Origin of the sequence: Peribacillus sp. NPDC101480, from assembly GCF_050277335.1 — a bacterium.
Taxonomy (GTDB): Bacteria; Bacillota; Bacilli; order Bacillales; family DSM-1321; genus Peribacillus.
This window is the reverse complement of record NZ_JBNNSB010000004.1, coordinates 288,357-346,027: the sequence shown is the minus strand read 5'-3', so window position 1 is coordinate 346,027 and position 57,671 is coordinate 288,357. Positions and strand designations below refer to the sequence as shown.

Sequence of the window (57,671 nt, the reverse complement as noted above, 5' to 3'; positions counted from 1 at the left end):
CGCTGCACTCCCCTCCAACCTTTATGAATGGATTCAAATGGGGCACCGTGCAATGGCAGGCGCTATTTTCATTTGGGTATCATATGTGGCTTATATCGCCAAAAAACATTACAAAAATCAAAAAGTTTTATATGGCGGTTGGATTGCTGCATTCATTCTCGTATTTTTACAGGTCACCGCTGGAGCCTTTATCATTTTCTCAAGGCAAAACTTATATATCGCATTGACACACGCATTGTTCATTGCCTGCTTTTTTGGTGTAATGAGCTATTTGATGCTATTGACATCAAGAAGTAAAAAAAATGCCCTAGCTCAGCAAAAAGGGAACTCCACGCACGCAGTCAAAGGACAGGATGAACAGGATATAACACCAACGGTACCCGCCCGTTAATGTCTGATTGTTCAATCAATAATTCAAAAAGACAAAACAAAAACCACCATTCCCGGGAATGGTGGTTTTTGTTTTGTCTCAAGATGCCCGTACATTGCCTAAAAAGAGGGTACAGAGCAGCTTGAATTCTCAAGCATACCCCATAATACCCCAAATCATTACAAGGTCACAGTTAGCTAGATTACTTAGTTATTTCAATCAATAAGTCTCCAGTACTGATCGCTTCTCCATCTTTAACATAAATATCTTTAATGGTCCCGGAGAATGGTGCTTGCACGGTAGTTTCCATTTTCATCGCTTCCGTAATGATTAGGTGATCACCCTGCTTGACCTGATCGCCTTTCTCGACCACTACGCGAATAACCGTACCTGGCATTGTCGCACCGAGTTGTTCTTTATTTTTTGGGTCTGCTTTCATTTTTGATACAACGGAAGATTTAATGTTTTCATCCTTGATGATCACTTCACGTGATTGACCATTCAACTCAAAATAAACGACCCTTGTTCCATCAGCCAATGGCTGACCGATTGAAACCAATTTTACGATGAGCGTTTTACCCTTTTCAATTTCAACTTCGATTTCTTCCCCTAGCCTCAAGCCATATAAGAAAGTAGCGGTATCGAGGTTGGAAACATCTCCAAACAGCTCAATCGTTTTATTGTAATCCAGGAATACTTTTGGATATAGGGCATATGCAAGCACATCGAAATCAGTGACTGCCCGTCCCAGTTCCTTGAATAGTTCTTCTTTAAGTGCTGCAAAGTCCACTTCTTCCAATAATTCACCCGGTCTTACTGTTATAGGTTTCTTCCCTTTCAGGATAACTTCCTGAAGCTCTTTAGGGAATCCCCCAACTGGCTGACCTAGATAGCCTTCGAATAACTCTATGACTGAATCAGGGAAATCGATGGAATTTCCTTTTGTCAGAACATCTTCTTCAGACAGGTTATTTTGTACCATGAATAAAGCCATATCCCCAACAACTTTGGATGAAGGAGTTACTTTAACGATATCGCCGAACATTACATTGACGCGCTGGTACATCTCTTTCACTTCATGCCAGCGGTCTCCCAGCCCCACTGCTTTGGCTTGCTGCTGCAGATTACTATATTGACCGCCTGGCATCTCGTGCTTGTAAACCTCGATATGAGGTGCATTCATGCCGCTTTCGAAGTCATGATAGAATTTCCTGACCTCTCCCCAGTATTCTCCTAAACGCTCTAGAGAATCGACTTCCAATTTAGGCTGTCTGCTTGACCCCTCCAATGCATAAAGAAGTGTTTGTACACTTGGCTGCGAAGTCAGTCCAGCCAAAGAACCTATCGCCGTATCAACGATATCCACACCAGCTTCGATCGCTTTAGAATACATGTAAATGCCATTTCCGCTTGTATCATGAGTATGCAGATGGATCGGAAGGGATGTCGATTCTTTCAATTCCGATACAAGGCGGTAAGCAGCTTCAGGTTTCAAGAGGCCGGCCATATCCTTGATCGCTAAAATATGGGCACCGGCTTGTTCTAATTCCACCGCCATATTTTTATAGTATTGGATATTATACTTGCTCCGTGATGGGTCATTCAAATCCCCTGTATAACAAATGGCAGCTTCCGCAATTTTGCCTGATTGACGAACTGCATCAATAGCCAATTCCATTCCTTTAACCCAGTTTAAACTATCGAAGATACGGAAAACGTCAATGCCTGCATCCGCTGATTTCTCTACGAATTCACGAATGACATTATCAGGGTAATTTTTGTAACCAACCGCATTTGAAGCCCTTAATAGCATTTGCAAAAGGACATTCGGAGCTTTTTTCCTGAAACTTAACAGCCTGTCCCATGGATCTTCTTTCAAGAAGCGATATGCGACATCAAAAGTTGCCCCGCCCCACATTTCCATTGAAAATAAATCAGGAAGGAGTTTTGCTGTAGGCTCAGCGATATCAAGGATATCTTTCGACCTGATTCTCGTCGCCAGTAAAGATTGATGTGCATCACGGAAAGTCGTATCGGTGATCAATACCTCTTTCTGTTCTTTAATCCATTTGACCAGTCCCTCTGCACCTTGCTCTTCAAGTATATTTTTTGTACCAGAGATAAGCGGCAGACCACCAACATTCGGAATCGGAGCTGGATCAAAAACCGGCTTTTTCTTTTTCTCGACTCCCGGGAATCCATTCACGGTCACATTTCCGATATATGAAAGCATTTTTGTCCCACGGTCTTTCCTGATTGGGAAGCTAAATAATTCCGGTGTTGTATCAATGAATGATGTATCATATTCCCCATTTATGAATTTTTCATGTTTAACAACATTTTCAAGGAAGGGGATATTAGTTTTAATTCCACGAATCCTGAATTCCTTAAGGTTACGAACCATTTTGGAAGCTGCCTGCTCAAATGAAAGCGCATGAGTCGAAAGTTTAACGAGAAGGGAATCATAATATGGTGTGATGACCGCACCTTGGAACCCATTCCCTGCGTCCAGACGAACACCGAATCCCCCACCGGAACGGTAAACCATCATTTTCCCGGTATCGGGCATGAAATTATTCAATGGGTCCTCAGTCGTCACCCTTGATTGAATCGCATATCCATGAGTTTTAATTCCCGCTTGTTCGGGAATCCCGATCTTTTTGCCATGGAGCTCATGCCCTTCAGCTACCATGATTTGAGATTGAACGATGTCAATGCCCGTAATCATTTCAGTAATGGTATGCTCAACCTGTACCCGTGGATTGACTTCAATAAAGTAAAATTCGCCATTTGCGACAAGGAACTCGACCGTACCAGCGTTCACATAATCAATATTTTTCGCCAACTTGACGGCTGCCTCACAAATCCTTTCCCTTAAATCTTCGGAAAGGGAAACGGAAGGTGCCACTTCCACAACTTTTTGATGCCGTCTCTGAACGGAACAGTCACGTTCATATAAATGGACGATATTCCCATGAGTATCAGCCAAAATCTGAACTTCGATATGCTTCGGATTTTGTATGAATCTCTCTACATAGACTTCATCATTACCAAAAGCTGCTTTAGCTTCTGATTTTGCGCGATCATAAGCCTCTTCAACTTCTTCGATTTTTTCGACAATCCGCATTCCGCGTCCGCCGCCGCCTAAAGAGGCTTTTATAATAATTGGAAAACCATATTGTTCACCAAATTCCTTGACTTCTTCAACACTGGTCACCGGTCCATCGCTACCAGGGATAACCGGAATATCCGCCAGTTCAGCTTGTGTTCTGGCTTTCACTTTGTCACCAAACATATCTAGGTGTCTTGATTCTGGTCCGATGAAGATTATGCCCTCTTCCTCACAACGTTTCGCAAATTCAATATTTTCTGAAAGGAAACCATAACCTGGATGAATCGCATCGACTCCGCTCATTTTGGCAATCGCAATTATGCCTTCAATATCCAGATATGCATCAATCGGCTTTTTGCCTTCCCCGACCAAATATGCCTCATCCGCTTTATATCTGTGGTAAGAACCATAATCTTCCTTTGAATAGATTGCAACTGTGTGAATGTCTAATTCCGTACATGCACGAAAAATCCTTATCGCTATTTCCCCACGATTTGCCGCAAGTACTTTTTCTATACGTTTCGCCATTGCTACCACCCTAATCAATATGTATTTTTATTGAATATATAGAAAAAAAGCGTGAAAGATTTCCACCACTTTTTATTCATGAATTGATTTCCCAAATAAGGAGTCCAATCTGATTAAGCTCATTTTATCGCTGATGTAATTATTTCGATATATTTTATATTTTCAATTTTTACATTCGATAAAGTTTAAAAAGAGCCCTATACCATTAACAAATGAAAATTTAGCTATAATAATATATTATCAATTTAATTTAACATTCAATTAATATAACAATAATACTAAAATTAACTGAATACAATAAAAAAATAAAAAATTGCATATATTCGTATATAAAAACAAGGAATTAAATCTGATTTCCCACCAAGACTCCAATGCCGCCGCAAAGGAACAGGACCATAAATTGCCAATATCAAAATAAAAATTCAAAATAATTAAAAAACTCAAATTGAGATTCCGAGGACCAATTAGTATGTCACTATTGGATATAGTATAACACTATTGATTAATTATGTACATAAATAAAAAACTCAAACAATCATCGAGATTTGTTTGAGTTAGTATGTTTTATCTATTATTTTTTTAATGATGCTTCATGCAAAACTGACAATTCCTGTTCAAGGGTTTCCAAAAGGGATTTACCCTCGGTTTCCTCTACCAAACCTAAGCGTACGGCAAAATCAATTTCTCTTGATAGACCGAACATTTGTGTATCAAGGACCTCTTCATATAAAGGACATTGAGGCATAGTGAGATTTTCCATTTGAACTTTTATCAGTTTTAGAATCTTGTCAGCATCTGCTTTTAATAAAGCATAAGCTTTTTCTCGATGATTGACAAGCATATCAGATGCCATGTGAAATCCCCCCGCTCAGAGCGATTAAATCTTATCTTTAAATTCTACCTTTAGTTTTGTGAAAAAGCAAGGACATTGACAAACAATTTGCCATTGAGATAACACAATCACCTCTCAAATGAATATACCCAGCCATGAAAATTGTTCACCATCGTGAAGATGTGACAATTCAATTATAATTGATTATAATCATTAAAGAGCAACAGAAAGGAATGAGATATTTGGAACCCATCGTATTTATAAATGGAAAAGTGAAATATCCAATTACACTAGATCCCGGAGTATGGATTTTTGATGACCGTAAAGTTGAAATAAATACATATTTCCACGCAGAAAGAGTCCAAGTCAATGAATTAGAAGAATATACGATTGCTGCCTCCAAACATTGGCAAAAAGAAATACAGGAAGGCGCAATAATGCCACCCACATTAAAAACGGAACGAAAGTTCGAGAAGCAAAGATTGCTGGAAGGGACTTTCGGCATCCCTTTTGAACCTTTTTTAAAAAATGCCGAACCTGAAAATGGGGTAACTGAAGTCATCGTTACAACCGATGATGAGGAGCTTACATTCCCATTGGAAACGGCACTTGAATTTTTCCTGGGCTTTTCCAAGAAAGGAAAGCCGCTTAAAATATCCGAGGGCGGTCCTTTGGAAATTTATTTCGGAGACGCTTCCAACATCAATGATCCGATAAAAAATGTACGGTCTTTCACTGTTAAATAAGAATTAGTCCATTCTCGCCAAAAACTTTAGAGCAATCGGCAAGGGATATCCCTTGCCGATTGCATTATAAAAGCGTAGCTGCCAGCTGGGCCAATCCAGATCTTTCCCCTTTTATCAATTTAACATGGCCTGCAATACGCTCGGTCTTGAATTTTTCCACCACATATGTCAAACCATTATTATATTCATCTAAATACGGATGATCTATTTGTTCCGGATCTCCCATTAACACAATTTTGCTTCGCTCCCCGACCCTCGTCAAAATGGTCTTGACCTCATGTTTCGTTAAGTTCTGCGCTTCATCGATGATGATGAACTGATCCGGGATGCTCCTTCCCCTGATATAGGTGAGGGCTTCCACTTCGATCGAACTCATGCCTGCTAAAATGGCATCCAATTCCCCAGGTTTTTTCGTATTGAACAAAAATTCGAGATTATCAAAAATAGGCTGCATCCATGGTCTTAATTTTTCTTCTTTTTCCCCTGGCAGATAACCAATATCTTTACCAACCGGAACAATGGGCCTGGCAACCAAAAGTTTCTTATATTGTGACAAATCTTCAGTTTGCATCAATCCTGTTGCCAATGCCAATAAAGTCTTACCTGTCCCAGCCTTACCAATGAGCGTCACAAGCTTGATGTCCGAACGGAGCAACAAATCTAGGGCCATCGTCTGCTGGACATTTCTCGGTTTAATTCCCCAAATATGTTCCCCTTCATACATCAATTTCTTAACGAACCTGCAATTCTCATCCACAATCCCTATCGCAGAAGCTGAACTGCCCAGCGTGTCCTTCATCAACAGGAATTGATTTGGATAATATGAATCTTTTGTCAGTTCTTCCAGTGCCAGAAAACTTTTTTCATAAAACTTATTCAGATTATCAATCGGTACAAACACTTCTTTGTGCCCAGCGTAAATATGGTCCAGTTCTACGACACGGTCATTTAAAAAGTCTTCTGCCTCAAGACCGATCGCATCAGCCTTGACCCTGACGAGTGTATCTTTACTAACCAAAATGACCGTTTTTCCAGCTTCCTTCGTCTCTTCTTCCAATGATAAATTTTTCGCGACTGCCAATATCCTGTTATCATTCGTTTTCTCCACAAAAATTTCCTGAAGCTTATGAAATGAACGGTGGTTGAGTTCAATCCTTATGCTGCCTCCATTATGAAGCGGAATGCTCTGATGAAGCTTCCCTTTTTCCCGAAAGCCATCGATCAATTTCGATACTTGCCTGGCATTCCTTCCGATTTCATCCATGTACCTTTTTTTCGAATCCAATTCTTCTAATACGACTGCTGGAATGACAACTTCATTATCTTCGAATGAATAAATCGAATACGGATCCTGCAACAGGACATTCGTATCTAAAACATAGATTTTTTTCCCCAATATGACGCCTCCTGCCTGCTCTATAGGATATGCCTTACCATTTACTACACTCAGCATTTATGTAGCGGACGAGACTGTTGATAAAATATATGTTCCTTTGCATAAAGATAGAAGAACATTTACAGACTATAAAGAAAACTTCCAGCAAAGAATGCAATCCCCAACATTGATAACACCATGTTTCACTGCATTTTATACTTATATGCATCAGACTTGGTAGTGATGGACAGGCTGGAACAAAAAAAGAGCATTAAGGAGGCTTTACATTGCGAAAAATCATATTGCCGCTCGCTGCGGTTCTGTTGATGTCAGGTTGCACAATGGATAATAATAACGAAGTGTCTGAAAATAACTCGAAAAACAATATAACGAAAGTCAATAATACGACCATTAAGGAGGCAGACAGAAATACCGGCCAGCAAACAGCGGAAAGACTCACCGGTTTGGCTAAATCCATTCCGGAGGTGAACGATGCCACCGCAGTCGTACTTGGCAAATATGCTATCGTCGGAATAGATATTGACCAAGATATTGAGCGTTCACAGGTCGGAACGATAAAGTACTCTGTTGGAGAAACTTTAAAACATGATCCTGAAGGTGCAAATGCCCTCATCGTCGCTGACCCGGATATAAATGAGCGGATAAGGGAGGTGGCCAGAGACATTAAAGACGGTAAACCGGTAACCGGGATACTAAATGAACTGGCTGACATCACAAGTCGAGTTATTCCTGAGGTTCCTGGTGATATTTTAACCCCAACGCCGTCCAAGAACATTGAAAATGAAAAAAATAAACTTGATGATGAAACGGAAAGAAAAGAACTCGATAAAGAGCAAAATGATCAATCCAATCACTTTAAAGAATGAATTTTCCTGACCCGAAGTGAATCTTCGGGTTTTTTGTCTATACCCGCCATGCACCAAGTAACATTAACTTTCAAATGTCAGTTTCACTTTATCCTCGTTTTACCATAAAAATATTGGTATACTTAAAAGCATATTCGAATTGAAGTGAGGTTCAACTAATATGAAGGTTAAATGTGTAATATGCGATCAAATTGAATCTATACCTGACGATAGCCCAGAAGCAAAGAAACTTCGAAACCGTCCTATACATACCTATATGTGCAATACATGCAACCAACGCATAGAAGAGCGTACGAACGAACGGATTGCAACCGGAAATTTCCGTCTGTACCGGACGATCAAAAATGAAGATGAATGGTAGAATATTTTATAAAGTTTGCCTGATTGGTCTCATCAATGGAGTTCTGCTTGGATTGATAATGAAGTGGGTAGAAATGTTTTCCGGCAAGCAAGTGTATAAGCTTTTATTGAATGTGGATTTCCTTCCTCTAATTGGAGCTGTTTCCTGGAGTGAGACATCATTGTTCTTTTTCCATCTCCTTTTTTCACTTGCCATTACGTTTATTTACGCTTATATTCTTCATCCTTTGAAAATTTTCAGGAGATGGAACGAATACGCACTTGCTTTTATCACGATCATTCCCGCCATCATGCTTTACTTCCCACTATCGGCGCTGTCGAAAACAGAAGTTGTCCTTCCTTCTGATTTGACAGCTTTCTTTTTGTGGACAATCTTACATCTTTTTTACGGACTTTTCCTCCCTAAAGCCATATAAAAAAAAGAACCGTGCGTAAATCGCACGGTTCTTTTTATCATTACTCGATATTTTTATACTTTTCTGGCTCTAACTGAATTTGGTCTAACATGATATCAATCAATTCAATCGGATAACGTTGCTTTTTCATTTCGTCTCCCAAAAGGTACTCGACGAAATAAAAAGGTTCTGTCTTTATAACCGAATCGATTATCACCTGATGATCGTCTTTCAGCATCTGCATGAAAAACATTTCTGTATCGCGTGCAGCTGTATCATCAGGCCTTGCATCACAGACAACTTTGATCGTCAACCAATTGTATAAAGCATCCTGTAATGATTTCATCATCTTAAGCCTGTTCTTCTTTTCTCGAATTATGAAGACGGATCCTATAAATCCCCAGAACAAGCGAAGCGATGACTAATGCTTCCCCCATAGGAAGAAACACCGCAAAGAAAGAAAGAAGGGTACATCCAAGTGCCATTACCAAATAAATGACCACATTTTTTAGCAATGGTAACTTTTTGGCAAAACCTAACTGATAGACAAGGATGCATAATCCAAAGACCGTCAAATATAAATACCACATTCCTGCTTCAGGATTTTCATCCACTCTGTACAATGCTGCAAAAAATGATAATCGCTCTTGGATATCCAATCTTTTCTCCTCCGCTTGCTATTTATTTTTCTTCAACAGCAACTTTTTTTCTTTTAGCTGCTCTTTCACGCTCGTTTTTATCTAGAATTTTTTTACGAAGACGGATTGAATCCGGAGTTACTTCACAGTACTCGTCATCGTTCAAATATTCCAGAGCTTCTTCAAGGGACATGATTCTTGGTTTTTTCATGGAAGAAGTTTGGTCTTTATTTGCTGAACGCATATTTGTCATTTGTTTCGCTTTAACGATATTAACTGTCAAATCGCTATCACGGTTATGTTCCCCGACGATCATGCCTTCGTAAATATCCGTACCTGGCTCAACGAAAATAACACCGCGGTCTTCTACTTGCATAATACCATATTGTGTAGTTTTTCCTGATTCCATGGATACAAGTACACCTTGACGTCTTCCGCCGACTTGACCTTGGGCCATTGGTTGGTAGCTGTCAAATGAATGGTTCATGATACCATATCCGCGTGTAATCGTTAAGAACTCAGTTGAATAGCCAATAAGTCCGCGAGCTGGGATCGTGAACAGTAAACGAACTTGACCGCTTCCGCTGTTGATCATATCCAATAATTCACCTTTACGGGCTCCCATTGATTCCATGATCGAACCAGTGTGCTCCTCAGGTACGTCGATTTGTACACGTTCAACCGGCTCACAACGGACACCATCAATCAAACGAACGATAACTTCCGGTTTAGAAACTTGCAGTTCATAACCTTCACGTCTCATGTTTTCGATCAGGATGGAAAGGTGAAGCTCCCCACGACCTGAAACAATCCAGACATCCGGAGAATCAGTATTTTCGACTCTTAAGCTGACATCAGTCTGCAATTGGTTTCTCAAACGCTCTTCAATTTTACGAGCTGTAACGAATTTACCTTCACGGCCTGCGAATGGGCTGTTATTTACAAGGAAAGTCATTTGTAATGTTGGCTCGTCAATACGCAGGATAGGTAGAGCTTCAGGGTGTTCAGTCGGACAAACTGTTTCCCCTACGTTAATATCCTCCATACCAGAAACGGCAATCAAATCACCGGCAACGGCTTCTTGGATTTCAACTTTCTTCAAGCCGATATAACCAAAGATTTTCGTTACACGGAATTGTTTAACCTTCCCATCAAGTTTCATTAATGAAACTTGTTGACCTACATGCATTTTACCGCGGAATACACGGCCAACGCCAATACGTCCTACATAATCATTATAGTCAAGTAAAGCCACTTGGAATTGAAGCGGTTCATCTGAGTTATCGATTGGTGCAGGGATCGTTTCAACGATTGTTTCGAAAAGTGGGGTCATGTCTTCTTCTTGTTTAGCAGGATCTGAATCCAAGCTTGCAGTACCAGCAATACCTGAAGTGAAGACAACTGGGAAGTCTAATTGTTCTTCTTCAGCTCCTAGCTCGATGAATAAGTCAATTACTTCATCAACCACTTCATTTGGACGAGCAGAATCTTTATCGATTTTGTTCACGACAACGATTGGCGTGATCTTTTGTTCCAATGCTTTTTTCAACACGAAGCGAGTTTGCGGCATACAGCCTTCATATGCATCAACAACAAGAAGAACGCCATCAACCATTTTCATGATCCGTTCCACTTCACCACCAAAGTCGGCATGACCAGGTGTATCCAAAATATTGATCCTTGTATCTTGGTATTGAACTGCTGTATTTTTCGCAAGAATCGTAATTCCGCGTTCTTTTTCAATCGCATTAGAATCCATCGCACGTTCTTCCACATGTTCATTTTCACGGAAAGTACCAGATTGCTTAAGCAACTGATCCACTAACGTTGTTTTACCATGGTCAACGTGGGCAATGATGGCTATATTACGAATATTTTCTCTTAATTTCAAAAAATTCACTCCTAAAAAAGTTTGTGTATAACGTATCACTAGTATTAACTTACATATTATATCACAAACATACTAGAAACAAATACAGAAATTATGTACAATAGATATATTAGGGGTGATATTAATGAACATTAAATGGAATTTCTTAATATTAGCGGTATTGGCAACATCCAGCATTGGCTCCATTGGCATCTTCATTGCTGAAAAAAGCTTGATTGGAATATTGGCTGCAATCGTTATTCTTTGCGGAATAATGGGGTTCGGTTTCACTCAGAAGAAGAAATTACGCGAAGCCGGGAAATTATAATATAAAAAAAACTCGCTGACATACAGCGAGTTTTTTTGTTAATTATTTCAAAATGAGTATTTGATTCCATCCGTGCAAGATATTTATCCTGTATGCAATAAGGCCCTTGATGCTAACGGCTGGAGTTTCCTGACAAGTATTTATCGAATACTTCTTTGTGAAGCCCGGGTTTAGATACGAAAAGTGAGTCGCCTTCTAAATAATTCAATTTGTCACCTTTAATATTACTAACTTCCCCGCCCACTTCCTCAACCAGCAAAACTCCCCCGGCAAAGTCCCAAGGCATGAGTCTCATGGTAATGTATGCATCAATCCTTCCAGCTGCCACGAATGCCAGCTCCAATGCTGCCGAGCCATAAGAACGTGTCCCTCTTGCATCCCGAACCAGCGGTGCCAAAAGACTCGGGTCAATCCTCCGGTTTTCCGTTACCCAGCTAGCATTAATGGAAATGATCGCTTTGCTTACTGATGCCTCTTCAAGTGATGGGAGCCTTTGATCATTCAGAAATGCTCCCTGCCCCTTGACCGCATGATATAATTCATCACTGAAGACATCATAAACCATGCCAATCTTTCCAATGCCATCCACATAAACCCCTAGAGAAATTGCAAAATTCCGCTGTTGATGAATGAAATTCAAAGTTCCATCAATTGGATCGATGATCCACACCGTACCTTTTAGGTCTTTAATATCATGGCCCATTCCCTCTTCGCCAAAAATGCGGTGTTCAGGAAAGACTTCGCCGATTTTTTCGCAAAAAAACTTTTCTATCCCCTTATCCATATTAGTGACCAAATCATTCGGATTCGTTTTCATTTCAATATTCAACTTGGTTTTAAAGGACGCCCTAAGCCTAGTACCCGCTTCTTTCATCCATAACTTCGCATATGTATCCATTTCCTTGACCGATGCCATTATAATATCCCCGTCCTTTATGATCAGAAACTACATTAAAATGATCCACTTCTAAAGATTAAAGCAAATATAGCTTGCCTTCAAGTTTTTAACATCTTAAATTTTCCATTTTTTAAAAACATATGTGGAAAGAAGGTTCCTTGACCATTCATCCATTAATCGGTTTCGCAATCAAGAGTTAGCCCGCGGAAATACTTTTCAAACCACTTTACCTTAACGTCTCCCTTCCTTATTAAATGGGACCGAACCAAAATAATATACCCACCTTATATATTTTGGACATTTAATGAAAAACGGACACAATATTTTTTATAAAATAAAGTGTCCGTTCATCTATAATAAAATTCCTTGTTTTGAAATTGATTCATTTCCTTTATTCATTCTCCTTCAAGATCTCTGCAGCCAATCATTTACAAGGCTTTCAGTTTTAACAATTCCAAGCGGATGCGTTCAAGCCTTTGCTTGCATTGTGACCTCTTTTGGTCATTCTCTTCACCAATTGCTTCAAAAAGGGTTGCTAATTCATAGTCCATTTCCATTCTTAACACTGCAGCTCTATGTCTTTCAACTTCTTTAGCTTTTAATGCTTGGTTCATGACTTGTTTCATAATTAACATTCTCCCTTCATCAATTAACGTAATTTTCTGAATTTATATTATCATATGATTTCCTACAACAAATAGCAACTAATTTGTGCTTTAACCTATAAGTAATTTTACATCGCCAACCCAAATCGTATTTTTTAAATTTTACTTTTACTTATGCTACAATATGTGCAGATATTACGGTAGGAGAGATGAAAATGAATATAGCAAGTTTTACAGCAAGTGATTTTGATGTTTTTAAAATTGATGGATTGGAATCCCGCATGGATGCTTTAAAAGAACGGATCCAGCCCAAATTACAAGCCCTAGGAGAGCACTTTTCTCAAAAACTGTCAGTTATGACCGGCGATGAAATGTACCCTCACGTTGCAAAGCATGCTAGACGGACAGTGAATCCACCTAATGATACATGGGTTGCCTTCGCTGCCAACAGCAGAGGATATAAAATGATGCCGCATTTCCAAATCGGGTTATGGGAAACGCATATGTTCATCTGGTATGCCGTCATTTATGAAGCCCCTAATAAAACGGAAATCGGAAAGCATCTGGAGCAGCAGGCAGACCGATTGGTGAATAGCATTCCCTCCCATTATGTTTGGTCAATGGACCATACAAAACCTGATGTCATCCATCATGAAGGTCTTGGAGTAGATGATTTGAATTCAATGTTCACTCGTTTGCAAACGGTAAAGAAAGCCGAAATTCTATGCGGTATAAAAATTTCCCGTGATGACGCCATAAAGTTAAAAGATGATGATTTCATTAAAACCATTCAAGATGCGTTTGAACATCTTTTACCCTTATATAAATTAAATTAAACACATTTGATTTGTATTCGGATCCAACAAAAAACCGGTTAAGATAAAAGGAGAGCCTTAAGGCTCTCCTCAGACTGTAGGCAAACTCGATCATTATAGAGTTTGTCTACAGTTTTTTTTAGGTTTTTAAAATATGCCCGTTGCCTCCAGACACTCTCTTTCAGCAGCGGGCAGCCTGGGAGTCTCTCCATTCCTATTTTTGCACTACCCCTTTACTTGCTTGTATCAAGTCACTAATTTGATCTTCCTTACCTGTTTCGAAGCAATCGATGATCTTGCTGCCGACTATGACACCATCGCAGTATTGTATAGCATCACGTACATGATTTGGCGTTGATATGCCGAACCCAGCAAGAACGGGAACCGGACTTATCTCTTTTACCTTCTTTAAATAGCCTCCAAGTTCTTCCCCAAAGGCGTCACGGGCACCTGTAATCCCTTTGACTGTAACTGCGTAGATAAAACCCTCCGCCCCTGCGGTAATCTCAGTGATACGCTCTTTCGATGACGTGAGTGTCACAAGGCGGATAAGAACGATTCCTGCAGTTTTGATTGATGAGAAGATAGCTTCTTCTTCAATCGGTAAATCGGGGATGATGCACCCGGAAATCCCTGCTTGTAGACAATCATTGGTAAACTCTTTAAGTCCATATGCAAGGATTGAATTCGTATATCCCATTAAAATAATTGGGATGGTCACATCATTTTTGATTTCCATTACTTTTTTCAGGACATCTTTTAAAGTTGTTCCATTTTCCAAAGAACGGATGCCAGCTTGTTGGATAACAGGTCCATCTGCGACAGGGTCAGAGAATGGGATACCTAGTTCAACAGCAGTCGCCCCGCTGTTTTCAAGGAAAAGAAGCTGGCTCTTTAACCGTTCAAGACCTCCATCTCCTGCCATAATATATGGGATGAATGCTTTTTCCTGTTTTGTTTGACATTCTTGAAGCGCGTTTGTTAATTTATTCATGTTTACTACCTCCCATCAACGATTGGACCGTTTCAACATCCTTATCACCACGGCCGGACAGGCAAATCACCAGTCCTGTTCCTTTCTCCATTTCTTTAGCAAGCTTTAAACCGTAGGAAATCGCATGTGAACTTTCTAAAGCAGGGATGATCCCTTCCTCCCTTGAAAGCAACGTTAGAGCTTCTAAGGCTTCCGCATCGGTTACCGAAGTATATTCCACCCGATTTGTATCTTTTAAGTAACTATGTTCAGGCCCTACCCCTGGATAATCCAGCCCTGCCGAAATTGAATGCGCCTCTTGGATCTGACCGTCCTCGTTCTGCAACACATACATGAATGCCCCGTGGAGCACCCCAGGTTTCCCCTTCGTCAAACTTGAAGCATGCAATGGCGTTTCAAGTCCATGCCCTGCCGCTTCCACTCCGTATAATTTTACCGTTTCATCCTCAATGAAGGGATAAAACATTCCCATTGCATTACTTCCTCCGCCTATGCAAGCGACTACTGCATCCGGCAGGGAATGTACCGCCTCCGAATATTGACGCTTTGTTTCATTTCCTATCACGCTTTGAAAATCACGAACTATAACGGGGAATGGATGCGGTCCAAGAACCGATCCCATTATATAATGGGTGTCATCCACATGCGCCACCCAATATCGTAACGCCTCATTCACAGCATCCTTCAGTGTCCCGCTTCCTTGTGATACAGATATGACCTTGGCTCCCAAAAGCTCCATCCTGAATACATTTAATTTCTGTCTCCTGATATCTTCTTCTCCCATAAAGATGATGCATTCCAACTTCAGCAATGCACACACAGTCGCCGTTGCTACCCCATGCTGTCCTGCACCCGTTTCGGCAATCACCTTTTTCTTGCCCATTTTCTGAGTCAGCAAAGCTTGACCGATCGTATTATTTATTTTGTGGGCCCCAGTATGATTCAGGTCTTCGCGCTTCAGGTAAATATTTGCACCACCAGCCAGTCTCGTTAAGTTCTCCGCAAAATAAAGTGGTGTTTCCCGACCGATATATTGTTTCAGGTAATAGCTTAGCTGACTTTGGAATTCAGGATCATTTTTAGATTGTTCATATACTTCTTCAAGCTCCGTAATCGCCGCCATTAAAGTTTCCGGAACGAAACGGCCTCCATATGCTCCAAAATGTCCAGTTTTATCAGGCTGTGTATAAGTGTTCATCTATTCATTCCTCTTTTCCGGCTGTATATTTTGCCTCATTAATAAATGCTTTTATTTTTGCAGCATCTTTTAATCCGTTTGTTTCAACACCACTGGCTACGTCAACTGCGAACGGTGATACGGCATCAATCGCTTTTCCGACATTTTCCGGAGTCAGCCCACCCGCTAGAATCACCTTCCCCAGTGGCAGTTCCGCTTTTCGTATCATTTCCCAATCCAAAGTCAATCCCTTTCCAGATGAACTCTTAGGAAGATCAACTAATAGATAATCTGCTGGGTATTCATGAAGGTTTTCAAGGTCTTTCTCTGAATTGACGGCAAAGGCCTTGATCACCGGTAAGGGCATTCTGCGGGCGAAGCTGGCAGACTCGTTACCATGAAGCTGAATATAATCCAATCCTGCAATTTCGGCATTTTTTATCACTTCTTGTTCAGTTTGATTGGCAAACACTCCGACTTTTTTTACATGTCCAGCTAGTTTGGCTCCGAATTCTCCCACTATCTCTGGCTCAACCTTCCTGCTGCTCTCGGCAAAAATGAAACCAATGAAGTCTGCCCCTGATTCAACAGCAGTCTGAGCGGCAGCCAATGTCTTTATCCCACAGATTTTCACTAACATATTAATCTCCTTATATACTCATTTGCAGTTCAGCCATCGTGTGCGGAAGATTTGATGCAGTCATCAGCGTCTCCCCGACTAAAATCGCTTTTGCACCAGCTTCCTTCACACGCATCACGTCTTCTTTTGTCTTGATCCCACTTTCACTGATAATGATATGGCGTGTTAGATCAAGTAACTTTGCCAGTCGTTCAGTTACAGCCAAGTCCACTTTGAAAGTCTTTAAATTCCGATTATTGATTCCTATGAGCTCTGCATTCAGCTCGAGAGCCTGTTTTAGTTCGGCTTCATCATGGACTTCCGTCAATACTTCAAGCCCACTCTTTTTTGCATATTGATATAATTCATGAAGTCGTTCTTTAGAAAGTGCTGCCACAATCAATAGAATGATAGTTGCACCAGCTTGATGGGCACGATCGATTTGGATTTCATCGATGATGAAATCTTTGCACAGCCTGGGAATCCGTATGGCCTCGCTTACGTTCCTCAAATCTGCAATTGATCCTTTAAAGAAAACCTCATCCGTCAATACGGATATCGCTGCCGCTCCGCCGCTTTCATATGAAAGGGCCTGCTCGATCGGATTAACATTGATTTTAATGTCCCCTTTTGAAGGGGAAGCCCGTTTTATTTCCGCGATAACAGCCATCGATTTCGCCGTTTTCAAATGATCCACCAAAGATGGTCTGACTATGTTGACCATGACCGAATCACCTAAGCCCCTTTCTTTTAAATTTGCGACTTCCACCTTTTTCTGTTCGATGATTTTCGTTAAAATATTTTCCATTACATGACCACCTTATTTCTATTGCCATAAGCAATCAGATTTTCTAACTTTGCAAGAGCCGATCCGCTATCAAGGCTTTCCTCGGCCATGGAGATTCCTTTTTTGATCGTTGCTGCCGTTCCATGTGCGAATAATCCCAATCCAGCATTCAATAAAACGGTATCACGATAGGCCCCTTTTTCCCCCTTGAGAAGCCTGAGCATGATATCGGCATTTTGTTTGGCGTCACCGCCGCGAATGGCATCATTTCCATAAACCGGCAGATCCACTTCTTCAGGATGCAGCGTAAATGGGATAATATCCCCCTGCTCCAATAGCACGAGTGAATTTTCACCCTGCAGGCTCGCTTCATCCATGAATCCGGCACCATTTATCACTACCGCGCGTTTCCTGCCTAATTTATGCAGGACTTCCGCAAAAAGCTCGAGCATATCGCGTCGATTGATTCCCATTAATTGCGTATCGAGTTGGACTGGATTCGTTAAAGGTCCGATGAGATTAAATATCGTCGGGATTTTCAGTTCTTTTCTCACTTTCATTATCCGTGCAATATTAGGGTGGACCGATGGGGCAAATAAGAATGCGATCCCATTTACCTCCAACAGTTCTTTTAACATGTCTGGCTCCAAGTACAAATTAACACCTAGCTCTTCCAATACATCCGCACTGCCCGTTTTGCTTGAAATGCTACGGTTCCCATGTTTTGCAACCTTGACACCGGCACCTGCCAGCACGAAGGCCGATGCTGTACTTATATTGAAGCTTTGTGATCCATCTCCTCCCGTTCCGCAATTATCCATTACATTAAGGGAGCTTGTTTGTACACTTCTTGCTTCTTTTCTCATGACCCTGACAAGGCTGGCTATTTCACCTGCCGTTTCCCCTTTGGATTTTAGGGCAATGATGAATGCTGCCATTTCGCTTTCGGTGATATCTTTAGAAAATAACGATTGGGCTGCTCTGCTCATCTCTTCTTCCGTCAATGTTTGACGCTCTGCTAACTTCGCTAAATATTCCTTCACCACTAACTCCCCCAGTCGTTTTTTGTTTTATAAAATGGATTGTTGCTTCTCTGATTGAAAGGTTCCGGCAATCTCATAAAATTGATGTAATAATTCCTTGCCGATTTTCGTCCCTATAGATTCAGGGTGGAACTGTAAACCGTAGAGCGGGAATTCCTGATGTTTCAGGGCCATGATTTCCCCATCATCCAGTGCTACTGCCGTCACAGTCAGTTCGTCTGGTAAACTCGCCCTTTCAACAACAAGGGAATGGTAACGCATTACCGGGAATTGTAAGTCCTGTTTAGCAAATACACCTGTTCCATCATGTTCGATTACCGATGTTTTCCCATGCATGATTTGTTTCGCTCCAACCACATTCGCACCAAAAACTGCACCAATGGCCTGATGCCCCAGACAAATGCCTAAAAGCGGAACCTTCTCATAGAAATTGCGGATGATCTCCATACTGATACCAGCATCTTCCGGCCTGCCGGGTCCCGGGGAAATGACGATTGCCATTGGATTCAGTTCCTCAATTTCCGCAAGGGTGATTTCGTCATTCCTTTTCACTACGATTTCTTTTTCCACTTCCCCTAAATATTGATAAAGGTTGTAAGTGAACGAGTCATAATTATCAATTAATAAAATCATTTAGTGTGAACCTCCATTAAAGCGCGTGCTTTATTTTGTGTTTCTTCATATTCCGTTTTGGGATCTGAATCATATACAATTCCAGCCCCTGCCTGTACATAGGCCTTGCCATCTTTAATGATCATCGTCCGAATGGCTAAAGCCATATCAAGATCCCCTCCAAAACCTATGTAGCCTATCGAGCCCGAATACATCCCCCGTTTACAATTTTCAAGTTCATTGATCAGCTCCATTGCCCTGATTTTAGGAGCACCTGAAACTGTTCCGGCAGGGAGGCAGACCGTAAGGGCATCTAAACTCGTGTACCCTTCCCTAAGCTTTCCGCTAACCTTCGAAGCAATATGCATGACGTGCTGATATCTTTGAATTTCCATTTCCTCAGTAAGGTGGATTGAACCGATTTCGCAAACCCTGCCAAGATCATTTCTACCTAAATCAACAAGCATCTTATGCTCGGCAAGTTCCTTTTCATCCATCAGCAGGCTTTTTTCGAAGCCCTTATCTTCTTCATCCGTTTTCCCTCTCGGCCGTGTGCCGGCGATGGGATTAACATGAACCATTCCTGATGAAACACTGATTAAACTTTCTGGAGACGACCCAATGATAGTATAATCGCCAAATTCTATATAAAACATATACGGAGACGGGTTGGCTAATCGCAAACGTCGGTAAGCATCGAAGGGCTCCCCATCGAAGTCCGCTTTAAACCTTTGTGATAAAACGACTTGGAACACTTCACCAGCTACAATCGCCGCTTTGACTTCAAGGACCATTTTCTCGAATTCATCCTGACTAAAATTCGAATCGAATTCCAAATATTCCGACGATATTTCCTTTGACGACTTGCTTGCCTGATTGATTTTTCCCTTCATCTCCAATAAACTTTTTTCACTATCTTCTTCCGCAGTCAATAGATGGATTTTCTGCAGAACATGATCGAATATATACAATTCTTTATAAAAAAGAAAATGAGCATCAGGCATTTGCAGAGAATCAGGAGGTACCGGACCTATATTTTCATATAGACGAATGATATCATAGCCCATATATCCGATTGCGCCGCCGTTAAAAGGAGGAAGATTTATGGGAGCCTCTCCTATTTCGACTAATAATTCGTTTTTTAGAAACTCGATGATATTGATGTTCTTTACGATTTGGTCACCTGTTTCGGTGTCTTTCACATATACTTGGTCAGCAAGTGATGTCACCTCCAAGTACGGTTTTGAACCTAGATAAGAGTAGCGGCCGTTGTCATGATGCGAATTTGAACTTTCCAATAAAAACTTCTGGTCACCATCCAATTTCTGAAATATGGCAATGGGTGTGTGGATATCCCCTTCAATTGTGTCCATTTTAAAACGGAGTATTTTTTTTTCATCCAAATTATTCATCTCAATTCCCTCCCGATTCTTATACGTTTTTTGTAAACCTCCGAAGGGAAAACCCTTTTGGCCAAGTGCCGGAGTTTTCAGTTCCTCTGGATATTTTTTGATGCTTCTCTAAAAGGTATATATATTGAAATTCCAATAAAAAAATCCCCCGCAAACACAAATATGTGTCTGCAGAGGACGGTATACCGCGGTGCCACCTCAAGTTGGAAAAATGCATCATTTTTCCCTCTCAAGCAAGAATGAAAAATTCTTGCGATTACCCTTTAACGGTGGCAGCCGAGTTTCCCTACTTATTTCAAGAAACCACTCATAAGTCCATTCATCTTCTTATATCGTACCGGTTTCCACCTTTTCCGGCTCTCTGTGACGCATCTAAAAAGATTACTACTCTCATTCATAGATTTAATTATCATTTCCAAAAAAACGCAAAAAGGGCCCTCATCCAAAGGACGAGGAACCCGTGGTACCACCTTAATTAGCTAAATTAGCTCACTTTACGGCATTAACATGCCTATCTCCATTAACGATGAGATAATCGCCAAAGCCTACTCCGTTCATCCGTTTCGGTTTGGGGCTCGGAAGTCCATTCGCTTAAATTCGTTCACCAGTTTTCAGCAACCACTGGCTCTCTGCAGAACATCATTAAGGTACTCTTCTTCGTCACTGCCTTTATCATTTTCTTGTTTATTATGTTAAAACAATCTTTTCAGTAAGTCAATGGAGTTTTCTAAAAATTATATTTTTAATTTTTCATTTTTATCCATTCTCCGTCATCGATTCCTTTTGCCTTCTTTATAACAAGATAGGCTGAATAGGTGCTGACTGACTCGAACTCATCCGTATACTTTTTTTCATCCGCCTTACCGGGGACTATTTCCTTGAACCTGCGGTAAGCCTTCATGAATTCTTCCTTTTGTATTTTATTTTCATAAGCCTTTTCTACCGCTTCAAAGAATTTAATCACATCTACGATTTCGTCGGTAGACCAATCAAGATCCATTGGATATTGATAATCCATACCCTAAACACGCTCCTTCTGGATAGTTTTTCATGTTGTCCGGCAGACCATTAATATCAGTCTGCCCATTTTGAACGAATTGCTTCCGCCTGGTCGATAATCCGACTGAATAGTTCAGCAGTCGATGGTACATCATGTATCAGCCCCATTACTTGTCCAGCCCAGGCAAAGCCTTCAGCCTCAATACCGTCATGGATATAACGCTGGTTCGCTTTTCCACTTATGTAATCCTTCAATTGTTCATATCCGCCGTTTTCTTTTTCTATATCAAGGATCTTATCGGTCCAGCTGTTAGCAATTACCCTTGCTGGTGCACCAATGGACCGCTTGATGATAACGGTATCATTTTCCGTGCCGGAAACCAAGGCATTTTTATATAATTCATGTGCATGAACACATTCCTTGACTGCTATGAATCTTGTCCCCATCTCGATTCCTTCTGCACCAAGTGCCATTGCTGCCATCAAACCTCGTCCATCTCCAAAACCACCCGAGGCGATGACTGGAATTTTAACGGAGTCCACAACTTGAGGAATTAACACAGAAGTTCCAATATCATCACGACCTAAATGTCCTCCTCCCTCCTGACCAACCACCATCACTGCATCTGCCCCAAGCTGTTCAGCCTTCATTGCCTGCCTTCTTGCAGCAACAAGCACGAGTTTTTTAACCTGGGTGCCATTGACGTAATCAAGAAATGGGCCAGGATTGCCGCCGGTTACGGAAACAGCTGCTATATCCTCTTTCAAGGCTGCTTCCAGCATGTGTTCATAAGGCCTTCCATGCTGACCGATTGCAAAGTTCACACCAAATGGTTTATCCGTCAATGATTTCGTTTTTCTAATTTCATCTACCAATTGCTCCGGGTTGTCCAAGGACATGGCCGTTACCTGCCCTAGCCCCCCTGCATTCGATACTGCCGCAGCCAGGTCTGCATATGCCAAATGAGCCAATCCCCCTTGTACGATTGGGTATTGAATGCCTAATAAATCGGTCACACGCGTTTTCCACTTCAAACTCCTCATCTCCCTTTTCATTCTGGTCGTTTTTTTATTTAGCTGAATGATCATTAGCTTCATTATGGCAAATATTGTTTACCCGTTCAATTTTTAAACTCACACATACAAATTAATAAAAGAAGAATTCTTGAGTAAATCCAGTAAATACTAGGAAAATGGACATTTATAAACTGCAGATAATTTTATTGAGCCCTTAACAACAAAGTCATATATAAATTGATTAAGTCAGGACATTAAAGTCACTCTAGGCATTTATTATAAGACGTGCTATAATTCATATGTTTTATGTCTATCCACAAGCCTACAAACCATTTAAATGGAATCGGAGAAACATACGATCGTTAATAGAAAGGGAGTATATGCTCCCAAATATTTCGTACCTATTTTATTGAAAAGGGGCCACAAAGAATTGTCACAGAATGAAACACCCTTATACACTGCCTTATTGCAGCATGCAAAAAGAAATCCCGTTCAATTTCATATTCCAGGTCATAAAAAAGGAAAAGGAATGGACGCTGATTTCCGTAATTTCATTGGAGAAAATGCATTGTCCATAGATTTAATCAATATCGCTCCACTCGATGATCTCCATCAGCCAAAAGGGATCATTAAACAAGCTCAGGATCTTGCCGCTGAAGCTTTTGGGGCAGATCACACCTTCTTTTCCGTTCAAGGAACAAGTGGAGCAATCATGACGATGGTCATGACAGTATGCGGACCTGGGGACAAAATCATCGTTCCAAGGAATGTACATAAATCCGTAATGTCTGCCATTGTATTTTCTGGGGCCGTTCCCATTTTCATCACTCCTGAAATAGACAAAGATTTGGGCATATCACACGGTATCACCGTCGAGGCCGTTGAAAAAACTTTAAGCGAACATAGCGATGCAAAAGGATTGCTTGTCATCAACCCCACTTATTTCGGCATTTCGGCTGATTTGCAGAAAATAGTGGAAGTGGCTCATTCCCACCAAATCCCAGTACTCGTAGATGAAGCGCATGGTGTCCATATTCACTTCCACGAAGACTTGCCGATGTCAGCCATGCAAGCTGGAGCAGATATGGCTGCAACCAGTGTTCATAAACTGGGAGGTTCACTGACGGGAAGTTCCATATTAAATGTTAAGACTGGATTGGTTTCCGCGAATCGTGTTCAAGCCATATTGAGCATGCTCACAACCACCTCAACCTCCTATATCCTTCTGGCTTCACTGGATACGGCTAGAAGACAACTTGCGACGGTAGGAAGGAAAATGGTCGATGAAGCGATCAATCTCGCAGGGTATATCCGTGAGGCCGTTAATGAGATTCCTTATCTATACTGTGTTGGCAGCGAAATTCTTGAGAGTAAGGCAGCATATAGTTATGATCCGACTAAATTGATCATATCCATTAAGGAATTGAATATCACCGGATACGACGTTGAGAAATGGCTTCGTGAAAAGCATAATATCGAAGTGGAACTTTCTGACTTGTACAATATCCTTTGCCTGATAACACCTGGAGACTCAAAAACAGAAGCGGATCTGCTGATCGCTGCACTTAGAGACTTATCGGATGAGTTTAAGGAAATGGCTGCTGAACATGAAAAAATTGAAGTCCTGCTTCCTGATACACCACCACTGGCTTTATCACCCAGGGAGGCATTTTATGCAGAAACCGAAGTGGTGCCCATTGAGGAATCGGTCGGCAAAATCAGCGCTGAATTCATCATGGTTTACCCGCCTGGAATCCCGATCTTCATTCCAGGTGAATTGATTACTGAAGATAATATCAATTACATCCGGAAAAACATCGAGGCCGGCCTTCCTGTTCAAGGCCCAGAAGACCCAGAAATAAAATATTTACGCATTATTAAGAATTGATCGATTCCATCAAACCAGGGCAGAGTACTGCTCTGGTTTTTTTGAACCTTTTATTATTAAGCACTGGCTTCTATAAAAAGGGTGCTCCAGGTTACAATCCTGAAACACCCTTAAATTCTATTAATCTTGAAAACCTTTTTTCGATTTATTTTTCAGAGGCAGCTGTATCACAGCTTTGGCAGTTGTGATTATGTGTATATAGTACACTTACTTTTTCATCTTCAAAATGTTCAATCGTGCTATTGCAAGTTTGACATACGATAGTTCCCATTTTTACAACCCCTTCCCCTATATTGTATGCATCAATGACGTAATGTAACCGCTTTACATGAATTATAATATAACACATTTATTATTTCAAGTTAAAAAGTATAACATATATACTTTTTCCCATTTAATGAAACCTCATGTTGGATTAAATCGATTTCAATCGTTCGTTAGACATATTCTTTTTATTAATACACGAGATTTTTTTATAAACGAAGGGCCCCCTGTAGCTGCTTTTACATATTTCATCACACGCCTTGCTTCAGCATAGCAAGGTGAAAAAGGAATTTCGCCTTTTCATTTACATATAGATAAGTATATAATACATCCATAAAATGTTAATATATTCTTACATTCTATCTATTTAAGGGGGATCCACATGACTGAAAATGCCTATATCAAACTTGTTCCTGAGTCCGCGAAAGGGACTGTAACCATCGAAGACGTGAAAGAATTACTGAACTATTATCGAATGATCACAGCGAAAACCGGAAAGCAGTTGGATTGGGACTACGATAAGAAGGCATTTCCTTATGAAATGAAAGAACCGGAAAGAATGAAAGATAAGGCAATATACCTCCAATCCAAAGAAGATCGATATCACATGATATTGATAGGCGTCGACCAAGAGGTCGTTAAGGATGAAGATGGATCTGAGCGGATTCAATCCTATATCCAATTCACCCTCCCTGAAACAGCCACTTTCGGTGATAAGGGAAAAGCAAATGAATTGTGCAAGTTCCTTGCAAAGAAATTACGGGCACAGCTTCACCTCTTCAATAAACGGGTGATGTATTATTATCCAAGGAAATAAAAAAAACCTGCAGATGCCGAAATTGGCTCATGCAGGCGTTTCAATTAATTTTGGATCAAGGATCTCATAACCTTTCTTTTGAAAACCTTTCACGATATCCTCTATCGCTTCACTCGTCCAGTTCCGGTCATGCATCAGTAAGTTCGCGCCATTTCCTAAATAAGGGCTGTTCAACATGATTTCCGTTAAAGCTTTTTTATCCTGATACTCTTTTTCCCAGTCATATCCGTATGTCCAGTTCATGACCAACATTTTTTCTTTCTCAGCGACTTTTTTTGAATGCTCGGTATTCGATCCAAATGGCGCCCTGAAGTACTTAGGGCGTACCCCTGTAATGCCCTCAACCAAATTGTTCAATTTTATGATTTCCCGCTCCTGTTCCTTTTCGGTCAACTCTTTTAAATTCACATGGGAATAAGTATGATTGCCGATAGAAAAACCCATTTCATGAATTTCTTTTAACATCGCTTTATTTTTATCATTTTCAAGAAAGTGACCGTTCACGAAAAATATTGCAGGTACTTTAAGTCGCTTCAGGGTTTGGGCGATTGCCAGGGAATATTTATCAGGTGCATCATCAAATGTTAACAACACAACTTTCGGATTTGGATCCCCAATGGGTTTAAATGACCAATTCTCTTTATCCACCCGATATTTTGCCTTTACATTCCTTTCGCCAATTGTTTTTGACGTTTCTTTTTTCAAATCTTTCTCTTGATGGCTTTCATCTTGGATCGTTGTTGCCGTTTCAACACTTTTTTGATTCTCATTTTCAGTTTGACCGGAACTCGGATCATTACAAGCCATCAACAAAAATGATACAAATGTAAATATTGCTACTACTTTGTTAATCATGACTCCTCCGTGGTTGCTTGTGTCATTGCGGCTTACTTAAAAATTCAATAAACGGGTACCAGCGTTTCTAAAAGGATTTGTAAAATCCCGTAACATAATAGACTTATCACGGTAACAAGCATGGTTCGTCTATTGGATTTTAAAATCATCTTTCCAATATAGATGGCTAAATAGGAAAAGACCAGAAACATGAATACTTTAAAAACGAATCGATCGTTAACAGACAGCCATTCAACTAATGTATACCCGCTCCAAACGATTAGTTGAAAGAGGATTACCAGATAGTTTTTCAAGTGATCCACCTCATTTTAATATGAATATATCAGCCATGATCTTTTTATTGGCAAAAAATATTCGTATAGCAAATCGCTCATCTTATTTTTTATCCTCTATTAACTTTTTCAAACCCTTTCAAGGAAAAAAGTAAGAAGTCCTTTTTATAGCTTATGCCCTTTTTGTCCTTTTCATTTAACAAGTGTGAAGAAAATCATGAATGGCCAGTAAACCTTCATTTTTGTATATCAAATCAATACAAAAAAAAGCGTACTGCATTAGCAGTACGCTTTTATAAAGCAATTATTTAATGATGTGAATAGGAGTTCCAAGGGCAACTTCAGCAGCTTCCATTGTGATTTCCCCTAAAGTTGGATGTGCATGGATTGTCATTGCAATATCTTCGGCAGTCATTCCTGCTTCGATAGCCAAACCAAGTTCTGCAATCATATCAGAAGCGTTTGGTCCTGCAATTTGTGCTCCAATAACCAATCCGTCTTCTTTGCGAGTGATAAGCTTCACAAATCCGTCCGTATTATTTAAGGAAAGAGCACGTCCATTTGCAGCGAATGGGAATTTGGAAGCAAGCGCTTCGATTCCAGCTTCCTTCGCTTCTTTTTCATTGTAACCGACAGAAGCAAGTTCCGGTTCAGAGAATACAACAGCCGGAATAGCAAGATAGTCGATTTCAGATGAATGTCCTGCAATGGCTTCAGCTGCAATTTTACCTTCATAAGAAGCTTTATGAGCCAACTGAGGTCCAGAAACGATATCACCGATTGCGTAAATGTTTTTCACGCTTGTACGGCATTGTTTATCCGTTTCGATCAAACCGCGGTCAGTCATTTTGATTCCGACTTGTTCCAGGCCGATTTCTGCAGTATTTGGACGACGTCCAACTGTTACTAAAACGTAATCGGCTTCAACTTTTTTCTCTTCGCCTTTTACTTCATAAGTAACTGTTACGCCTGTTTCAGTTTCTTCCACGCCTTTAGCATTAGCTTTAGTTACAATTTCAGCACCTTTGTTTTTAAGGTTACGCTTAACAAGTGCTGCCATTTGTTTTTCAAAACCTGCAGAAAGGATTTCTTCCGTACCTTCAAGGATGGTCACTTTAGTGCCAAAGCTAGCGAATGCTCCGCCTAGCTCAGTTCCAATGTAACCTCCGCCGATTACAACGATCGAACTTGGAACTTCTTCCAAAGCAAGAGCGCCAGTTGAATTAAGTACACGTTTCGTATATTTAAATGACGGAATCTCGATTGGCGATGAACCAGTGGCGATGATTGCGTTTTTAAATGTATATGTTTGGGCTGAGTCTTCATTCATAACACGGATGCTGTTTTCATCAACGAAATAAGCTTCGCCAGTTACAACATCAACATTATTACCTTTTAACAGGCTGCTTACACCGCCTGTTAATTTTTTTACAACAGAACCTTTCCAAGCTTGTACTTTAGAAAAATCAACAGTAACCTTTTCTGCAAAGATACCCATATCTTCTGAATGCTGAGCTTCATGGAAACGGTGTCCAGCCGAAATCAAAGCTTTCGATGGGATACAGCCTACATTCAAACAAACTCCGCCGATTGTTCCTTTTTCAACGACCGTTACTTTCTGTCCAAGCTGCGCTGCGCGAATTGCGGCAACATATCCCCCTGGGCCTGAACCGATTACTAAAGTATCTGTTTCGATTGGAAAATCTCCTACTACCATTGTTTACGCCTCCATTAACAATAATTCTGGGTCGTTCAATAACTTTTTGATATGATTCAATGCATGTTGAGCTGTTGCTCCATCAATCATGCGGTGATCAAAGCTCAGTGATAATGCCAGAACTGGAGCGGCGATAATTTCCCCGTCGCGTACAATTGCTTTTTCGGCAATGCGTCCAATCCCTAGAATGGCAACTTCTGGATGATTGATTACAGGTGTGAACCATTGACCGCCTGCGGAACCGATATTCGTAATGGAGCAAGAAGCACCTTTCATTTCGTTAGGAGCCAATTTGCCGTCACGGGCTTTTGTCGCTAATTCGTTAATTTCTTGTGAAATAGCAAAAGTTGATTTACGATCTGCATCTTTTACAACTGGAACGAGCAGTCCTTTATCTGTGTCTGCCGCAATTCCGATATTGTAATAGTGTTTATGGATAATCTCACTAGCTTCATCATCAAATGATGTGTTAAGCATAGGGAATTCACGTAATGCACTTGTTAACGCTTTAACAACATAAGGTAGGAATGTAAGCTTGATTCCTTTTTCTGCAGCAATTTCCTTGAATTTCTTACGGTGAGCAACCAATAGCGTCACATCGACTTCATCCATTAATGTTACATGCGGAGCTGTCTGCTTGGATTTAACCATTGCTTTTGCGATCGCTTTTCTCATACCGCTCATTTTCTCGCGAGTTTCAGGATATTGCCCTTCTGGAATTGAAACTTTTTGTTTTTCGGTTGTTTCCGTATCATTTTGTTGTGAAGCTTCACTTTGAGCTGCTGGTTGCTGTGGAGCTGTTTTGCCGTTTTTGAAAGCATCTATGTCTTCTTTCATGATGCGGCCGTTATCCCCAGAACCAGAGATCTCGCGAATGTTTACCCCTTGTTCGCGTGCATATTTCCTGACAGAAGGCATGGCGATAATACGTCGTGAAGGATCTGCCTCAACCTGTGGTTGTGCTCCTGCGCCCGTTACTCCGCTATTTTCTTGAACCGGAGCAGCCTCTTTCTTGACTTCCTGTCCAGCTTCAGCAGTTGCTTGCACCTGGGCCTCCGTATTCTTCTCGCCTTCTGCCTTCGCTTCTTCTCCATGATCCCCTTTAAACTGAAGATTTTCATAACCTGGAGCATCGAATGTTACAAGTACATCGCCAACAACGGCAACCGTTCCTTCTTGTACAAGGATTTCTTCAACGGTACCTTCCACCGGTGATGGGATTTCAACGACGGCCTTATCGTTTTGAACCTCGCAAAGCACGTCATCCTCTTGAATCTTATCTCCTGGTTTTACAAACCATTTCACTATTTCACCTTCGTGTATACCTTCTCCGATATCAGGGAGTCTAAATTGGAATGCCACTGAGTTCAACCTCCTATATTAAATCATACTTAGTGCTTTGAATAAAGTCCTTTATCTTGCATTACCGTTAATGCAAAACTACTTTCCCAAGCAGGACATTCATTCCATTACTTAAGATTGTTAAAACTTCAAGACTTTAGTCGCCGTTTCAATAATGTCTTTATAATTAGGGAGCCATACTGTTTCAGCTTGTGAAAACGGGAATACCGTATCAGCTGCCGCCACTCGCAGTACTGGAGCATCCAAGCTCAAAATGGCACGTTCGTTAATTTCCGCTACAACATTCGCTGCTATACCAGCTTGCTTTTGTGCTTCTTGAACAACGATAGCGCGTCCTGTTTTTTCTACAGAAGCAATGATTGTTTCGATATCCAATGGAGATACAGTACGTAAGTCGACCACTTCGACGGAATGACCATCCTTAGCCAATTCCTCAGCTGCCTTGATGGATTCCTGCACCATCGCACCATACGTAATAATGGATAAATCCGTTCCTTCTCTTTTCACATCCGCTTTTCCTAATGGAATTGTATATTCTTCTTCAGGAACTTCCTGACGGAAAGAGCGGTACAATTTCATGTGCTCAAGGAAAATGACAGGGTCATTATCACGAATCGCAGAAATCAATAAGCCTTTTGCATCGTAAGGAGTGGAAGGGATAACTACTTTTAACCCTGGTTGCTGAGCCATTAAACCTTCTAAGCTATCAGCATGCATTTCCGGTGTATGCACTCCTCCTCCAAAAGGTGAGCGAATTGTAACAGGTGCACTGTAACGTCCGCCTGAACGGTAGCGCATACGAGCAAGCTGACCGCTTACGGAATCCATTACTTCATATACAAATCCGAAGAATTGAATTTCAGGAACAGGACGGAAACCTTGTAAAGAAAGACCGACCGCTAATCCACCGATTCCAGATTCAGCAAGAGGTGTATCGAATACACGATCTTCACCGAATTCTTTTTGAAGATTTTCCGTTGCACGGAAAACCCCTCCATTAAGACCAACATCTTCCCCAAAAACGAGTACATTCTCGTCATTTTTAAGTTCTGTACGTAATGCTTCTGTAATTGCTTGAATCATCGTCAATTGAGCCATGGCTTACTTCGACTCCTTCTCTTTATAAATTTCATATTGTTCTTTTAAGTTATAAGGCATTTCTTCATACATGATTTCAATTAGGTCTGTAACCTTTTGTTTAGGTTCTGCATCAGCCAATTTGATTGCTTCTTTAATATCGTCTTTTGCTTTTTCTATCGTTTCGTTTTCTAATTCTTCATTCCAAAGCTTTTTGTTTTCCAAGAACTTGCGGAAACGAACCAATGGATCTTTCAGTTCCCACTCGTTATCCATTTCGGAAGTACGGTAACGTGTCGGGTCATCCCCAGCCATCGTATGCGGACCATAACGGTAAGTTAATGTTTCAATCAATGTAGGGCCTTCACCATTGATTGCACGTTCACGTGCTTCTTTAACGGCTGTATAAACGGCCAACGCATCCATACCATCAACCTGGATTCCAGGAATACCTGCAGCCACACCCTTTTGAGCCAATGTTTTAGCTGCTGATTGCAAATCAACCGGTGTCGAGATTGCGAAACGGTTATTTTGCACGATGAAGATAGCTGGCGCTTTAAATGCACCTGCAAAGTTAATTCCCTCATAGAAGTCACCTTGTGAGGTTCCACCGTCACCCGTATATGTAACGGCAACAGCTTTTTTCCCGCGTTTCTTCAACCCAAGAGCCACTCCGGCAGCTTGGATATATTGAGCGCCGATAATGATTTGAGGGGAAATGACATTGACGTCTTCAGGAATTTGATTTCCTTTAAAGTGTCCCCGGGAGAATAAGAATGCTTGCCAAAGCGGCAGACCATGCCAAACGATTTGCGGAACATCACGGTAACCAGGCAGAATGAAATCTTCTTTTTCCAAAGCATACTGGGAAGCGATTTGAGAAGCTTCTTGACCGGCAGTCGGTGCATAGAAACCTAATCTGCCTTGGCGGTTCAGTGATATGGAACGTTGATCCAAGATACGTGTATAAACCATACGACGCATTAATTCTTGCAATTGTTCATCACTTAATTCAGGCATAGCCGCTTCATTAACGACTTCTCCCTCTTCATTTAAAATTTGAAAAGTTTCAAATTGTTCTTCTACTTTTTTAAGCTGATCTTGAACATTAATTTTAGCTTGCTTAGTTTTTTGAGCCATTTGGCACCTCATCCTTTCATTAAAAAGGTTTGCTATTATTATTCTATAAAGCAAAAAAAGTTTGCTTTTTAGTTTCTTCCACAATGCATTCTTTTATTTTCCCCTTAAGACCAATCCCTCAAACGTGGATATGCTTAATATGTCTCAATCTTATTCTGTACCATAAAAAAAATCAAGGAAAATGATACAAGAATTTTTATAGATTAAGTTTACAAGATGAATTAACATCAAGTCAATCACTTGGAGTTCCTTATAATTTTGATTTAATACAATTTCCAGCACTCACACTTCTTCTCTGTATTAGTTTTCACTTTACAACTGTACTATTAAAATTCACGTCTTTATCGATTTAAGGTTGGCGAAGGATAACATTTCAATTCCCCCGCATATCCCATCGATTCCAAAACCGCTTTAACTAAAGGCATTTGAGGCATCGGAATAATATTCCAAAAAAATATTCAAACGCTTTCATATAACGCTGCTGTTAGATTTTTAAATATCGATTTTTTTTAGTACAGGTATAAAAGCTCACATCAATCCGGTTACACAAAAAAAGATCATTCTAGAAATTTTCAGTCCATAATCGGAGTGGATGGAATAAAAAATGGGCTGTGATTGAGGATCACAGCCCATCATTATTTATATTATTTTGTTGAATCAGCCATTTCTATGCCGGAACTATCATAAAAACTTTCTTTTTTTTGATTTGATTTTTCCGTTAATGTATTAAATTCCTCATTCGCTTTCAAAACTTTTGTATAAGAAGTATTGATTTTCTCGATTTGCACTTGTAATTCATCCATTTTCAAATCCTCTTTTTTAAACAGTTCATATAATTCACGATCATAAGCCAGACTTTGTTGATAGGCATCATATAAATCATCGTAGGTGCTATAGCGCTCACTCATGACCTTTTTCATTTCAGTCGCTTCTTTTTTTATCTTTTCATCATCTATTTTCCCGATTTGTTCGTCAATCTGATTGAATTGTTCTTTTGAGGATTGCATACTGCTTTGTTCTTTTTCAATTATTTCTTCCCTTTGGTCGATATTCTTGGTTGCTTCATCTGATAGCTCGACGATCTGTTCATAATCATCCAATCCAAGTTTAATGATTTTCTCATATTTTTCTTTTTCTTTTTTCTCCAAATCATTAAGAGGCTCTTGATTCTCGGTGAAATCACTTTCCTTTTCTGCAGTTTTCTCAAGGATTTTGTGGATTCTTTCTTCCGGCGAACCATTGAAACAACCAGTCAAGACCACTAAAGCAAGAAGTAAAATAACATATGGGCCAAAACGATTCAAAATAGACAGCTCCTTCTGATAATTCTTCGAAGATTCATATTTCCCTAAATTCCCTTATAAGCCGCTGACACTTGTTACAATAATATTCCGAACAGGTTTTTTTCATTACTGGGCGCTAGCCTACACCCTTTAAACCATACTGCATAGGCTGTAGGGACCGTTTCAAATCAGAGTGGTCAGCATTTTAATAATACAAAAACGGAGGTATGAAATTATGTATGGAGGTTCCAACCAGGAATGTTGTTATCCGGTTTCCGTTGCACCCAGCTATGGTTATGGTGATGGTGGAGGCTGCGGCTTTGGAAGCGGCTTCGCCATAATCATTGTCCTGTTCATTCTGCTAATCATTGTCGGCGCGTGTTTATGCTAAGCAGGTAATTACTATTACCTTTACCCGAAAATGTTAACTATTTACCCTGATTCACAAAAAATGATTTATTTTTTTAAATAGACCTCAACAGGCAATAAAATAATGGTTGGAATAGGAATTAATCGATTTGATTCCATTCCTTCCATTTTTCTTTAATTAGGCCATCCATTAACTTTCAGCATTTTTTTTGTTAAAATAACCCTATACATATTATTAGAATTTTTATGGGGTGAGAGATTATGCTAACCATGGATGATTTTGTTAATGAAGACGACCCAATCTTAAGGCAAGTAGCGGTAGAGGTTCCGCTTCCGGCATCATTTGAAGATAAACAACTTTTAGCCAGCCTGATGGAATATGTCCAAAACAGCCAGAAGCCCGATATTGCTGCTATATATGGGTTAAGGGCAGGAATTGGCCTGGCTGCACCTCAAGTGAATGTTTCAAAAAGGATGATTGCAGTACATTTGAAAGAAAAAGATGATCAACTGTATAGCTATGCACTTTTCAACCCTAAACTCATTAGCCATTCAGTGGAAAAAGCATACTTGACATCCGGAGAAGGCTGCCTTTCCGTAAATCGTCCCGTTTCTGGCTACGTGCCACGTTATGCTCGAATAACGGTTGTGGGTACGGACCTGGAAGGAAAATCGGTTCAACTCCGCCTGAAAGGCATCGCAGCAATTTGTTTTCAACATGAAATCGACCACCTTAATGGAATCATGTTCTATGATCATATCAACCCGGAAGACCCTTATGCCATTCCGGAAAATTCCATTGCGGTGGAAAGGTAACGTAATAAGCAAAACCCCCGCCTGTTGGTGGACGGGGGTTTTGTTTTTTTATATCAATTCAAGCTCCTTCAAACCAAAAAGTATGCCATCATCATCGACATCCTTCGTTACAAAGTCGGCCTCTTGCTTCACAAGTTGACCGGCATTCCCCATTGCCACGCCATATCCCGCTACTTTTAACATCTCTATATCATTTAAGCCATCTCCAAAAGCGTAAACATCCTCCAGAGCAAACCCGACTTTTTCCATTAATATTTTAATGCCTTCAGCTTTCGAACCCCCGAATGGAAGTACATCCGTCGAATACTCATGCCATCTAATGAAGTGAAAGTCATCATAATTCCCAACAAAGTTCCCTTCTTCATCTTCCGAGCAGAATAATAACGCTTGGTATATATCATGGTCCTCATAAAAATCTGCCACATGTTCAGGATGGGGAAACTTCAGGCTGCTTAATGCCTCTTCAATTCGGCTATGATGAGGAACACTCGATTTCATTGTCTCCTCATTCATGAAAACGATCGGGATTTCATTTTTTTCAGCATGTTCGTGGAGCCGTTTTATTTCAGGTATGCTCAAAGGGTTTTTATAAACGACTTTCCCTTCAAAAACAACATATTGTCCATTGAAACTTACGAATGTATCGATGCCAAGCTCTTCCCTTAAGGACTCGAACATGAAGGGAGCCCTTCCTGTGGCAATCGCTACAAAAACCCCGCTATCCTGCAGTTGCTTTATGGCTTTTTTTGTTGAAGCAGGTAACTTTTTTTCATGATCAAGCAATGTTCCGTCAATATCAAAGAATACGATTTTCACTAACGATTCACTTCCAATTCATTCATTTTTTCCTTTTTTAATATGTACCCATTTAATAATTGTCATCAAGATAAGTCAAGTAACTCTACCGTATCCAACTCAAAGTTACGTTTTTTATTCAGGAATGGGCATATACTATTCTTAATTAGAAACCAGCTAAGGCTTTCCAGATTACACTTCTCCCACCCTTCTTGCCTCTAAAATCCCAGTTGCTTGTTTGAATGAGCCTTTTTTTTCAAAAATGGGCCAAGTACCTGTAAAGACGTATTTACATTATTGAATAATCCTATACAATAATAACTAAGGGAGCGTGATCGCCATGTTAAAAAAGCTTCGTAAAAAGCTTGTTAAACAGTGGAATGATCTTTTAAGAAAAAAATCTATCGCATGATTTGCCACTCATTCCTGCCTTGGCCGTCATCCATATGCGAATTTTTTTCGGACAGCCCTTCAAAAACTTGCGGAGGGCTTCTTCCTTGTTGTAAAGTTCTTGTTAAGCATTCTTTCTTGGCTTTTATATGGTCAGGTGAATACATATTTCAATCAAAATATGAGTCGTTGTCTTTTCATGAAACGCTGTACACAGTGATACTATATTAATTTAGAAAGAAATCGTTTGCGAAAAAAAGATCAGATGATTTAAGTTTTACACATGGCAAAAACGGATAGGATATAAGATAGAGGAAGCTACAATCGGGTTGATACCAAATCTGCCATCTATTTTTTTATATACTTTTAGACATTGGTATATTTAATTCATCAAACCCCTTCCGTTTTTATGGCGGAGCTGGGTTTATTTTTACATGATGTTGAAAAACATGAAAAAATTGTTGTTTTTATATATAATGAAAAAAGCAATGCAAACAAGTGAGGAGAGATTAAAATGGTTTTTAAGGTATACTATCAAGTAACCATATCAGAGGTTCCCATCAGGGAGAATACTAAAACAATGTTTGTCGAAGGTGAATCCGTTCGTGACGTCCGTTTAAAACTAAAAAAAGAACCTTATAACGTAGAAATCGTACTACCCGTAACCGGAGCATATTTAGAATATGAAAAACAAAATGAAGATTACAAAGTATTGGAGCTATAATTTATGAAATTTGTAAAAAACGATCAAACAGCTGTATTCGCCCTGGGCGGTTTAGGCGAAATCGGTAAGAACACATATGCTGTTCAGTTTCAAGATGAAATCATCATCATTGATGCTGGAATTAAATTTCCTGAAGATGAACTTCTCGGTATTGACTATGTGATTCCAGATTACAGCTATTTAGAGAAAAATGTAGATAAAATTAAAGGTGTTTTCATTACCCATGGTCATGAAGACCATATTGGCGGGATTCCTTATTTACTTAGAAAAGTGAATGTCCCTGTATACGGCGGGAAGCTGGCACTTGGACTGCTTCGTAATAAATTGGAAGAACACGGCCTTTTACGTCAGACAACCATGATTGAAATCAGTGAAGATGAAGTGATCAAGTTCCGGAAGACGTCCGTTTCTTTCTTCCGCACAACTCACAGTATCCCTGATTCTTATGGGATCGTCGTTAAAACGCCACCTGGACAAATTGTCCATACTGGTGATTTTAAATTCGACTTCACACCAGTGGGCGAGCCTGCTAACCTGACCAAGATGGCGGAAATCGGTAAAGAAGGCGTATTGTGCTTACTCTCGGATAGCACAAATAGTGAAGTGCAGAACTTTACTATGTCCGAAAGCCGTGTCGGCGATACCATTCAAGACATTTTCCGTAAGGTTGACGGCCGGATCATTTTTGCAACGTTTGCATCGAACATCCATCGCCTTCAGCAAGTTGTGGAAGCAGCCGTGGCTAACGGACGTAAAATAGCCGTTTTTGGCCGGAGCATGGATTCAGCCATATCAATTGGACAAGATCTTGGTTATATCGTAGCGCCTAAAGATACATTTATTGATGTACAGCAATTGAATCGCATGCCTGCGAATAAAGTAACCATCCTTTGTACAGGCAGCCAAGGCGAACCAATGGCAGCGCTGTCGCGCATAGCGAATGGCACTCACCGCCAAATTCAAATCATCCCTGGTGATACTGTCGTATTTTCTTCTTCACCTATCCCAGGTAACACAATCAGTGTTTCCAGAACGATCAATCAATTATATCGTGCAGGAGCAGACGTCATTTCAGGTCCTTTGAATGACATTCATACATCGGGGCATGGAGGACAGCAGGAACAAAAGCTAATGCTTCGCTTGATAAAACCAAAATTCTTCATGCCAATCCATGGTGAATACCGTATGCAAAAACTTCATGCCCGCCATGCAGTCGATTGCGGAGTTCCGGAAGAAAATTGCTTTATCATGGATAATGGTGAAGTTCTTTCCTTAAGTGAAAACACAGCACAAATCGCTGGTAAAATCCCTTCAGGTTCGGTTTATATCGATGGAAGCGGCATCGGGGATATCGGTAATATCGTTCTCCGAGATCGTCGGATTCTTTCCGAGGAAGGTCTTGTCGTCGTCGTTGTCAGCATCAATATGAAGGAATTCAAAATCGCATCGGGTCCTGACATCATTTCACGCGGATTTGTTTATATGAGAGAATCTGGAGACCTGATCAGCGATGCTCAATCCTTGATCACCAAGCATCTAAATAAGGTGATGGATCGCAAAACTACACAATGGTCTGAAATCAAAAATGAAATTACAGACACTCTATCTCCATTCCTATATGAAAAAACTAAACGCCGTCCGATGATCCTACCAATCATCATGGAAGTGCAATAAATAATAGAAGAAGCCCAGCCATCATTTGGCTGGGCTTTTTTTGTTTGGGTTTGTAAATCTCGAACGTTGAATTCACTCCAGGCACTCGCTTTCCACGGGCTTCCGGGAGCCTCCTCGGCGCCTGTGGGGTCTCACCTTGGCCGCGGTACTCCGCAGGAGTCTAGAGAACACTCGCACCAATCAACTTTGTTTTAACAGTAGATAGAACTCTTTTTGCCTACAGTCTTTTTTATTTTATAAAAGGAGTATTAAAACTTGTGGTGATAAGGATGCTTGAATAGATTTTCTATCCCATCTTAATGGAAAGCTTCCGAAAGTAAACTGATAAGAAGCATGTATTTGTTGATTCCACACTGTGGAAAGCCAGTGCCGGAAACACGAGCCTATCAGTACGCCTTCAAGAAGAAATAAACCAAAATAGAGAGTATAAATCATCCAAACCCATTTGTACGACTTGTTCACTTTTATCACAGTGTACAGAAAGTAAAGATCATTATGTCGATGTAAAATCTATATATGCGAAACGCAAAGAAACAATATTGCGTGTAATTGCAGATGTAAAAGAAAAGAATGGTTTTCGTAGGACTGCTTAAGGGAATTAAAAAATTGTCATGCAGTCTATTTCTCTATAACTACTTCAAATCCAATTTAAAAAACAAAAAAGGTTCGGTATGAGACTATTCCGAAACCTTTTTGTTTTCCTTTGATAAAAGCGCTGCTCGATTTTATCAGGACGCTTGCTTATTCCACAATTTTTTTTTCAAAGCGATTGATGTCCGAATCCGCGCCGATGACGATCAATATATCACCCTTATGAATTAAATCGCTCGCCTGCGGGGAGACATTTATTTCGTTCCCTCTTTTGATCGCGACGATATTCAGCCCATAGTGAGCACGGATATCAAGGTCAAATATCGAGTTTCCATTCATCTTTTGGCTGGCAACAATTTCGACGATGGAGTGTTCATCAGAAAGCTCCAAATAATCGAGAATATTATTGGAGACGATATTATGGGCAATCCTTCTCCCCATATCTCGTTCGGGATGCACGACAAAATCGGCCCCGATTTTCCGGAGAACCTTCTCATGATAATCATTTTGCGCTTTAACCGTTACATTTCCGACACCCAATTCCTTAAGCATGAGGGTCGTCAATATACTAGCTTGAATATTCTCGCCAATCGCTACAATGACGTGATCAAAATTACGAATACCTATGTTTCTCAGCACATTTTCATCTGTAGTATCCCCTACAACGGCATGTGAAGCTATCCTGGCAAATTCATTCACTCGATCTTCGTCAGCATCGATGGCCAGAACCCCTAATCCTTCTTCAGCTAATGTCCTGACTATGCTGCCTCCAAAACGGCCAAGTCCAATCACCGCAAATTCTTTTTTCACAATAAGCCCTCCAACGTGATTCGTTCTCTCTTTAGAGCATGTTCTGTACTGAAAAGCATTTTTACGCTTCGCTTCCTTTAAACGTTATATATTCCGTCAAGTGATTGATCGCGAGTTCAATCGCTTTTTCATCAGGACTTAACTTGGCGTGGTGCAATCCGTATTCCGATGCAACCCCCAGCCAGAACATGAATCCTGGAATCTCCTTTAACATATATCCAAAATCTTCACCGGTCATCGCTTCAGTACAACAATGCAAATGGACAGCGTTTGACTTCTCTGTAAATTCCATGAATTCCCTGGTCAACCGTTCTTCATTATATACCTGGTGATACATTGCTCCATAGTCGATATCAGCCAAGCACTCATATCCCACTTGTATACCATCCACAAGCGCTTTTATTCTTGACTTGACCTTTACCATCGATTCGGGGTTAAGGGTGCGTATTGTGCCTTCTAACCGTGCTGTCTCCGCAATAATGTTTTGAACGGTGCCTCCAGTAATCTTCCCAACTGTAATGACAGCTGAATCAAGTGGATTGACATTCCTTGAAACGATTGTTTGCAGCTGCCCTACAAGCGAGCAGGCCGCAATGACCATGTCATTTGTTTCATGCGGATAGGCTGCATGCCCCCCTTTTCCCCTCAAATCGATGAATAATTCAGATGTATTGGCAAATAGAAGCCCTTCTTTAACGGCAATCGTACCAACTGGATACTCTGGAGCAATATGTAAAGCAAGGATCATGTCCGGCTTCCATTTTTTCATGGTTTCCGATTTAAGCATTGGTTCAGCTCCTCCAGGCCCCTCTTCTGCAGGCTGGAAAATGAATAGCAAGTCATCATCAATCGGATTTTCAGTGAAATATGTCAATAACCCCAAACCTATGCTCATATGAAAATCATGACCGCAGGCATGCATATATTCCTCGTGGTTGGATGTGAACGGCAATCCGGTTTCCTCTTTTATCGGCAGACCGTCAATATCAGCCCGGTAGCCAATAGTTTTTCGCGGATTCCTTCCCTTCACTTTCACGAATATCCCAGTCCGCCAAGTTTCGATTTCCATTCGCTCCTGGGCAAGGTTCGTTATGTAATTCAGTAGGTATTGCTGCGTTTTGAATTCCTTGAATCCTATCTCCGGTATTTGATGCAAATCACGCCGGATCTCGGCAAACGGATTTATTTTCACGTTATTCCCTCCCTATACAGAAAGCGTGGATATAGTTATCCACGCTTCAGGCAATATTCACTAAAGAAATTAAAGTTGACGAAGTTCTTGCATGATTTCTGTTTTTGATTTTGTTTTTTCGTCAATTTGTTTAATGACCCTCGCCGGGATACCAGCAGCCACGGAATATGGAGGAACGTCTTTCGTTACAACTGCACCAGCAGCCACAACGGAACCTTCACCGATTTTGACACCTTCCAGTACGACCGCATTGGCTCCGATTAACACATCATCTTCCAAAATGACCGGTTGTGCGGAAGGCGGCTCGATCACACCTGCTAAAACGGCACCTGCACCTACGTGACAGTTTTTGCCCACTGTTGCACGTCCGCCCAGTATTGCGTTCATGTCGATCATTGTACCTTCACCGATAACAGAACCAATATTGATTGATGCACCCATCATGATGACTGCGTTGTCTCCAATGGATACTTGGTCACGGATTATTGCACCAGGCTCGATACGGGCTTTGATGCCTTTTAGGTCCAATAAAGGAATGGCAGAGTTACGACGATCATTTTCAACTACATAATCCTCGATTTTTGTTCCTGCTGCCTTGATTGCTTCTTCGACTTCAGACCACTCACCGAATACAACCCCTGTATTTCCTGTAATGAAAGTTTTAGAAGCTGGACCAAAATCCATGCCTTCTAAATCGCCTTTCACATATACCTTTACAGGTGTAGATTTTTTACTATTTGAGATAAAAGAAATAATTTCGTGTGCATCCATTTTATTCATTCCGGGTAAACCTCCTAAATATGTATCATTACTCGTTTTAAATTTACCAGACAACAGCCGGCAAGACAAGTTGAATGTCACTCTTATATATTATTCTGCCCTATTGACATTTTCGTAGGCGGACCTATAACATTCCTTGGTCACGAATATGCTCTTTCACCACTTCCGTGAATGCCTGGACTTGCTTTAACTGAAAGGCAGATTCATAGCCGCAAAGCCATGTATCACGTTCGATTGAGTGGTTATGCCCATCCAGTAGAGGGATTTTAAAAACATTCGTATCTTTATCATGTAAAGTGATGGCTGGCAGGATCGCATATCCTATACCATTAAACACCATTTGTTTGCATGTTTCGATTTGATCCACGACTATGGTGTTTTTTGGTGTCGTTTTAAATTGCCGATGCCACCAGTCCTGGATTTCCTGGTAATAATTAGAATCGCTTTTAAACTGAATGAATGGCCGGTCCGTTTCGAACACTTGATTCAGTTCCTTCATTTCAGTATCCACCAAATAAAGCATATCCGTGAATAAATGCTGTTTTACCCCTTTCCAATCCGGGGCTCCCCTTATGATGCCAATATGCACTTGCCCTTCATACAAAGACTTTAAAATCTCACTGCTCCAGCCAGTGATCAAGGAAATTTTGGCATACGGGTATTTTTGGACGAACTTTTTCAATACTTGCGGCAGCCAATTTTGACCGACAATCGAGGCGCAGGCTATCTTCAAGGTCCCATATACTTCATGGTCCATAGCTTGGATACTTTCCCTGACCTTTTCTTCTTTTTCTATGACTTCATTGGCCAAACGAATTACCGCTTCGCCTGCTGGCGTCAGTGACAGCCCTTTTTGTGAACGCAAAAACAGTTTCGAGCCCCAATCCTTTTCTATTGATTGTAAACGCTGAGATAAAGCAGGCTGGGAAACGAACAGCCGCTCAGCCGCTTTTCTCATATTCATTTCCTGAGCAAGCACGGATAATAAATGAAATTCTGAAAATGACATACACACCAACCTCTTGATAATCAAATCTTATCATGATGAATTAATTTATTTAAATTTTATTATCAACAAAGTCGGCTTATAATACAAGTGAAAAGAAACGGAGTGGATATCCTTTGACGATCATTTTATTGCTTGTCATCAGTTTTGCAGCATCCTTTGTCGGCACATTGGCCGGGAGTGGCGGTCTTATCGGCATGCCATCCCTTTTGTTGATAGGTTTACCCATCCACCAGGTTATTGGTTCAGTCAAGTTTTCCAATATGTTTTCTTCTTTTTCCAGTTTTTATATTTTATTCAAGCAGAAACAGTTAAAACTGAAGGATGCCCTCCAGTTAATCCCATTTGCCCTTTTCGGTGGCTTCTTTGGCGGGCTGCTTGCTAATTCATTCTCTGAAAAGGCGATGAATCTATTGGCCATCTGTCTTTTGACTGTCGCTTTGATCATGAATTTCATAAAAAAACCGAAACCTTCCGGTGAAGCGGATTGGCATCTCCCAAAAAAGGTTTACCCATCCCTATTCGGAATCAGTGTTTATGACGGTATGTTCGGACCGGGACAGGCAACCATGCTCATGTATACCTTTTTAAGAAATGGGGCCACCTACCTTCAATCCCTGGCTTTTACTAGATTCCAAACTTTCATTAGCTGTACAGCTGCATTCATCACCTATTTCCTTGCCGGTAACATTGCCTGGGAGATCGCCATTTATTACACGATAGGTTCCCTGATCGGATCACAGCTGGCCCTGCGGGTGGCTCAAAAAATCTCCACTCGACAATTGAAATTCATTTTACATTCGGTCACGATCGCATTATTGATTCAATTGATCATCAGAGTCGCGTTTCCTTAAAAAAAGGCAAACTCCATTTAAAGAGTCTGCCTTTTTTTTCCTATGCCTTCTTATTTTTTCTTAATCTCGTAAGTAACAGGAAGCTGATTATAGAGAAGACTAGAACAATGAGATAAATCGTCTGCAGTGACAATGTAAGTCCTTCCTGTAAAACCTTCACCACATTTTCAGGAAGCGACATGCGTTCTTCACTGTTCAACAGTTTGTTAGCCGTATTTATCGTCACTCCCGAGCCGGAAGGCGCATGCTCGTTCAAATAGGCTTGAAGTCTCATATTCATGATTCCTCCAAGCAATGCGGCACCTACCGTATTACCTAAATTACGCATAAACATATTGGAAGCTGTCGCAATGCCCCTGCGTTCCCAGCTAACTGTTTTTTGAATGACGACAATGAATGAGGTAGAAGTCAACCCCATGCCTACACCGACAAAGAATGATCCCATGGCAGCAATCAGTGGCCCGGCCTCCGGCTTCATCCATACTAGGATCAAACTCCCAAGGACCAATGAGCACCCTCCAAGGAGGGAGGTTGATTTGAATCCTATTTTCATCAATAACCTGCCTGAGATCATTGATGCGATCGGCCAGCCAATCGACATGGCTGTCAATGTAAAACCAGCTACCGTGGGTGAGCGCTCCATCACGCCCTGAACGAATGTCGGGAGGAAACTTGATAATCCAATCATCATCACCCCTGTCGTCAGGGATACAAGGTTCGCAATCAGAATCGAACGCTCCTGCCAAATTTCAAATGGCATCATCGGTTCGGCCGCTTTCTTTTCCTGAAGGATGAATAAGATGAAGGTGATGATGGCCACTAATGCCAAGGAAATGACCGGAGCTGAAGCCCATGACCATTTCACTCCTCCTTCTACGAGTATCACCATGAGAGTGGATATGGATAACGTCAATAGCGCTGCACCCAGGTAATCGATATCACGTTTTTTCTTTTCGATTTTTTCATGAAGGAAAATCCAAATCCCAATAAAAGATAATAAGCCCAAAGGAACATTAACCCAAAAGACAAGCTTCCATGTCAGGGATTCAACGAGCACGCCGCCCAAAGCGGGTCCCATGACCGCTGAAATGCCCCAAACGCTCGATAGATACCCTTGAACGCGGGCCCTCTCTTCATTTTTATAAATATCACCAACAATCGTCGAAGCTACAGGAGCTACAGCTCCCGCCCCGAATCCTTGTACAAAGCGATAAATGATGAGTTCCGTCATGGATTCGGCAAAGCCGCAAAGAATGGAGCCAATTAAAAAGACAACGATTCCAAACAATAAGACAGGTTTTCTTCCGAGAATATCCGATAGCTTACCATAAATCAAGACTGTTACGGCGTTCATTAGCAAATAACTTGAAAACACCCAGCTGTAAAGTGAAAAACCACCTAAATCACTTACAATGGCTGGCATTGCCGTCGAAACGATCGTTCCTTCAATAGCATTCATAAACATAGCCAACATGATGGCAGCTAGTATGAAGGGACGTTTCAATTTTTTATTCTGCACTTTTGCACTATCCACTGCTTGGCCCAATTCCCGCATCCTCCCCTTAGACCTTAATTGTTTTTATAGACTTTACCACTAGCTGGTTAGAATATGTAAAAAAACAAGAAAACTCGCCAACTGGCGAGTCTTGAGGTTAACCATCATTTTATGCCCTGCTTATTTATCAGGTGTATTTTGTTTAAATACCTTTTTCATGATTGCCCTTCTCGTTAAGATACCTTCAAATACATGTTCGTCATTCTCTACACAGACAAACGGATGATCAATCAACAATTCCACACCCTTGGTCAATGTATCTTCAATATGCAGGCGAGGTATTTCTATATTCATTATTTCGGAAACTTTTTTATTCTCAAGATTATCAAATTCAATTCGCTCCAGTCCCAAGATTGAATCAAGAATGACTGGTGTGCTAATTAAACCATGCAGTTTATACATCGGATCTAACACAGGAATGGCCGTATAACCGCTCTTTGTTAATACCAATAGTGCATGTTCTAAATTATTGGTTACCTGCACGTGGGCCACGCGTTCAGAAGAAATCATTAAGTCTTTAACGCTGGTTTCCAATAAATCCCCATCATGAGTACCGATCATGTTAAAACCCCTTACCATATGTTTTTATATACAGCTCTTTCTATAGTTTAACATATGTAAGCGGAAAAGGCTCATTCCTAGACCAATAAAATCCCAATCGGCGGGATTTCCGCAATAGACCCTTAGCCCTTACTAGTTTTGATGTTAACCTGTTTAAAACCGCATTCCGGGCATTGGTAAATCACATTTTGGTTGGATTGTGCGGTTAATACATTTTCCATTTCCCTTTCCTCACCGCATGCCGGGCATATTACCATTGGATTTTTCATTTACATCCCTCCAATTAATAAGATGTCGTAAAAATCACTACTTCATTCAAGTAAAAATTGACCGGTTAAAAATAAAAAAGCCGCTTCCAATGGAAGGCGGCTTTTTGTGATTTTTTTAAGATTGAAGAAGATCAAAGATTTCAATGGTAATCATATCAATATTATCGAATTGATATTTAGATGATTTCCCTTTATCACTGTATACTTCAAGCTCGAACATTTCTGTTTTGCTGAAATATGTAACCTGGCACTTTTTCACACCATCTATTTCAAAAAAACGTTGAGCAGATTCAGATTCCTTCGCTTGCTCTTGAAGACTTTTCAATCTGGTAAGGATGCCCTGTAATTGAGACATACTCCCTCTCCTTTCTGAATAAAACCTTTTCGATAGGTTTCACTATACCATACTTTTCTATCCAGTAGCCACGCTGAAATAAATTCAGAATAATTTAAAACTTCATTCTTTACATGGCACTATTAACAGAATAAAATAAGGAATGGATTTTGTACATGAAAAATTTTCTGGGGGTAGATTCTGTTGCAAAACATTAGTGAGCTTGGATATCGCATTTCATTGATTGATGGTTTTGATTTGGATAGAAGAAATCGTACAGGAACATATGTAATTGCCGATGAAGACATCACCTTAGTCGAAACTTCTGCCAGCCCTTCCATCCCCCACTTAATGAAGGGGCTCGAACATTTGGGTATCGCCCTCGAAGATATTACATATATCATTCTTACCCATATTCATTTGGACCATGCAGGCGGAGCTGGACTTTTTTTACAACATTGTCCGAATGCGAAAGTGATCGTCCACCCAAAAGGCGCACGGCATCTAGAAGATCCAACACGTTTGATCGCTGGGGCTAAAGCGGTCTATGGTGAAGAATTCAACAAGCTTTTCAATCCGATATTACCTATTCCAATAGATAGAATCCTGACTAAACATGATAGGGAATCGCTAAAAACAAGTGAAAATTCCAAGTTGACCTTTTATGACACGCCAGGACACGCTAACCATCATTTAAGCATTTTCGATTCAGTTTCAAAAGGGATGTTTTCAGGTGACACCGTAGGCATCTATTATCGTGAACTCGATGAAGAAGGTTTGGAATTTTACTTACCGTCCACATCGCCAAGCCAATTTAATCCCGATGCGATGCTTGCTGCAGCGGAATTGTATGAAAGCATCGGCGTCGAACGTATATATTTTGGTCATTACGGGGTATCGGAAAATCCTAAGGAAGTCTATAAACAACTTCATTACTGGCTGCCTAAATTCGTGGAGACTGCCAAATCGGCATATAGGGAATATGCTGGCTTCGAGGAACAAGTGGCAGCTACCAGTAAAAATATTTTCACGGAGGTCGCTGTTCATTTAAGCGAAAAGGGAATCACCGCTGATCATCCTGTTTTTGATATCATTGCCATGGACCTTAACGTTTGTTCCATGGGATTGATAGACTACCTGATAAAACAGGATAAAGATCGGTAGAATGGTCCTTAAGGTTTTTTCCTATTCAAATGTCTTGGTATTCTCTATAATGAAAAAGTAAACCTTACCTAAAGCATACATGGAGGAATGAAATGAAAGACGTTACGCTCTATACCCAACCTGATTGCCCTCCCTGCAAAATCATGAAAATGTTCTTTGATGATAATAATGTCGTATACAAAGAAAAAGATATTAAAGCGGATGGGCATGCACGAAAAGAACTAACGAATAAATATGGCGCCTATTCCACACCGACGGTCGTCATCGATGGGAAAGCCATTATTGGTTTTGAATTGGACGAAATAAAGAAAGAACTGAATATATAACAAAAAGTCCAGGGAAGGCTGTAACCTTCCCTGGACTTTTTCATTTCAGCCTCTATACCTTTCACTTTGAAGGACTTTCTTCTAAATCCCTTATTCCATTTTTTCACTTCCATACTTTACGTCCATTATCTTCCAAACCCCATTTTCCTTTTTCAAAGTAACTGATTCAACATGTTTTTCCATCGATACAGGTCCGTCCCCTGTGTCCTGGAATTCCTCTTGAACATAAATGAAGTCACCGTTTTTCCCATATATAATTTCCGTATTTTTGTCGTAGCTGAAAAATGGGATATAATATGGTGCGAAATCTGATCCAAATGCGGTATAACCGCCATCGACTTTCACTACATTCGCTTGGACGAACTTCTCGATGAAGTCATCTGTGAAATGTTTATCCAACTTCCCTTCAATCGCTTCCTTAGTACGTACTTCCTCACTGATCGAGCCTTGATTCTCCATGGCATCCTGTACTAAGGATAATACTTCCTCTCTATGTAAGCCCTCCGCTGAAGCAGTGAACCCTCCACTTAAAAATAAAAGGACGCTGGCAAGACATGCAACTAAATATTTACTCATTACAATCATCTCCTAATTATAGAATTTCTCCTAATGATTCGGATTTTTGCCCATGTCTTTCAATACCCGTCAAGATCAAAGCCAAACTACAAAAATTAATTTCTCCGTTAGACCTTGAAACCATTGCCCATTCTTCACAATAAAAAAGAAGATTTCATGATATTGAAATCTTCTTCTTACACCTATCGAAAAGCATAGTAAAAAATAAAACCGGCAACCAAAATCGTCCCAACTAAAAGAGAAACTAATATCGGGTTCTTTAAATAAGGATGTTCTTTAACTGTATCATCGATAGTCGAATCATATCTGGCTTTCACTTTCTGTGCCCTTGCCACAGAATAAGTATAAAAGAGCAGATATAACGCCATGACTGTAACGATTATGATTAGAATCCAGATGTACGTGCTCAAAATATGTCTCCTCCAAGCGCATCATTTCTGCTTATCGTTACACATTTAAAGCGATTATATTCATGAATCGTTTTTTATAACAATGCTTCATTTTCATATAAATAACTATAAGAAAGATCACAGAAAATGTATTCCTTATTATTCAGGGGATATGAAAAGGTCCGAATGGTTTCTCCCGTTTCGATATCACTGTATAAATCGGATAGTATTCCTGTTTTCCGATTACGCATCTTTACGATATTTTCGAGAAAGTAAGGTCTCCAGCTCCAATTTTTATTCATATAGCTCGGTTGGACTAACCATTGCCCGTCCTTATGGAGGATATTGGGAGATTTTTGATACCCTTCTTCATCACAAATATAAAGCCGGAAACATACGGAATCCAACTTTTTCGCCAAAACTCCGAGAAACTCTTCATGGGAGCCGGCCCGTTTATGCTGCTTTAAGAAGTTTTGCATATTCTCGTTGAATTGCAAAGTCTTTTGATAAACGGCTTCAAGCTTCTTGGTCTCTAAAGAAATGAAAGACTGACATTCTTGATGGAATTTTTCACGAAGTAAATCTTTATTAATGAACTCGCCTTCCGGTTTCGCCAAAAAATACCCTTGATAATATCGTCCCCCATTCTTCCATGCAAAGCGAAGCTGGTATTCGGACTCAATGTTTTCAAATAGTAAATTGGCGCCGATTTTTCGTGCAAGCATGCTTAGAGAAAACAGGATGACCTGATAGGCATCTCCACCTGAAATGCGAAGCTGGTCCAGGTTAACTTTTAAAATATTCGGAGAAATCTGTGCGATTCGGTCCAATTGCGTATCTTCCCCTAAATGATCTAAAGCTATCTTAATCCCATATGTTTTAAAGTAAGCAAGCACATGCTGCAAAGGATCTAAGTTTTCCGGACTGATCGTGTCTGATAATTCCAGCACGATCCGGTGCATTTCCTCCGGTTGAAAATGACGATGTAATATCTCCATGAATTCTTCGCCATGATCCAGCATAAGCAAATTAGGATCTCTGTTGATAAAGATAAGAAAATCTTCACCATAGTCTTTTATTCTCTCCAAGGCAATTTCAAGTACGTAATTATCCACTTCCACCCTATACTCTTCCGGCACTGCAGAATCGTGAAAAAAAGGGCCAAGACTTTTATATTCCGCCTGTTCCTCATAGCGCCCTAGAATTTCATACCCGATTACCTGATGTTGATCTGCACTGAAAATCGGTTGAAAGAATGGTGTCACCTTGTCTAAATTCTTTAATATCTTTTCTGTATCCATGATGCATCTTCCCCCTAATTACGAAAACACCAATATGCCAAAATTATACCATTAGTTTCCGGCATTGATAATAAATAATTTTAATTCCTACTGAACAACTCTTTTTTCAGAACATTAAAATACCCGTTCATCCTATCGTTTTGAAAAGAAATACATTGAAAAGGCATTGTCCATAAATGGAACAATGCCTTCAGTCTGATCAAAAAGGGAAGAACCACGGAATTGTGATCACCATGATAACACCAATGAAGATCTGTATGGATATCCCGATCATGATAAAATCTTTATGCTTGTAATCACCCGCAGTCATGACAAGCGCGTTGGTAGTGGCAACCCTTGGAGTGGATAACGCCAAACTTCCAGCAACGGCAAGGCATAGAAACACAGGAAGCGGATCGATTCCTTGATTCACCGCAGATGTCAGGGCAATGGGCGTCATGATTACCGTCGCGGCTCCATATGGGATGAATTGGCTCAGTATCAGTGTCAGGAGGTAAAAGACCGCCAATATGCCGTGTGCCCCGATATTACTGAATAAAACGGCCAGCCAATCACTTATCATTCTCACTCCACCCGTATTATCCAAAGCAGCCGTTATTCCGAACATGGCAGCAATCAAGAGAACAGGTTCCCAGTTAATCTTTTGGTAAGCATCCTCCATCGAACGGACACAGCCAGTGATCACCATCAACAATGCTGCAGTCAGTACCGATAATACAGCAGGGACGGACTCCATCGATAAAAGAATGACCATCAATGCAGTGATTCCCAAAGCGATCCATGCTTTCCCCCTGGAGTTGACCGGAGAGCCATCTTCTGAAGTACTTCCAATAACGATGACATCCTGTAAATCCGAGGAAATCCTCTCAATGTTCTCCCATTCTCCATGTATCAGGATTGCATCTCCCGGTTTCAAGCGTTCCGTTCCGACATCCGCTTGAATATATTCGCCATTCCGATTGATTGCCAGCACATTACATTGGTATTTCTCGCGAAAATGCACATCTATCAAGGTTTGATTTTCATAATCCGAATTCGGGACGATCAATATTTCTGTCAATCCAAATCTACTGCTAAGAAAATGTTTCTTTATTTGTTCTGTATTGAAATGTTTAAACTCCAGTTCATAGTTAAGTGCCAACCTCTCGACTGCTTCTTCTTCTCCAAACACCAAAATGACATCTTCAGGATGAAGAACTTCATCCGCCCTGGCTGAAATCGTCAGCTGTCTTTGCAGCAGCGGCAATTGTTTGTCCTTTGGCTTCCGCTGGATTTCAATCAAAGTCAATTCATACTGAATAGGAAGCTGGAGGTCTGACAGCCTTTCTCCAACAATATCGGAAGTAGCGGGTATGTGCAGATAATGCAATCGGTCATACACTTTGTACATGCCGGCAAGCTCCCCTGCAGACAGTCCCTTGACACTGTTATTCGCGGCAATCGTTTTCTCGGGAAGCAACAGGCGCCCGAGTGTCAACATGAAGAATAACCCTGCTGCAAAGGCGATTAAGCCAACAGGTGTAAAGTCGAAAAATTCTAAAGTCCCTATTCCGTTTTGCCGTAATACATCAGCGACGATCATATTGGAGGGAGTACCGGTAAGTGTTAATAGCCCCCCAATACTGCTGGCATAGGCAAGGGGCAATAAATACCTTGTCGGACTTGTTTTTTGTTGTAAGGCCATGCTCATAACGAGCGGAAGCAGTATGGAAACAATTCCTGTTCCGCTTAGGAATGCACTTAATATTCCTGCAGTCAGCATGACGATAAGCAGCGATTTCCATTCACTGCCCCCACATAAACCCAACAACTTATTTCCTGCCTTTTCCACGATTCCTGAATTTAACAGGCCGGCACCGACGATAAATAGCCCAGCCAGCATGATGACCACTTGATTCGCAAACCCGGCCACCAGTTCATCCAATGTAAGAATCCCCAATAAACCCAGTATGGAAAGTGCACTAAGTGCAATTAAATCAGCTCGAAATTTTCCTTGTATAAAAAGCGCAATGGCGCATAGAAGTATAATCAGTGTAATAAACATTGGTTCGGTCATCATGTTACCTCCGTATAGATGTTCAATTTCAAACCGGATACGGTTTCATCAAACCCCAGTTTACATGTTTTTCATAGGCTTATAGAAGATATTTTCTTCAATTTATGTATATTGTTTGTTAGTATGAGGAAGTAACATTTTTATATTAGATAGGTTGATTAATTTGAATAAACCCATATCAAGAAGAACATTCTTAAAGAAAAGTCTTGGTACATTGGCTACCATAACCGGTTTAGGTATTGGCGGAAACTATTATGCCCATAATTTGGAGCCGAAATGGTTAGAAATCAAGCACAAAATCATCAGACACCCGCTTATCCCAAAAAGTTTTCATGGCATGAAAATGGTCCAATTCAGTGATACGCATTTAGGCTTTCAATTTCAGCTTAAAGATTTACAAGCAATTGTCAATAAGATAAATCAACTGGACCCTGATATTATTTTTTTTACCGGAGATTTAATGGACCAGCCTAATAAATACAAGGCTCACCAGAAAATCCCTCTCGTTTTGAATCAGCTCAAAGCGCCGCTTGGAAAGTTCAGCATCTATGGCAACCATGATCATGGGGGATATGGCTCAGAAATTTACAGTGATATCATGGAAAAATCCCATTTTACCATGTTGCAGAATACCTCAGCTAAGATAACCTTATTAACGGCTGAAGAAATAATCATTGCCGGGGTTGATGATGCCATGCTAGGAAAGCCGGATTTTGAAAAAGCCCTTTCCGGCATCCCGGAAGAAGTGTTCACCATTATGCTTTCACATGCCCCTGATCTTGCCGACATATCAAGGACTTACGACATCCAATATCAAATAAGCGGTCACAGTCACGGAGGCCAAGTACAAATTCCGTTTGCCGGTGCCCTTGTAACTCCTCCATACGCTGAAAAGTACCGGGAAGGCACATATGAAATCGATTCATTAACGTTACATGTTAATAGAGGGCTTGGCACTACCCGTCTCCCCTATCGTTTTCTTTCACGTCCGGAGTTGACTGTTTACGAATTACAAGCCGAAAAATGATAGAAAACGAAAACAGGGGAAAACCGCCAGACTTATTAACAAAACCTGTGCGGATAAAACAACTTGTTGCCATGTATCATTTATAATGGACTCCTATGAATTATAGCATTAGAAGTATATCGAGAAAACCAGGTCTTTTTTACCAGAATCAACGGTAATGCCATAAAGGTTATACCATACTTAAATAGCCACACAGGAAAGTGCCGATACACCCTAAAACAGACACCGTTATATAGATAAGGCTATCTATATAACGGTGTTTTCTAATAAGTTCAAGCGTTTCCATACTGAATGTCGAAAAGGTCGTAAAAGCACCCAGAAAACCTATCGTCAGAAAAACCTGCAAAGATAAAGCCCAGCTCTCTTTTTGCGGAAACACCAATCCCAGCCCAAAGGAACCTAAAAGGTTAATCAGTAAAATGCTAATGGGTATAGAGACCGCTGGCAAAAGCCTATTAAAAATAATCTGCAAGACATATCGGGAGGCCGCCCCAAAAAAACCTCCTATAAAAACAGAAAGAAACTCAATCAAAGCGAGTCACCTCTTTGTCTATTAAAAAGGCCCAGTCCGAGGAAACCAGCGACCAAACCAAATAAAAGCGTAGCTCCAAGATACAGTCCCGCCAATGGCAGAGAAGTCTGCAGTAGATTAACCACTTCTTGGGAAAATGTGGACATCGTGGTGAAGCCGCCGCAAAACCCGCTGCCCAGCACTAAAAAAACAAGCGACTTCTTTTTCGCGGCGAAATAGCCATTGATCATTCCAAGCAAAAAGCTGCCTACTATATTTATCAATAGGGTTCCAAACGGGAAGAAGGAATGGCCAGCAGTCAAGATTACGCAATAACGCAATATTGCTCCTGCCGCTCCTCCAAAACCGACTGCAAAGATGCTTTTTAATCGATCCATTTAGGTCCCCCCGAATTTTTTTCTCATAAGTAGACTCATTATAACAGATTAAGATGAAACAGGCTCTTTTCTTAAAATAAACCATACTATGTAAAGAATTTGAGAAAAGGAGGCTAATTATGCAAACACAGTATTTTCCTTACTACCACTATCCACAGACCATGATGCTACAGAACGAATACAGAAATTCATATGGGAATGAATATGGACCTGAATATTGGAATGACGAGCGCTTCTTTCCTTTCTTTCCTCTATTGGCGCCTGTAGCTTTTGTTGCAGGATTGGCAATTGGACCGTTGCTATTCAATAACCGTCCACCTGTCTATCCTCCATATCCTCCTCCATACCCGCCCGCTTACCCTCCTTACCCTGCTTATCCAGCTTATCCTGCTTATCAAGGCTTTCAGGGTTACCAGCAACAACAATTCGGCGCACAGGCTGGGGTATCCGAAAATATCAATATATACACTCAATAAGGATTGCACAGAAGGCGACATTGAACGCCTTCTTTTTCTTGGACCAAAAGCCGTCAGATTGAATTTTACTTCACTATATATTTTGAAGTGGTATAATATGAAAATGAATAGAAGGTAAAGTGTTAGGAAATGATGGTCATACCTTAGAGATGTACATGCATTGTTTTTTCACTATTTCTGCCTGGTTGCGCACACGTCTCTATTTCAACCAATATATAAGAACAGGTTTTGATTGAAGGACGTCTGTTTGTAACGTCCTTCTAACCTTATTAAGAAAAGGAGTTTCCATGATGAACCAAACGAAAGGACATTCTGAAAGGGATGAGTTTTCGATTAACTCCATTGCCCAAGCCGTGTTTATTGTCAATAAACATGCAAAGACTGCATTGGAGCCCAAAAATTTATATAATTTAAAACGGCTCGCATTAAGCAAGCTTATGCAAGAAGGAAAAGCGAAGAAGATTGGACTTCATTTCTCTGATAACCCTCGCTTTGCAGCACAACAATCCGACGTCATCGTCGAATGCGGATCATATGTTTTTCATTTACCTCCAACTAAGGAAGATTTGAAAAAACTACCCCACCTCGGCAGCCGGGCAGCCTCCATACGGAACCCTAAAGCCGCATTGTCTTTATCCAAGGCAAAACAGATCCTGCAATCTTACGTTGGACAAGCAGGTGAAAAACAACCTAACCCTACCAACACCGAGAAAAGGGCTCACGGGCGTGGGTCGGTCAAGCAACCTTTCCACAATCCATTTCCATCCTCCTTTTTAGGAAAAGGTTCCAAGTATTAATCATTGATAAACCAAACGGGCCGTGAGGAAATGCCTCACAGGCCCGTTTCACATTCATAATACCAATCTGTCTATCAACTTTATTAGCTCTGCAATTTCTGGCTTGCTGATCTGTGCGTCAGCCCCTACGACCTGCCCTTTATGACGCAGGCTGTCCGTAATCAAAGAAGAGAAAATAATCACCGGCAATCCAGCGAGTTCCCCGTTTTCCTTTATTCTTCTAGTCAAATGATGCCCATCCATTTGAGGCATCTCAATATCGGTAATCACCAGTTGCACTTCTTCTTCAACCACTTTTCCTGAATCAATTAAATTCTCCAGATAATTAAATGCATCAAGTCCATTTTCATAAAACTCCAAGTACTTGAACCCAGCTTCTGACAATGTATCAATCAGCAGCTTCCTCAGTAATGGAGAATCTTCTGCAATCAGGATTCTCTTGTCTGAATTTTGCCGGATACCAAGCTTTTTAACCTGTTGGATGTTTATTCCTGATTCTGGATTGATTTCGACCATTATTTTTTCAAAATCGAGTAACAGTAACATGTCACTATTTAATTTTATTACTCCGATAATCTGACTTTCAAGGCCTTGATACATATCTGAAGGCTTTTCGATTTGTGACCAGGAAATACGGTGGATCTGTGTTACGGTATGGACATGGAAAACCACTTTTTGCTGATTGAATTCAGCCACTATGAATTTATCCTGCTCAGGAGTTTCAGATGGCGGAAATCCTAAAGCATCCGCCACATTCACAACCGGCAGGACTTCTCCGCGAAGCTCAATGATCCCCTCCACATTTGGATGCGAATGCGGGACTAGCGTAATGGGGACAGGATTGATGATTTCCTTCACCTTAATTACGTTAATGCCGAATTTATTATTTCCGAGACCGAATTCCACTATCTCAAGTTCATTCGTTCCACTTTCAAGTAATATTCCTTTATTTGCTTCCATTGTTTCATCCCGCCCTTCTACTTATTCATTTCATAATCCATAAATCATTTAACCGCTAGGAAAAATACCTTGGTTTCATCAATGAACTCATACCTAATAATTCGGTTAAATATTTCTTTTGTTTAGGGCACAGCTAAAAAAAGAATCAAGAAGTGATTATTTATTAATACCAAACTAAAAAGGGACCCATCAGAGTCCCTTTTTCCATTCTCATTATTCACCACTGCCATACCGGCCATCATATCGATCGTAAGGCTGTCTCTTCGATAAAAACCTCCATATTGGGTGGATCAGCAATAACTCCTTGCAGCCCTTCTAAACCCACTTAAAATAGCAGGTCAGTTGGGTCTTTTCATCTCCTTCGCGACCTTTTCTTTGGATTGAGCCATCCTTTTTTAACAAAGAATAAAAACATCATCAAGGCAATTCCGCCCATCATTCCAAGAATGAGGAAATAGCCATAATGCCAATTTAATTCCGGCATATATTCAAAATTCATCCCGTATACGCCCACTATGAAGGTCAGCGGCATGAAAATGGTAGTGATGACAGTCAATGTCATCATCGTTGAATTCATATTATTAGAGTTCACAGACAAATAGCTATCTCGGATATCTGACGAAAAATCTCGATACGATTCAAGCATTTCAGTCAATTTAAGAAGATGATCGTACACATCATTAAAATAAAGGTGCTGATCCTTCAAGTAATTCAGACGCTCTGATGAGATCATTCTGTACAATAAATCACGCATCGGCAATATGGTCCGACGGAGCTTGGACATATCTGTACGTAAATCGAAAAGCTGATCCATCAATTCGTTAATCGTGTCATTTTCAGTATTTTCCTCAATGCTGCCCAATTCGCTTTCTATTTTATAAACAGGCGGGAAAAATTCATCGACGATCCTGTCAATTATCCTATGCATCAAGAAAAAGGGACTTTGCTTCAACATTTTATTACCAGCAATTTCTTCCCATACTTTTTCCAGTTCAAGCATGTCTTCCTTATGAAAACTGACTATCCATTTTTCACCAACAAACATATCCAATTCCACTGCTTTAAATACCTTCTCCCTTAGAGCATGTATCACAAGAAATTGGTAGCCCTCATAAAAATCCATTTTGGGACGTTGGTTAAAATCATCCAGGCAGTCTTCGATTGCCAGCGGATGAAAGTGAAAATGCTTGGTTAAAAGTTCGATTTCCTTGTTTGTGGGGTTGGAAAAATCCACCCAGTACCACTCGATATCCGAATTATTCATTTCGGTTAGCGGTAAACCAAAACTGACTTCATGATTAGAAGTTATTGCGCAAGTCCTTATCATATGTATCAACCCTCAAAATTTTCTTATCATACATTATACCTTTAATTCATTAATCTCAAAAAGTTTTCTCCCCCTCCAAACTAAATGATAAAATAGAATGAATGAGTCAAACATTGTACATAATTCATGTAGTAAGAAAAGGGAGGATATTCATAGATGGAACATTTAATAAACCCTCTAGTAAAAGACGTTAAAATATCAGGAATCCGTAAATTCTACAATATGGTAGCTGATATCGAAGGCACCATTTCCTTAACGATAGGACAGCCTGACTTTCCAACTCCGATGCATATTAAACAAGCTGCAAAACATGCCATCGATAATGACTATACCGTTTATACACACAATGCGGGCTATTTGGAATTACGGGAAGCCGCTTCAAATTATGTAAAGGATAAATACAAGCTTAACTATGATCCGGAGAATGAAGTGATAGTGACCTCTGGTGCCAGCGAAGGCATAGACATTACGTTCCGGACGATCCTCACCCCAGGGAACGAAGTAATATTACCGGGTCCGGTATATCCGGGATACGAACCCATCATAAAG

Annotated in this window: 62 protein-coding genes and 2 other annotated features (2 of these 64 cut by a window edge); of the genes, 20 read left to right on the top strand and 42 right to left on the bottom strand. The window is 40.6% G+C overall.

All coding sequences use genetic code 11. The features are described 5' to 3' along the window. Positions 1-391, top strand: the 3' end of a protein-coding gene (locus ACQKMF_RS15990; RefSeq protein WP_427574016.1) for a COX15/CtaA family protein. The gene continues 596 nt to the left of window position 1, outside the view; 391 of the gene's 987 nt are visible here — the last part of the coding sequence; the start codon falls outside the window, past its left edge; its stop codon occupies positions 389-391. Between the two features lie 181 nt (positions 392-572). Here the strand turns inward: ACQKMF_RS15990 and pyc are convergent, their stop codons facing one another. Beyond that, on the bottom strand, positions 573-4,010 hold the full coding sequence (gene pyc, locus ACQKMF_RS15985) for a pyruvate carboxylase (protein WP_427574014.1): 3,438 nt from the start codon (positions 4,008-4,010) through the stop codon (positions 573-575). A gap of 571 nt (positions 4,011-4,581) precedes the next feature. Next, positions 4,582-4,863, bottom strand: coding sequence for a YlaN family protein (locus tag ACQKMF_RS15980; protein WP_034313996.1), 282 nt, complete (start codon positions 4,861-4,863; stop codon positions 4,582-4,584). Positions 4,864-5,084: 221 nt separating this feature from the next. Between ACQKMF_RS15980 and ACQKMF_RS15975 the strand changes: the two genes are divergently transcribed. After that, positions 5,085-5,588 carry a peptidyl-prolyl cis-trans isomerase gene (locus tag ACQKMF_RS15975; RefSeq protein ID WP_413016509.1) on the top strand — a complete coding sequence of 168 codons (504 nt, stop codon included), beginning with the start codon at positions 5,085-5,087 and terminating at the stop codon, positions 5,586-5,588. Positions 5,589-5,652: 64 nt separating this feature from the next. On the opposite strand, the gene ACQKMF_RS15970 is transcribed toward ACQKMF_RS15975, so the two are convergent. Beyond that, on the bottom strand, positions 5,653-6,984 hold the full coding sequence (locus ACQKMF_RS15970; protein ID WP_402941695.1) for a PhoH family protein: 1,332 nt from the start codon (positions 6,982-6,984) through the stop codon (positions 5,653-5,655). A 266-nt stretch (positions 6,985-7,250) separates the two neighbouring features. On the opposite strand from ACQKMF_RS15970, the gene ACQKMF_RS15965 reads away from it, so the two are divergent. From ACQKMF_RS15965 to ACQKMF_RS15955, 3 genes are all read left to right on the top strand, one after another. Then, complete coding sequence (locus ACQKMF_RS15965; RefSeq protein ID WP_230177577.1) at positions 7,251-7,850, top strand: YhcN/YlaJ family sporulation lipoprotein; 600 nt, start codon at positions 7,251-7,253, stop codon at positions 7,848-7,850. 160 nt (positions 7,851-8,010) lie between these two features. Further along, complete coding sequence (locus ACQKMF_RS15960; RefSeq protein ID WP_072272690.1) at positions 8,011-8,211, top strand: YlaI family protein; 201 nt, start codon at positions 8,011-8,013, stop codon at positions 8,209-8,211. Continuing rightward, positions 8,195-8,626: a hypothetical protein gene (locus ACQKMF_RS15955; protein WP_101224548.1), complete on the top strand. Its 432-nt coding sequence runs from the start codon at positions 8,195-8,197 to the stop codon at positions 8,624-8,626. The genes ACQKMF_RS15960 and ACQKMF_RS15955 overlap by 17 nt, the downstream gene beginning before the upstream one ends. 40 nt (positions 8,627-8,666) lie before the next feature. Here ACQKMF_RS15955 and ACQKMF_RS15950 read toward each other — a convergent pair whose 3' ends face one another. From ACQKMF_RS15950 to typA, 3 genes are read right to left on the bottom strand one after another with little or no spacing between them, the layout of a single operon-like run. Beyond that, complete coding sequence (locus ACQKMF_RS15950; protein WP_402942939.1) at positions 8,667-8,951, bottom strand: hypothetical protein; 285 nt, start codon at positions 8,949-8,951, stop codon at positions 8,667-8,669. A 4-nt stretch (positions 8,952-8,955) separates the two neighbouring features. Then, the gene (locus ACQKMF_RS15945) at positions 8,956-9,264 is read right to left on the bottom strand and encodes a YlaH-like family protein (RefSeq protein ID WP_377396080.1); all 309 of its coding nucleotides are present in this window, start codon (positions 9,262-9,264) and stop codon (positions 8,956-8,958) included. Between the two features lie 22 nt (positions 9,265-9,286). Beyond that, complete coding sequence (typA, locus tag ACQKMF_RS15940) at positions 9,287-11,134, bottom strand: translational GTPase TypA (protein ID WP_048684521.1); 1,848 nt, start codon at positions 11,132-11,134, stop codon at positions 9,287-9,289. Positions 11,135-11,258: 124 nt separating this feature from the next. Here typA and ACQKMF_RS15935 point away from each other — a divergent pair, with 124 nt between their 5' ends. Then, on the top strand, positions 11,259-11,441 hold the full coding sequence (locus tag ACQKMF_RS15935; protein ID WP_034314013.1) for a YlaF family protein: 183 nt from the start codon (positions 11,259-11,261) through the stop codon (positions 11,439-11,441). Between the two features lie 112 nt (positions 11,442-11,553). Here ACQKMF_RS15935 and ACQKMF_RS15930 read toward each other — a convergent pair whose 3' ends face one another. Together ACQKMF_RS15930 and ACQKMF_RS15925 are read right to left on the bottom strand one after the other, a co-directional pair. Then, complete coding sequence (locus tag ACQKMF_RS15930; protein ID WP_402941692.1) at positions 11,554-12,357, bottom strand: inositol monophosphatase family protein; 804 nt, start codon at positions 12,355-12,357, stop codon at positions 11,554-11,556. A gap of 410 nt (positions 12,358-12,767) precedes the next feature. Beyond that, entirely contained in the window at positions 12,768-12,965 is a 198-nt protein-coding gene (locus ACQKMF_RS15925; protein WP_034314018.1) for a hypothetical protein, read from the bottom strand. A gap of 194 nt (positions 12,966-13,159) precedes the next feature. On the opposite strand from ACQKMF_RS15925, the gene ACQKMF_RS15920 reads away from it, so the two are divergent. After that, a complete protein-coding gene (locus tag ACQKMF_RS15920; protein WP_427574009.1) occupies positions 13,160-13,780 on the top strand; it encodes a YktB family protein in 621 nt (206 codons plus the stop codon). Positions 13,781-13,973: 193 nt separating this feature from the next. Here ACQKMF_RS15920 and trpA read toward each other — a convergent pair whose 3' ends face one another. The 9 genes from trpA to ACQKMF_RS15875 all read right to left on the bottom strand — a co-directional run bounded on the left by trpA (position 13,974) and on the right by ACQKMF_RS15875 (position 22,437). Next, positions 13,974-14,753 carry a tryptophan synthase subunit alpha gene (gene trpA / locus ACQKMF_RS15915; RefSeq protein WP_230177581.1) on the bottom strand — a complete coding sequence of 260 codons (780 nt, stop codon included), beginning with the start codon at positions 14,751-14,753 and terminating at the stop codon, positions 13,974-13,976. Further along, the gene (trpB, locus tag ACQKMF_RS15910; protein WP_402941687.1) at positions 14,746-15,951 is read right to left on the bottom strand and encodes a tryptophan synthase subunit beta; all 1,206 of its coding nucleotides are present in this window, start codon (positions 15,949-15,951) and stop codon (positions 14,746-14,748) included. The genes trpA and trpB overlap by 8 nt, the downstream gene beginning before the upstream one ends. 4 nt (positions 15,952-15,955) lie before the next feature. Further along, positions 15,956-16,570, bottom strand: coding sequence for a phosphoribosylanthranilate isomerase (locus ACQKMF_RS15905; RefSeq protein WP_202190636.1), 615 nt, complete (start codon positions 16,568-16,570; stop codon positions 15,956-15,958). A gap of 10 nt (positions 16,571-16,580) precedes the next feature. Continuing rightward, positions 16,581-17,357, bottom strand: a complete 777-nt coding sequence (gene trpC, locus ACQKMF_RS15900) for an indole-3-glycerol phosphate synthase TrpC (RefSeq protein WP_427574006.1) — start codon at positions 17,355-17,357, stop codon at positions 16,581-16,583. After that, positions 17,357-18,379, bottom strand: coding sequence for an anthranilate phosphoribosyltransferase (gene trpD / locus ACQKMF_RS15895; protein ID WP_402941684.1), 1,023 nt, complete (start codon positions 18,377-18,379; stop codon positions 17,357-17,359). The genes trpC and trpD overlap by 1 nt, the downstream gene beginning before the upstream one ends. 27 nt (positions 18,380-18,406) lie before the next feature. Beyond that, positions 18,407-19,012 carry an anthranilate synthase component II gene (locus tag ACQKMF_RS15890; protein WP_230177587.1) on the bottom strand — a complete coding sequence of 202 codons (606 nt, stop codon included), beginning with the start codon at positions 19,010-19,012 and terminating at the stop codon, positions 18,407-18,409. Further along, positions 19,009-20,403 (bottom strand): anthranilate synthase component I, encoded by a 1,395-nt coding sequence (gene trpE, locus ACQKMF_RS15885; protein WP_402941682.1) that lies wholly within the window; start codon positions 20,401-20,403, stop codon positions 19,009-19,011. Before trpE ends, ACQKMF_RS15890 begins: the two co-directional genes overlap by 4 nt. A gap of 170 nt (positions 20,404-20,573) precedes the next feature. Continuing rightward, positions 20,574-20,810: a binding site (T-box leader), on the bottom strand. Positions 20,811-20,845: 35 nt separating this feature from the next. Next, positions 20,846-21,076 (bottom strand) — a binding site (T-box leader). Positions 21,077-21,145: 69 nt separating this feature from the next. After that, the gene (locus ACQKMF_RS15880) at positions 21,146-21,421 is read right to left on the bottom strand and encodes a UPF0223 family protein (RefSeq protein ID WP_063596342.1); all 276 of its coding nucleotides are present in this window, start codon (positions 21,419-21,421) and stop codon (positions 21,146-21,148) included. 56 nt (positions 21,422-21,477) lie between these two features. After that, complete coding sequence (locus tag ACQKMF_RS15875) at positions 21,478-22,437, bottom strand: NAD(P)H-dependent flavin oxidoreductase (RefSeq protein ID WP_101224540.1); 960 nt, start codon at positions 22,435-22,437, stop codon at positions 21,478-21,480. Between the two features lie 412 nt (positions 22,438-22,849). Here ACQKMF_RS15875 and ACQKMF_RS15870 point away from each other — a divergent pair, with 412 nt between their 5' ends. Beyond that, entirely contained in the window at positions 22,850-24,307 is a 1,458-nt protein-coding gene (locus tag ACQKMF_RS15870; protein WP_101224539.1) for an aminotransferase class I/II-fold pyridoxal phosphate-dependent enzyme, read from the top strand. 145 nt (positions 24,308-24,452) lie between these two features. Here ACQKMF_RS15870 and ACQKMF_RS15865 read toward each other — a convergent pair whose 3' ends face one another. Beyond that, positions 24,453-24,578, bottom strand: a complete 126-nt coding sequence (locus ACQKMF_RS15865) for a GapA-binding peptide SR1P (protein ID WP_072272684.1) — start codon at positions 24,576-24,578, stop codon at positions 24,453-24,455. Between the two features lie 375 nt (positions 24,579-24,953). Here ACQKMF_RS15865 and ACQKMF_RS15860 point away from each other — a divergent pair, with 375 nt between their 5' ends. Further along, positions 24,954-25,388, top strand: coding sequence for a DUF1885 family protein (locus ACQKMF_RS15860; protein WP_230177589.1), 435 nt, complete (start codon positions 24,954-24,956; stop codon positions 25,386-25,388). A gap of 27 nt (positions 25,389-25,415) precedes the next feature. On the opposite strand, the gene ACQKMF_RS15855 is transcribed toward ACQKMF_RS15860, so the two are convergent. The 7 genes from ACQKMF_RS15855 to ACQKMF_RS15825 all read right to left on the bottom strand — a co-directional run bounded on the left by ACQKMF_RS15855 (position 25,416) and on the right by ACQKMF_RS15825 (position 33,115). Next, positions 25,416-26,243: a polysaccharide deacetylase family protein gene (locus ACQKMF_RS15855; protein WP_427574002.1), complete on the bottom strand. Its 828-nt coding sequence runs from the start codon at positions 26,241-26,243 to the stop codon at positions 25,416-25,418. Positions 26,244-26,287: 44 nt separating this feature from the next. Then, the gene (locus ACQKMF_RS15850; RefSeq protein WP_306804763.1) at positions 26,288-26,545 is read right to left on the bottom strand and encodes a hypothetical protein; all 258 of its coding nucleotides are present in this window, start codon (positions 26,543-26,545) and stop codon (positions 26,288-26,290) included. Positions 26,546-26,819: 274 nt separating this feature from the next. Next, positions 26,820-28,232, bottom strand: coding sequence for a dihydrolipoyl dehydrogenase (lpdA, locus tag ACQKMF_RS15845; RefSeq protein ID WP_101224536.1), 1,413 nt, complete (start codon positions 28,230-28,232; stop codon positions 26,820-26,822). Between the two features lie 3 nt (positions 28,233-28,235). Then, the gene (locus ACQKMF_RS15840; protein WP_101224535.1) at positions 28,236-29,594 is read right to left on the bottom strand and encodes a dihydrolipoamide acetyltransferase family protein; all 1,359 of its coding nucleotides are present in this window, start codon (positions 29,592-29,594) and stop codon (positions 28,236-28,238) included. 120 nt (positions 29,595-29,714) lie between these two features. Next, complete coding sequence (locus ACQKMF_RS15835; protein ID WP_427573999.1) at positions 29,715-30,692, bottom strand: alpha-ketoacid dehydrogenase subunit beta; 978 nt, start codon at positions 30,690-30,692, stop codon at positions 29,715-29,717. Positions 30,693-30,695: 3 nt separating this feature from the next. Then, entirely contained in the window at positions 30,696-31,811 is a 1,116-nt protein-coding gene (pdhA, locus tag ACQKMF_RS15830; RefSeq protein ID WP_402941676.1) for a pyruvate dehydrogenase (acetyl-transferring) E1 component subunit alpha, read from the bottom strand. Positions 31,812-32,455: 644 nt separating this feature from the next. Beyond that, a complete protein-coding gene (locus tag ACQKMF_RS15825; RefSeq protein ID WP_402941674.1) occupies positions 32,456-33,115 on the bottom strand; it encodes a YkyA family protein in 660 nt (219 codons plus the stop codon). Positions 33,116-33,329: 214 nt separating this feature from the next. On the opposite strand from ACQKMF_RS15825, the gene ACQKMF_RS15820 reads away from it, so the two are divergent. Beyond that, a complete protein-coding gene (locus ACQKMF_RS15820; protein ID WP_063231991.1) occupies positions 33,330-33,485 on the top strand; it encodes a YjcZ family sporulation protein in 156 nt (51 codons plus the stop codon). Positions 33,486-33,724: 239 nt separating this feature from the next. After that, a complete protein-coding gene (gene def, locus ACQKMF_RS15815) occupies positions 33,725-34,279 on the top strand; it encodes a peptide deformylase (protein ID WP_101224532.1) in 555 nt (184 codons plus the stop codon). A 48-nt stretch (positions 34,280-34,327) separates the two neighbouring features. Here the strand turns inward: def and ACQKMF_RS15810 are convergent, their stop codons facing one another. Continuing rightward, positions 34,328-35,095 carry a Cof-type HAD-IIB family hydrolase gene (locus tag ACQKMF_RS15810; protein ID WP_232782991.1) on the bottom strand — a complete coding sequence of 256 codons (768 nt, stop codon included), beginning with the start codon at positions 35,093-35,095 and terminating at the stop codon, positions 34,328-34,330. An 883-nt stretch (positions 35,096-35,978) separates the two neighbouring features. Between ACQKMF_RS15810 and ACQKMF_RS15805 the strand changes: the two genes are divergently transcribed. Next, the gene (locus ACQKMF_RS15805; RefSeq protein ID WP_034314070.1) at positions 35,979-36,188 is read left to right on the top strand and encodes a DNA-dependent RNA polymerase subunit epsilon; all 210 of its coding nucleotides are present in this window, start codon (positions 35,979-35,981) and stop codon (positions 36,186-36,188) included. Between the two features lie 3 nt (positions 36,189-36,191). Further along, positions 36,192-37,862 (top strand): ribonuclease J1, encoded by a 1,671-nt coding sequence (gene rnjA, locus ACQKMF_RS15800; protein ID WP_034314071.1) that lies wholly within the window; start codon positions 36,192-36,194, stop codon positions 37,860-37,862. Between the two features lie 741 nt (positions 37,863-38,603). Here rnjA and ACQKMF_RS15795 read toward each other — a convergent pair. From ACQKMF_RS15795 to ACQKMF_RS15780, 4 genes are all read right to left on the bottom strand, one after another. After that, positions 38,604-39,266 (bottom strand): potassium channel family protein, encoded by a 663-nt coding sequence (locus ACQKMF_RS15795; protein WP_284702805.1) that lies wholly within the window; start codon positions 39,264-39,266, stop codon positions 38,604-38,606. A gap of 58 nt (positions 39,267-39,324) precedes the next feature. Beyond that, the gene (locus tag ACQKMF_RS15790; RefSeq protein ID WP_427574172.1) at positions 39,325-40,449 is read right to left on the bottom strand and encodes an N-acetyldiaminopimelate deacetylase; all 1,125 of its coding nucleotides are present in this window, start codon (positions 40,447-40,449) and stop codon (positions 39,325-39,327) included. A gap of 75 nt (positions 40,450-40,524) precedes the next feature. Beyond that, entirely contained in the window at positions 40,525-41,235 is a 711-nt protein-coding gene (gene dapD, locus ACQKMF_RS15785; protein ID WP_230177595.1) for a 2,3,4,5-tetrahydropyridine-2,6-dicarboxylate N-acetyltransferase, read from the bottom strand. Positions 41,236-41,359: 124 nt separating this feature from the next. Continuing rightward, positions 41,360-42,244 (bottom strand): LysR family transcriptional regulator, encoded by an 885-nt coding sequence (locus tag ACQKMF_RS15780; protein WP_063231999.1) that lies wholly within the window; start codon positions 42,242-42,244, stop codon positions 41,360-41,362. Positions 42,245-42,357: 113 nt separating this feature from the next. On the opposite strand from ACQKMF_RS15780, the gene ACQKMF_RS15775 reads away from it, so the two are divergent. Continuing rightward, the gene (locus tag ACQKMF_RS15775) at positions 42,358-43,095 is read left to right on the top strand and encodes a sulfite exporter TauE/SafE family protein (RefSeq protein ID WP_402941668.1); all 738 of its coding nucleotides are present in this window, start codon (positions 42,358-42,360) and stop codon (positions 43,093-43,095) included. 40 nt (positions 43,096-43,135) lie between these two features. Here the strand turns inward: ACQKMF_RS15775 and ACQKMF_RS15770 are convergent, their stop codons facing one another. The 4 genes from ACQKMF_RS15770 to ACQKMF_RS15755 form a co-directional block, all read right to left on the bottom strand. Beyond that, the gene (locus tag ACQKMF_RS15770; RefSeq protein WP_427573994.1) at positions 43,136-44,641 is read right to left on the bottom strand and encodes an MDR family MFS transporter; all 1,506 of its coding nucleotides are present in this window, start codon (positions 44,639-44,641) and stop codon (positions 43,136-43,138) included. Between the two features lie 129 nt (positions 44,642-44,770). Continuing rightward, positions 44,771-45,211: a cyclic-di-AMP-binding protein CbpB gene (gene cbpB, locus ACQKMF_RS15765; RefSeq protein WP_402941664.1), complete on the bottom strand. Its 441-nt coding sequence runs from the start codon at positions 45,209-45,211 to the stop codon at positions 44,771-44,773. A gap of 122 nt (positions 45,212-45,333) precedes the next feature. After that, positions 45,334-45,480, bottom strand: a complete 147-nt coding sequence (locus tag ACQKMF_RS15760; protein WP_202190634.1) for a hypothetical protein — start codon at positions 45,478-45,480, stop codon at positions 45,334-45,336. Positions 45,481-45,595: 115 nt separating this feature from the next. Continuing rightward, positions 45,596-45,835 (bottom strand): YkuJ family protein, encoded by a 240-nt coding sequence (locus ACQKMF_RS15755; RefSeq protein ID WP_034314086.1) that lies wholly within the window; start codon positions 45,833-45,835, stop codon positions 45,596-45,598. A gap of 183 nt (positions 45,836-46,018) precedes the next feature. Here ACQKMF_RS15755 and ACQKMF_RS15750 point away from each other — a divergent pair, with 183 nt between their 5' ends. Further along, positions 46,019-46,978, top strand: coding sequence for an MBL fold metallo-hydrolase (locus tag ACQKMF_RS15750; RefSeq protein ID WP_427573991.1), 960 nt, complete (start codon positions 46,019-46,021; stop codon positions 46,976-46,978). 92 nt (positions 46,979-47,070) lie between these two features. Further along, on the top strand, positions 47,071-47,304 hold the full coding sequence (locus tag ACQKMF_RS15745; protein ID WP_061462251.1) for a glutaredoxin family protein: 234 nt from the start codon (positions 47,071-47,073) through the stop codon (positions 47,302-47,304). A gap of 90 nt (positions 47,305-47,394) precedes the next feature. Here the strand turns inward: ACQKMF_RS15745 and ACQKMF_RS15740 are convergent, their stop codons facing one another. The 4 genes from ACQKMF_RS15740 to ACQKMF_RS15725 all read right to left on the bottom strand — a co-directional run bounded on the left by ACQKMF_RS15740 (position 47,395) and on the right by ACQKMF_RS15725 (position 51,626). Next, positions 47,395-47,880, bottom strand: coding sequence for a DUF3993 domain-containing protein (locus ACQKMF_RS15740; protein ID WP_157831112.1), 486 nt, complete (start codon positions 47,878-47,880; stop codon positions 47,395-47,397). A 182-nt stretch (positions 47,881-48,062) separates the two neighbouring features. Next, the gene (locus tag ACQKMF_RS15735) at positions 48,063-48,290 is read right to left on the bottom strand and encodes a hypothetical protein (RefSeq protein ID WP_101224523.1); all 228 of its coding nucleotides are present in this window, start codon (positions 48,288-48,290) and stop codon (positions 48,063-48,065) included. A gap of 74 nt (positions 48,291-48,364) precedes the next feature. Further along, on the bottom strand, positions 48,365-49,570 hold the full coding sequence (locus ACQKMF_RS15730) for an EAL domain-containing protein (RefSeq protein WP_241590442.1): 1,206 nt from the start codon (positions 49,568-49,570) through the stop codon (positions 48,365-48,367). 199 nt (positions 49,571-49,769) lie between these two features. Continuing rightward, complete coding sequence (locus ACQKMF_RS15725) at positions 49,770-51,626, bottom strand: SLC13 family permease (RefSeq protein WP_230177602.1); 1,857 nt, start codon at positions 51,624-51,626, stop codon at positions 49,770-49,772. A 163-nt stretch (positions 51,627-51,789) separates the two neighbouring features. On the opposite strand from ACQKMF_RS15725, the gene ACQKMF_RS15720 reads away from it, so the two are divergent. After that, entirely contained in the window at positions 51,790-52,653 is an 864-nt protein-coding gene (locus ACQKMF_RS15720; RefSeq protein WP_427573987.1) for a metallophosphoesterase, read from the top strand. Between the two features lie 169 nt (positions 52,654-52,822). On the opposite strand, the gene crcB is transcribed toward ACQKMF_RS15720, so the two are convergent. Both crcB and ACQKMF_RS15710 read right to left on the bottom strand, forming a co-directional pair. Further along, the gene (gene crcB, locus ACQKMF_RS15715; RefSeq protein WP_101224519.1) at positions 52,823-53,185 is read right to left on the bottom strand and encodes a fluoride efflux transporter CrcB; all 363 of its coding nucleotides are present in this window, start codon (positions 53,183-53,185) and stop codon (positions 52,823-52,825) included. Then, positions 53,182-53,562, bottom strand: coding sequence for a fluoride efflux transporter FluC (locus tag ACQKMF_RS15710; protein ID WP_101224518.1), 381 nt, complete (start codon positions 53,560-53,562; stop codon positions 53,182-53,184). The genes crcB and ACQKMF_RS15710 overlap by 4 nt, the downstream gene beginning before the upstream one ends. Positions 53,563-53,726: 164 nt before the next feature. Between ACQKMF_RS15710 and ACQKMF_RS15705 the strand changes: the two genes are divergently transcribed. Together ACQKMF_RS15705 and ACQKMF_RS15700 are read left to right on the top strand one after the other, a co-directional pair. Beyond that, on the top strand, positions 53,727-54,038 hold the full coding sequence (locus ACQKMF_RS15705; RefSeq protein WP_397315031.1) for a hypothetical protein: 312 nt from the start codon (positions 53,727-53,729) through the stop codon (positions 54,036-54,038). A 290-nt stretch (positions 54,039-54,328) separates the two neighbouring features. Next, on the top strand, positions 54,329-54,835 hold the full coding sequence (locus ACQKMF_RS15700) for a YkyB family protein (protein WP_101224517.1): 507 nt from the start codon (positions 54,329-54,331) through the stop codon (positions 54,833-54,835). Between the two features lie 54 nt (positions 54,836-54,889). On the opposite strand, the gene ACQKMF_RS15695 is transcribed toward ACQKMF_RS15700, so the two are convergent. Continuing rightward, positions 54,890-55,795 carry a chemotaxis protein gene (locus ACQKMF_RS15695; RefSeq protein ID WP_427573984.1) on the bottom strand — a complete coding sequence of 302 codons (906 nt, stop codon included), beginning with the start codon at positions 55,793-55,795 and terminating at the stop codon, positions 54,890-54,892. Between the two features lie 352 nt (positions 55,796-56,147). After that, a complete protein-coding gene (corA, locus tag ACQKMF_RS15690) occupies positions 56,148-57,122 on the bottom strand; it encodes a magnesium/cobalt transporter CorA (RefSeq protein WP_402941651.1) in 975 nt (324 codons plus the stop codon). Positions 57,123-57,278: 156 nt separating this feature from the next. On the opposite strand from corA, the gene ACQKMF_RS15685 reads away from it, so the two are divergent. Continuing rightward, positions 57,279-57,671 carry the 5' end (the start) of an aminotransferase A gene (locus tag ACQKMF_RS15685; protein WP_402941649.1) on the top strand. Its footprint extends 756 nt past the window's final position, so the window shows 393 of its 1,149 coding nt (coding positions 1-393); the start codon lies at positions 57,279-57,281; its stop codon lies off the right edge, out of view.

What these genes read in the sequence shown, in the direction of transcription:
- ACQKMF_RS15930 (WP_402941692.1), bottom strand. Translation starts at nt 12,357, where the DNA reads ATGGCATCGGTCAAGGAAATGGATACATATGCGAAGTTATGGATGAAA.
- ACQKMF_RS15740 (WP_157831112.1), bottom strand. Translation starts at nt 47,880, where the DNA reads ATGAGTAAATATTTAGTTGCATGTCTTGCCAGCGTCCTTTTATTTTTA.
- ACQKMF_RS15980 (WP_034313996.1), bottom strand. Translation starts at nt 4,863, where the DNA reads ATGGCATCTGATATGCTTGTCAATCATCGAGAAAAAGCTTATGCTTTA.
- ACQKMF_RS15935 (WP_034314013.1), top strand. Translation starts at nt 11,259, where the DNA reads ATGAACATTAAATGGAATTTCTTAATATTAGCGGTATTGGCAACATCC.
- ACQKMF_RS15725 (WP_230177602.1), bottom strand. Translation starts at nt 51,626, where the DNA reads ATGACCGAACCAATGTTTATTACACTGATTATACTTCTATGCGCCATT.
- ACQKMF_RS15745 (WP_061462251.1), top strand. Translation starts at nt 47,071, where the DNA reads ATGAAAGACGTTACGCTCTATACCCAACCTGATTGCCCTCCCTGCAAA.
- ACQKMF_RS15835 (WP_427573999.1), bottom strand. Translation starts at nt 30,692, where the DNA reads ATGGCTCAATTGACGATGATTCAAGCAATTACAGAAGCATTACGTACA.
- ACQKMF_RS15890 (WP_230177587.1), bottom strand. Translation starts at nt 19,012, where the DNA reads ATGATTTTATTAATTGATAATTATGACTCGTTCACTTACAACCTTTAT.
- ACQKMF_RS15760 (WP_202190634.1), bottom strand. Translation starts at nt 45,480, where the DNA reads ATGAAAAATCCAATGGTAATATGCCCGGCATGCGGTGAGGAAAGGGAA.
- trpE (WP_402941682.1), bottom strand. Translation starts at nt 20,403, where the DNA reads ATGAATAATTTGGATGAAAAAAAAATACTCCGTTTTAAAATGGACACA.
- pdhA (WP_402941676.1), bottom strand. Translation starts at nt 31,811, where the DNA reads ATGGCTCAAAAAACTAAGCAAGCTAAAATTAATGTTCAAGATCAGCTT.
- ACQKMF_RS15905 (WP_202190636.1), bottom strand. Translation starts at nt 16,570, where the DNA reads ATGTTAGTGAAAATCTGTGGGATAAAGACATTGGCTGCCGCTCAGACT.
- dapD (WP_230177595.1), bottom strand. Translation starts at nt 41,235, where the DNA reads ATGAATAAAATGGATGCACACGAAATTATTTCTTTTATCTCAAATAGT.
- ACQKMF_RS15880 (WP_063596342.1), bottom strand. Translation starts at nt 21,421, where the DNA reads ATGGATTATCAATATCCAATGGATCTTGATTGGTCTACCGACGAAATC.
- trpC (WP_427574006.1), bottom strand. Translation starts at nt 17,357, where the DNA reads ATGGAAAATATTTTAACGAAAATCATCGAACAGAAAAAGGTGGAAGTC.
- ACQKMF_RS15920 (WP_427574009.1), top strand. Translation starts at nt 13,160, where the DNA reads ATGAATATAGCAAGTTTTACAGCAAGTGATTTTGATGTTTTTAAAATT.
- ACQKMF_RS15860 (WP_230177589.1), top strand. Translation starts at nt 24,954, where the DNA reads ATGACTGAAAATGCCTATATCAAACTTGTTCCTGAGTCCGCGAAAGGG.
- ACQKMF_RS15805 (WP_034314070.1), top strand. Translation starts at nt 35,979, where the DNA reads ATGGTTTTTAAGGTATACTATCAAGTAACCATATCAGAGGTTCCCATC.
- lpdA (WP_101224536.1), bottom strand. Translation starts at nt 28,232, where the DNA reads ATGGTAGTAGGAGATTTTCCAATCGAAACAGATACTTTAGTAATCGGT.
- ACQKMF_RS15955 (WP_101224548.1), top strand. Translation starts at nt 8,195, where the DNA reads ATGAAGATGAATGGTAGAATATTTTATAAAGTTTGCCTGATTGGTCTC.
- ACQKMF_RS15780 (WP_063231999.1), bottom strand. Translation starts at nt 42,244, where the DNA reads ATGTCATTTTCAGAATTTCATTTATTATCCGTGCTTGCTCAGGAAATG.
- trpA (WP_230177581.1), bottom strand. Translation starts at nt 14,753, where the DNA reads ATGAATAAATTAACAAACGCGCTTCAAGAATGTCAAACAAAACAGGAA.
- ACQKMF_RS15960 (WP_072272690.1), top strand. Translation starts at nt 8,011, where the DNA reads ATGAAGGTTAAATGTGTAATATGCGATCAAATTGAATCTATACCTGAC.
- corA (WP_402941651.1), bottom strand. Translation starts at nt 57,122, where the DNA reads ATGATAAGGACTTGCGCAATAACTTCTAATCATGAAGTCAGTTTTGGT.
- ACQKMF_RS15925 (WP_034314018.1), bottom strand. Translation starts at nt 12,965, where the DNA reads ATGAAACAAGTCATGAACCAAGCATTAAAAGCTAAAGAAGTTGAAAGA.
- ACQKMF_RS15695 (WP_427573984.1), bottom strand. Translation starts at nt 55,795, where the DNA reads ATGGAAGCAAATAAAGGAATATTACTTGAAAGTGGAACGAATGAACTT.
- ACQKMF_RS15730 (WP_241590442.1), bottom strand. Translation starts at nt 49,570, where the DNA reads ATGGATACAGAAAAGATATTAAAGAATTTAGACAAGGTGACACCATTC.
- ACQKMF_RS15700 (WP_101224517.1), top strand. Translation starts at nt 54,329, where the DNA reads ATGAACCAAACGAAAGGACATTCTGAAAGGGATGAGTTTTCGATTAAC.
- ACQKMF_RS15755 (WP_034314086.1), bottom strand. Translation starts at nt 45,835, where the DNA reads ATGTCTCAATTACAGGGCATCCTTACCAGATTGAAAAGTCTTCAAGAG.
- ACQKMF_RS15710 (WP_101224518.1), bottom strand. Translation starts at nt 53,562, where the DNA reads ATGGATCGATTAAAAAGCATCTTTGCAGTCGGTTTTGGAGGAGCGGCA.
- def (WP_101224532.1), top strand. Translation starts at nt 33,725, where the DNA reads ATGCTAACCATGGATGATTTTGTTAATGAAGACGACCCAATCTTAAGG.
- ACQKMF_RS15820 (WP_063231991.1), top strand. Translation starts at nt 33,330, where the DNA reads ATGTATGGAGGTTCCAACCAGGAATGTTGTTATCCGGTTTCCGTTGCA.
- ACQKMF_RS15950 (WP_402942939.1), bottom strand. Translation starts at nt 8,951, where the DNA reads ATGAAATCATTACAGGATGCTTTATACAATTGGTTGACGATCAAAGTT.
- cbpB (WP_402941664.1), bottom strand. Translation starts at nt 45,211, where the DNA reads ATGATCGGTACTCATGATGGGGATTTATTGGAAACCAGCGTTAAAGAC.
- rnjA (WP_034314071.1), top strand. Translation starts at nt 36,192, where the DNA reads ATGAAATTTGTAAAAAACGATCAAACAGCTGTATTCGCCCTGGGCGGT.
- trpB (WP_402941687.1), bottom strand. Translation starts at nt 15,951, where the DNA reads ATGAACACTTATACACAGCCTGATAAAACTGGACATTTTGGAGCATAT.
- pyc (WP_427574014.1), bottom strand. Translation starts at nt 4,010, where the DNA reads ATGGCGAAACGTATAGAAAAAGTACTTGCGGCAAATCGTGGGGAAATA.
- ACQKMF_RS15865 (WP_072272684.1), bottom strand. Translation starts at nt 24,578, where the DNA reads ATGGGAACTATCGTATGTCAAACTTGCAATAGCACGATTGAACATTTT.
- ACQKMF_RS15705 (WP_397315031.1), top strand. Translation starts at nt 53,727, where the DNA reads ATGCTACAGAACGAATACAGAAATTCATATGGGAATGAATATGGACCT.
- ACQKMF_RS15855 (WP_427574002.1), bottom strand. Translation starts at nt 26,243, where the DNA reads ATGATTAACAAAGTAGTAGCAATATTTACATTTGTATCATTTTTGTTG.